Below are 55,193 nucleotides of genomic sequence, written 5' to 3' on the forward strand. Positions count from 1 at the left end.
TCAAGAATGGCGCGTGACGATGTGTGAGAGGCTGACATGAACGGCTCCGTCGATTCGAAGCTCCTCATGAATCACACCCGCACCTCTCTGCGCCACAACGAAATGCAAAGCTGAAGCGATTGCCCTGGTTCCGAAGTCACTTCGATTGCGACTCGCACGGCAAGCCGGTACTAGGACCTTTCCCCGGTCCAATAGAAGCATTCTGCCGGGTATCCATCTTCAGCCGATGTTCCCAACGACAGGTGACGCAATGTTCGCTGCCGAAGTCTTCTCCCCTCATCAAACGCTCGCAGCGGCGCTGGTCCCGCATGCGGCCGAAGGCGACGACGGCTCGCACGACCTCGCCCATATCCTGCGCGTCTTCAAAAACGCCATGCGCATCCATGCAGGAGAAGGCGGCGACGGGCGGATTCTTGCAGCCTCCGTTCTTCTGCACGACTGCGTCGCGGTCGAGAAGAATTCACCGCTGAGGGCAAAGGCGTCTGCGCTGGCAGCGGAGAAGGCATCGGCGATCCTGGCGGAACTCGGCTGGAGCGAGGCGGATATCGAAGCCTCGGCCCATGCCATCACCGCCCACAGCTTCTCGGCCGGAGTGGCGCCCCGGACGCTTGAGGCGAAGATCCTGCAGGATGCCGATCGGCTGGACGCGATCGGCATGGTCGGCGCGGCACGTTGCTTCTATATCGGCGGACGGATGGGATCGGGGCTCTACGATCCGTTCGACCCCGCGGCGGCGAACCGTCCGCTCGACGACAAGCGTTACGCCATTGACCATTTCCAGACGAAACTGTTCAAACTGGCGGAAGGATTCCAGACCGAGACCGGTCGCAGGCTCGCCGCCGCGCGTGACAAGAGCCTGCGCGATTTCCTCTCGGCCTTCATGGACGAAATTTAGGAGAACGGCATGCGCGTCAGCGACCTCTTCATCTATCCGCTCAAGAGCGCCCGCGGCATTGCGCTGCCTGCCGCCGATATCGATGCCTTTGGGCTTCCCGGCGACCGGCGGGCGATGATTACCGATGCACAGGGCCACTTCATCACCCAGCGCGAGCTGCCGGACCTCGCACGGATCGATGTGCGGCCGGAATCGGGCGCCTTCCGGCTGCGGATGCAGGGAAAGACTGATATATCCGTGCCGCCGCCGCAGCCAGAAAGCCGCATGGATGTGACCGTGTGGAAATCCACCGTCAGCGCCGCCGTCGCCGATCCCGAAAGCAACCGGCAACTTTCCGAATGGCTCGGCCGTGAGGTGCAACTGGTGTTCTTCGACGGGCACGCACGGCGGATGGCGAATGCCGAATGGGCCGGCGAAGGCACGCCCGTCAGCTTCACCGATGGCTATCAGATCCTGGTGACGACGACCGGCTCGCTGAAGGCTTTGAACGCCGATCTCGCCGCCCATCGCGAAGGCAGCGTCGGCATGGACAGGTTTCGTCCAAATATCGTCATCGATATCGACGAGGCCTGGCCGGAGGACCGCTGGGCGGCCATCGAGATCGCCGGCATCCGCTTCGATCTCGTCAAACCCTGCTCGCGCTGCATCATGACGACGCAGGACCAGCTGACCGGCTCGCGCGACGTATCCAACCCGATGCCTGCCATGGGCCGCATCCGCATGTCGGCCGATCGGCGTGTCCCCGGCCCGCTCTTCGGCTGGAACACCACGCCGCGCGGCAGCGGCAGAATCTCGATTGGTGACGAAGTGACGATCATCGAGGCACGGCCGGAGGGCTGGGCGATGAAGGTCCGCGCACGGGGGTAGGCCGAATTACGGAAGGGCTGTTTGAACAGCGCCTCATCCTTATACTCGCAACACGCTCCCTCATTCCGGTGCCTGTCACAGGAATGAGGGAGCGTGGGGAGAAGTTCGCCGTCTCTCACGCGCGCGCGAGTGCGGCGTCGATAGCCGCCATGACGTCAGCCGGCAGCGGTCCCTTTTCCAGCGCGCCGGCATTTTCCTCGACCTGGGCGACAGTACGGAAACCGGGAATGGGAAGGGTGCGCGGCGAGCGCGCCCAGAGCCAGGCAAGCGCCCCCTGCGTCAGCGAGCGGCCGCCCGATGTCAGGAGATCGCGCACGGCATCGAGCCGCGCGGCGAATTCCGGGGCCATACGTCCGTCCTTGAAATAGACCATCCAATCGAGGGCGGCGCCGCGTACATCCTTGGCGCCCACAGCCTTGTCGGCGGTGAATTTTCCGGTCAGCAGCCCCATGGCCAGCGGGCCGCGATTGATGGAGATGAGGTTCTCTTTCTCGATCACCCCGATCATTTCCGGCACCGGCTCGAAGACGTTCATCGTATGCTGAACCGAAACATAGCCTTGGCGGCCAACATGGCGGCCGGCGCGATCCGGATAATCGGTGCTCCAGCCGAACGCATCGATCTTGCCCTCGGCGCGCAGCGCTTCTAGCACGTCGAAGACGGCATCCGACTGTTCCAGCGGAAAGTCGTTGAGGTGGAACTGCAGGAGGTCGAGGCGGTCGCGCCTGAGACGGCGCAGCGAGGTCTCGACCGAGCGGCGAATGAAGGCCTCATCGGCAAAGGCGCCCGTTGCCTGCTTCGTTTCGGGGTCGGTGGCGAAACCGAACTTGGTGGCGACGACGATATCCCCGCGATTGCCGATCGCCCGGCCGAGCACCTCTTCCGAATGGCCGGCGCCGTAGTTCGAGGCCGTATCGAAGAAGCGGATGCCGAGTTCGATGGCGCGGCCGATCGCAGCAGCCGATTCATCGTCGTCGACCTCTCCCCAGCCGAGCGGCGTATCGCCGGCGTAGAAGGGGCCGCCGATCGCCCAGCATCCCATGCCGAGGCGCGGAATTTCGCGGCCGTTCCAGAGCGTGATCGTCGTCGATGGTTGGGGCTTGGTCAGCATGAGATCCTCCTTGGCTGGCTGTCCCCAAGACATAGGAAGCGCTTATGAGCCGGTAAACCGCCAATTCCGGAGGATGATTTGCAGCAGTAAAAAACGCCGTCAGGCCGAAATGCCGTTCGGGCCGGACCGTGTTCCCAAGGCCGGATCAAGCGCCTTGAGCGCGGCCTGGACGAAGCCGTCGCGGGCTGCCCCGGCCTCGATGCCGCGCGGCTCGTAGACGTGGCGGTGCAAAAAGAACCCCGTCAGCCGGAATGCAGCGGCAAGACTGTCGAAATCGGCCGCATGGCTGCCTTCGCTTCCGAGGAATGGCGGCAGGAGAAGCATCTTGTCGGCCCACGGCGCTCCGGCGCTGCGGCTGACGGCGCGACCGGACTTCGGCGAGACATAGGCAAGGTCGGAACGGGCGCCGGTTGCGGCGCATTCGGCTAGATCGAGGCCGAAGCCGAGATCGTTCAGCACCGCGAGCTCGAAACGCACGAAGAGTTCGCCGGCATCGGCCGGATTGTGAAGGTGATCGAGGATCACCTCCAGCGCATCGAAGAGATGCGGATGCGGGTCGCGCTCCGGCAGAAGCCGCAGCAATGCGCCCATCGCCTGGACGCCGTAGACGGCAGTCGCCGTTTCCATCAGGCGGGCGGCACGCAACGTCACCGGCTCGACCCGGAATTCACCGAGATGCTCGTCGAGCCTGGCACGCCAGATGACCTCCACCGCATTGCCCGGCTGCAGTACCGGCTGCATGGCGCGCGAGCGGCCGGAACGCACCATGCCGAGATGGCGGCCGCGATCACGCGTCATCACCTCGGCGATGACGCTCGTCTCGCCATGGCGCTTGACGCCGAGAATGATCGCCTGGTCCTGCCATTGCATCGAAAGAAGCCTCTACGGATGACGAATCCATCCTAATGCAAGGGCCGGCTTATGTCATGAAAGGCTTCACGCGGCGGCCGGGCCGCGTCAGGCTGCGGCCGGGAATAGTCTCTGCAGGAATTCCCGCATCGCCTTTTCGTCGAAAGGTTTTACCAGCAGCGGGATATGCTGCAGGTCGGGCGGGAAATCGCGCGGATCGGAATAGCCGCTGACGAAGCCGAAAGCGATGCCGACATCGAGGAGATGACGGGCAAAGCCGAAACTCATGCCCTCGCCGAGATTGACGTCGAGAAGAGCAAAATCATATCTCTGCGCAGCGATCGCGGCCTTCGCCTCTTCCAGACTGCCGACGATATCGATGCTCTGGACACCGGCCAGGCGCAGAATATCTTCGGCCTCCATCGCGATGATCAGACTGTCTTCAAGAACCAGAACACGGATTGCGCTCATGATTCCATGCCCTCTTCGGGCCGCCCCAGCCGTTTCGCCAACATCATTGCCCTCCGGTGCCCCGCATGGCACGCTATCGGTGAATTCCGTCACCATGTCAGAATAAAACATTTTTCCGCCCCGCCGATAAGAATCAATCGGAGGATAAGATGACGACCGACCTTATTTTCCCAACTGCTAATCCGCATTTAAAAAAGACATGACCCAACCAATTGGCTAGATGAAGGGCCGCTTGCCTTCTCCGAGCCCTTCCCAGCCGGAGATCACCTTCAATTCCTCACCGTTCAGCACCTCGCAGCCGCGTTCCTGCCAGCGGATCAAGCCACGTTCATTGAGCTTTTTCAACGTTTTGTTGGTGTGGACGATGGAAAGACCCAGCGTGTCGGCAATGTGCTGCTGGGTGATAGGGATGAATTTGCGGCCATTGAACAGCTCGAGTTGCCTGCCACGCTCGAAGAGAAAAGCGATCAGGTAGGCCGCTCTTTCCAGCGCCGTGCGGCGGCCGATACTCAGGAGATGCTCGTCCAGGATTCGCTCCTCGCGCGCCGCGATCCAGGTGATGTCGAAGGCGAGCGATGGATGTTTATTGTAGAGCGTCATCAGCCTGTCACGCTCGAAAACACACAGCGAAACGGGGGAAAGCGCCTCGACGGAATGCTGCATTTCACCAACGATCGTGCCCTGCAGGCCGATCAGGTCGCCCGGCATGATATAGTTCAGGATCTGCCGCCGCCCGTCCTCGAGCATCTTGTAGCGGAAGCCCCAGCCGGCAAGCACGGTAAAGAGATGAGCGCTGTGTGCGCCTTCAACGAGGATGGTGGAACCGGCATCGACGGCAAGCTCGCCTCTCTTGAACCGTGCGACGAATTCCAACTCCTCGCGGGTGAATTCCCTGAAATGCGGCAGGGGCCGCAAGGGACATAGCTCGCAAGGGGTCTTGAAAGAATGAATGCGTCTCGACGTTGTCATGCCTGCCCTTGCGATCACGCAAACCGGCGGCCCATCATCGGCGCGCCGTCGAGCAAGGAATGCACAAAGGCTGGATTCGTTCCGGAACGAGCCGGATTTTTTCTACGGAAACAAGGGACTGGCGTCCACCCGATGAAATCCTTGCCAGTCTATTTCGGGAAATCGAGACCCATCTCGCGGAACCGCTCGGGGTCATCACCCCAATTTTCGCGAACCTTGACGAACAGGAAGAGATGGACGGTCTGCTCGAGGATCTCAGACAATTCCTTGCGGGAGGCCGTCGAGATCGCCTTGATGGTTTCGCCGCCCTTGCCGAGCGCGATCTTCTTCTGGCTGTCGCGCTCGACATAGATCACCTGCTCGATTCGCACCGAGCCGTCCTTGCGCTCTTCCCACTTCTCCGTTTCGACATGCGAGGAGTAAGGAAGCTCCTGGTGCAGGCGGAGAAACAGCTTTTCGCGGGTAATTTCGGCGGCGAGCTGGCGCATCGGAAGGTCGGAGATCTGGTCTTCCGGATAGTACCAAGGCCCCTCGGGAAGCGTGTTCGCCAGATAATCCATGACGTCGTCGCAGCCGGAGCCGTTTTCGGCTGATATCATGAAGGTGCGTTCGAAGGCGATCTTCTCGTTGGCGGCAGCGGCCAGCGCCAGCAAGTCCTCGCGGTTGACGCGGTCGATCTTGTTGAGCACCAGGATCTTCGGCTGCTGGACTTCCTTGAGACCTTCGAGGATGGCCTCGGCATCGCCGCGCAAACCGCGCTCGCTGTCGATCAGCAGCATGATCAGATCGGCATCCTTGGCCCCGCCCCAGGCAGAAGTCACCATAGCACGATCGAGCCTGCGGCGCGGCTTGAAGATGCCGGGCGTATCCATGAAGACGATCTGGGCATTGTCGTGGATCGCAATGCCGCGGACGATCGCACGCGTCGTCTGAACCTTGTGACTGACGATCGAGACCTTGGCGCCGACGAGGCGATTGACCAGCGTCGACTTGCCGGCATTGGTCGGCCCGATCAACGCGACGAAGCCCGAATGCGTCGGGCCATTGGCTTCTACGGCAGCTTCGGCCGCGATATCTTCTTCTTGTGTCATTGTCCCGTCAGTTTCCGGCAGGCGATTGCTGCCAAATGCCTTCACGCTCGAGCATCTTCGTCGCCGCGACCTGTTCGGCGGCACGCTTCGACCGCTCTACGCCGGTTTCGGGCTTTATGCCAGCCACTTCCACCGTCACCTTGAAGCGTGGATCATGATCCGGCCCGCTGCGTTCATCAACCCGGTAGATGGGCGTGACGCCGAATTTCGCGTGCGACCATTCCTGCAGCTCGGTCTTGGCGTCGCGCTTGGCGCCATCGGCCCTGACCGCCCTGCCCTGCCAGTAGCGCAGGATGAAGCGGCGGGCGACTTCGAGGCCGCCGTCGAGATAGATCGCGGCGATCAGGCTTTCGACGACGTCGGCGCGCACGTTCATCATGCGCTTGCCGGTCAATTTCTTCACGTCGGCGCCGGTGCGGATATAGAGGTGAAGATTGAGCTCGTCGGCGACCGCGGCACAGGTTTCGGCGCTGACGAGCTGGTTGAGGCGAACCGAGAGCTCGCCTTCCCCCGCCGTTCCGAAGGTGCGGAACAAAAGCTCGGCGATGCAGAGCCCGAGCACCCTGTCGCCGAGGAATTCCAGCCGTTCGTAATTGCTGCCCTTTTCCGTGCGGGCGCTGGCATGGGTCAGCGCGCGGTCCAGGCGCTCCTTTTCGGCGAAGTCGTGACCGATCAGGGCTTCGAGCTTAGCGCGGTCGGCAGCAGAAAGCGTCTGCGCCTTACTCATTCAACGACCTTGAAGAGGCGATCCCAGCGCATGTTCGTCGGCCACTTCCAGATTTCGCGGAAGGAGGTGTCGTTGCCGAGCGAGAAGAAGATGACGCTGGCGCGGCCGACGAGGTTTTCCGCAGGAACGAAGCCGACGTCGAAGCGGCTGTCGAGCGAGTTGTCGCGGTTGTCGCCCATCATGAAATAATGGCCTTCCGGCACGATGAATTCGCGGGTGTTATCGCCGCGCGACACCGGGGACTGGTCGAGCGTGTCATAGGTCTTGCCGTTGTCGAGCGTTTCGCGGAAGACCGGCACGTCCTCGCCCGGATCGAGCTTGTAATCGGAGGTGAAGCTGCCGTCCGCCACCTTCGGGACCGGCTTGCCGTTGACGTAGAGAACGCCGTCCGTGACCTGAATATGGTCGCCCGGCAGGCCGATGCAGCGCTTGATGTAGTCGATCTCGGGGTTCGGCGGGAAACGGAAGACGACGATATCGCCGCGCTTCGGATCGGAGCCGAACAGGCGGCCGCTGAAAATGTCGGGCGAGAAGGGCAGCGAATATTTCGAATAGCCGTAAGCGAACTTATTGACGAAGATGTAGTCGCCGACGAGCAGCGTCGGCATCATCGAACCGGACGGGATCGTAAAGGGCTGGAACAGCACAGTTCGGATCACCATCGCCAAAATCAGCGCCTGAATGATGACTTTGATATTTTCCCAGAGGGCGTTCGGCTTGGTATCGACTTTTTCGGACACGCAGTCTTATTCCTTCAAGACGCCGCGGAGGCGCAATTCTTTCTGTCGTTCTCTCTAGCGGCTTCGGCCGGTTGCGGCAATGGCGACAACATCAAAAGCGACGAGACGTCGCGATCAGAGGCTCTCGGGCAATGCCTCGATAATCACGAAGGCCTGCGCCAAGGGATAATCATCCGTTATTGTCAAATGAATGGCGGGTCGGTGGCCCGCCGGCAGCATCGATTCCAGGACGACGGCGGCAGCACCTGACAGCACCATGGTCGGCTTGCCGCTCGGCAGATTGACGACGCCCATATCCTTCCAGAAAATGCCCTGCGCGATCCCGGTGCCGAGCGCCTTTGAGCACGCCTCCTTGGCGGCGAAACGCTTCGCGTAGGATGCGGCACGGTTTGCGCGCCGATCCGAACGGGCGCGCTCGACCTCGGTGAAGCAGCGGTGGGTGAAGCGCTCGCCGAAACGCTCGATGGATTTTTCGACACGACGGATGTCGATGAGATCGCTGCCAATGCCGATGATCATGCGGAGCCTTCCGTGATTTAAGAATTCTGCATCGGCTTCATACGCTCGGCATGTCGCCGGCCGGACCGGCAAAACGCAGGCGCGCCCGCTCCATCAACCGCATGCGGCGGCGCGTCTGAAAACCCTTCACGGTGTAGAATGTCAGCGCATAGAGCGCAACTGCCGTCACCGCCGCCGGCGGGATGGCGCCGATCAGCATCGGCTCCAGCACCGGCTTCCAAAGCTCTGAAAAGTTCAGCTTGTGAAAGAGGGCGGCGAGATCCACCGCCTGGCCGGCCAGATGATCTTCGCGGCTCAACAGCAGATGGCCGATTTCCCAGGTGATACCCCAGATGAAGGGATAGGTCAGCGGATTGCCGAAAGCCGCGCAACCGAGCGCGGCAGCCACCATATTGCCCGAGAGGAAATAGGTGATGACGAAGGCCATGATGAAATGCACGCCGATAAAGGGCGTCCACGAGACGAACACACCCGCAGCGACCCCGGCCGCAACCGCATGCGGCGAAGCGCTCAGACGCAGGATGCGCATTGTCAGATAACGGATCGGGCGAAGGAAACCTTTACGGGGCCACAAAAGCTCCCGCATCTTTTCCTTGAATCCCGCAGGCTTGCGACGGCGAAACAACATGGCCGGTATTTAGTGCAGCGCACGCGGCCATGACAAGAGCGGCAAATGATACCAGCCGAAAAACAGGCCGCCTCTCCTCGCCGTATCGAGAAGGCTCTTCATGCCGAGGGGCGTCCGTTACGCATAACGTCCCTCACTTCAGTTCAAGTATAAAGCTCAGTATCAACGGCTGCGGAACAGACCGCGGTCGACCTGGCGCTGACGAAACTCGAGATCGATACGATCGAACGAGCCGTTGAGGTAAGCCATTTCACGTTCCTGCGTGGTCGGAGCGCGAAGGGCGCGGGCGATTTTCCTGATAGGATCAAACATTATCTTGTCTCATCTTCTGTTTGCGTTTCGATGACCAGAAGATAGGCCCGGCAAAGGTTAATTACCACAGCCGAGACATGGAGACAGCCATGCGCAAATTGCATTGCTTGCCTTTTCGGCGAGCCAGCCCGACCACGAAACGATCATAAAATGTGCAATTTTCCAATCAAACCCGTGATAGACTTAACGGCAGCTTACTCATAGAGCCGCCGGACGGTGGCAATGCAGTCCAGTTCCTTCATCTGGGCGAGCAACTGGTTGAGCTGGCGCAGGTCCCAGACCTCGACTTCGAGCATCATCTCGGTGAAATCGGCCGCTACCCGCACCGTGTTCAGCAAGCGGATATTGACGTCGAGGCCGGCAACGGTCTGAGCGACCTTGGCGAGCGTGCCGGGCTCGTTCAGCCCATTGACCATGATGCGAGCCATGAAACGCGACTTGTTGGCCTCGTCGAGATCCCAGCGGACATCGATCCAGCGATCGGGCTGATCGTCGAAACGCTGCAGGCTCGGCGACTGGATCGGATAGATGGTGATACCGTTGCCCTGATCCATGATGCCGACGATACGGTCGCCGGGCACGGCGCCTGTCGTCGCGAACTTGACGTCGACATTACCGGACAGGCCGCGGATCGGCCCGATCGCGGCATCTGCCTCGATGTCCGCGTGGCCGCTGTCGAGCCCGGCTTTGGTCTTGCCGGGGATCTTGAAGATCATTCCGGCCGCGCTGCGGACATTGAACCAGCCATCGTCACCGGAGGGCTTCACGGTGACGCGCTCATCCTGATGATCGGGATAGACGGCGCGCAGCACATCGAGCGAGGACATCTCGCCGCGGCCGACGGCGGCGATGGCATCCTCGACATCCTTCTGACCGAGACGGTGCAGCGCCGGCTTCATCGCCTCGCGCGAGAAGATTTTGCCGGCCCTGTCGAAGGTACGCTCGAGAATACGGTGGCCGAGGCCGGCATATTGCTTGCGGATCGCCATGCGGGTGGCGCGGCGGATGGCGGCGCGCGCCTTGCCGGTGACGACGATTTCCTCCCAGGCGGCTGGCGGAACCTGGACGCCGGAACGGATGATCTCGACCTCATCGCCATTTGCAAGCCGCGTCACCAGCGGCATGATGCGGCCGTTGATCTTAGCGCCGACCGTGGTGTCGCCGATATTGGTGTGCACCGCATAGGCGAAATCGATCGGCGTGGCGCCACGCGGCAGGGCGATCAGCTTACCCTTCGGCGTGAAGCAGAAGACCTGATCCTGAAAGAGTTCGAGCTTGGTGTGCTCGAGGAATTCTTCCGGGCTGTCGCCTTCGGCGAGCGCCTCGATCGTATGGCGCAGCCAGGAATAGGCATTGGACTCGCGGGACAGGATGTCGCCATCGGTATTGGTGGCGCCGTCCTTGTAAAGCGTGTGCGCGGCGATGCCGAATTCGGCGATTTCATGCATGCGCTTGGTGCGGATCTGCAGCTCGATGCGCTGGCTGGAGGGACCGACGATCGTGGTGTGCAGCGAGCGGTAATCGTTCTGCTTCGGCGTCGAGATATAATCCTTGAAGCGGCCGGGCACGACACGCCAGCGCGTGTGGACGATACCGAGCGCGCGGTAACAGGAAGGAATGTCCTCGACGATCAGGCGGAAGCCATAAACATCGGAAAGCTGCTCGAAGGACAGCGACTTCGACTGCATCTTGCGAAAGACGGAATAGGGCTTCTTCTGCCGGCCTTTGACATAGGCGCTCGTCAGGCCGCTTGCGACCAGGAGATCGCGCAGTTCGGCTTCGATCTTCTTGACGATGCCCTCGTTGCGCTTCGAAAGCTCTTCCAGCCGCTTGGTGACGGTCTCGTAGGCTTCCGGGTTCATATGACGGAAAGAGAGCTCTTCAAGCTCCTCGCGCATGTCCTGCATGCCCATGCGACCGGCAAGCGGCGCATAGATTTCCATCGTCTCCTCAGAAATGCGGGCGCGTTTGTCGGCGGACATGTGATCGAGGGTGCGCATGTTGTGCAGGCGATCGGCAAGCTTGACGAGCAGCACGCGCACGTCGTCTGATATGGCCAGCAGCAGCTTGCGCAGGTTTTCCGCCTGCTTCGCCTTCTTGGTGACGAGATCGAGCTTCTTGATCTTCGTCAGCCCCTCGACCAGGCGGCCGATATCCTCGCCGAACAGTTCGTCGATCTCGGCGCGCGTCGCCGTCGTATCCTCGATCGTGTCGTGCAGCAGCGCAACCGCGATCGTCGATTCATCGAGATGCATATCGGTGAGGATGGCGGCGACCTCGAGCGGATGCGAAATATAGGGATCGCCGCTCGCGCGCTTTTGCTGGCCATGCTTCTGCATGGCATAGACATAGGCTTTGTTCAGCAGTGCTTCATTGGCATCGGGCTTGTATTGCTGAACCCGCTCCACGAGCTCGTACTGCCGCATCATTCCAAAGCCACTCCGATAAAAATAAAAGCGCGCCAATCAACGATTGGCGCACACATGGGCAATAATATGCCTAAGCAATAAAGGCGCAAGATTGACGATTGGTAATCGTCGTTCCTTTTATGCGCTTAGTAGTCGTCGCTCTTTTCCGGCGGCACGAGGCCTTCGATGCCGGCCAGCAGCTCTTCTTCCGACATCTGGTCGAAAGTGATGGTTTCCGGCAGATCGTCCTGCTCCTCGCTGTCGGCTGCGACTGCGCCGCCGGCGGCGATCATGCTTGCCGGATCGGGCTCGGGCTCGTCGACTTCGACGTGCTTCTGGAGCGAATGGATCAGATCTTCCTTGAGGTCGTCGGGCGAAAGCGTCTCGTCGGCAATTTCGCGAAGCGCCACGACAGGGTTTTTATCGTTGTCGCGATCGATGGTGATCGAGGCGCCCTGGGAAATCAGCCGGGCGCGGTGGCTCGCGAGCAGAACCAGCTCGAAGCGGTTCTCTACCTTGTCAATGCAATCTTCAACTGTGACACGGGCCATTGCCTGTCCTTTACGGTCGTCATTTCGGGATTAGCACGCCCGATACAATTAAAACCAGGCAAATACAAGTTTTTCGTTTGGCCTCCCCTCGTCTTTATCCGCGGCTGAGCTAAATTCCATGGAGAATGTCACAATTCCATCTAAGGTTGCTTGGAATATGCCGAATCGTGCCCTAAATCTTTCATATATGAATAATTCATAAAGTAAGGATCAGATCGAAATCACAACACAAACCATTGTTTTCATTGGCTTCTGTGCCTGCGGATTTCGATTGCTCTCATTGGATTGGTAAGCGATGTTTGACCCACGCGAAAAAATTGCACTCTTCATTGACGGCGCCAACCTCTATGCTGCATCCAAGAGCCTCGGTTTCGATATAGATTACCGCAAGCTCTTGAAAGCATTCCAGAAACGCGGCTACCTCCTGCGTGCCTACTATTACACCGCTCTGATCGAGGATCAGGAATATTCCTCGATCCGCCCGCTGATCGACTGGCTCGACTACAACGGCTACAAAGTCGTCACAAAGCCCGCCAAGGAGTTCACGGATTCCATGGGCCGCCGCAAGATCAAGGGCAATATGGACATCGAGCTTGCGATCGATGCCATGGAACAGTCCGAAACGGTCGATCACCTCGTCATCTTCTCCGGCGACGGCGACTTCACGAACCTGGTTGAGGCGCTGCAGCGCAGGGGCCGCAAGGTCTCGGTGATTTCGACCATGTCGACGCAGCCGCCGATGATCGCCGACGACCTGCGCCGGCAGGCCGACCACTTTATCGATCTCTTGTCTCTGAAGGCCGAAATCGGCCGCGATCCTTCGGAGCGGGCGCCACGCCCCGCCGAAGTCGCCCCAGCCAGCGACTTCGAAGACTAAACGGTCTTGCGCTTTAAAGCCGACGTGCTCGTCAAAGCACATCGGCTTTTTTTCATTTTGGCATGGCAGTTACGTATGGCGAGCAGCACAATCGCCAGCCAATATGATCAGCCGTTGTCTTTCAGCAGACGGCTCTTCTGCCTGTTCCAATCGCGCTCCTTCTCGGATTCGCGCTTGTCGTGAAGTTTCTTGCCCTTGGCGAGCGCCAGTTCCATTTTCGCCCGGCCGCGATCGTTGAAATAGATCTTCAGCGGGACCAGCGTCATGCCTTCGCGGTTGACGGCAGAACGGAGCCGATGGATTTCACGGCCCGACAGCAACAGCTTGCGGCGCCGGCGCGGTTCGTGGTTGAAGCGGTTCGCCTGCAGATATTCCGGCAGATAGGAATTGATCAGCCAGATCTCGCCATCTTCATCCGAGGCATAGGATTCGGCGATATTGGCCTTGCCTTCGCGCAACGACTTGACCTCGGTGCCCTTCAGCACGAGGCCTGCTTCATAGGTATCGATGATCTCGTAGTTGAAGCGGGCCTTACGGTTTTCGGCCACGATCTTGTTCACCACGCGCTGGCTGCCTTTGGGGGCCATGACGACATTCCATTGCTTCAGGGCGCGAAAAGCCGCGCCCTCATTTCTTGCCCTTTTATGTAAGGGAACGAACCGACCTTGTGAAGACGGCCGGCTCTCAGTTCAGCAGCCCGGCATGACGCAGGGCGGCATCGATCGCCGCTTCCGTTGCCGGCTCCAGGCTCGAAAGCAGCGGCGAGCGGACATTGCGGCTCATGCGGCCAAGCCTGGAGAGCCCGTATTTGGCGCCGCAGAGACCCGGTTCCATGAAGATCGCCTTGTGCAGCGGCATCAGTCGGTCCTGATATTCCAGCGCCCGGGAATAATCCCCCGCCAGCGTCGCCGCCTGGAAATCGGCGCAGAGGCGCGGAGCGACATTGGCCGTCACCGAAATGCAGCCGACGCCGCCATGGGCGTTGAAACCGAGCGCCGTCGCATCCTCGCCGGACAGTTGCCGGAAATCCTTGCCGCAAGTGATACGCTGCTCGGAGACGCGCTCAATCTTGCCCGTCGCGTCCTTGACACCGACGATATTCTTATACGCCTTGGCGAGCGCACCCATCGTTTCCGGCGTCATGTCGACCACCGACCGGCCGGGGATATTATAGATATAGATCGGAAGATCGACGGCCTCGGCAATCGCCGAAAAATGTGCGATCAGGCCCTTCTGCGTCGGCTTGTTGTAATAGGGCGTGACGACAAGCACGGCGTTCGCGCCGACCTTCTCGGCATGCTGGGCAAGCTCGACCGCTTCGCGCGTATTGTTCGAGCCTGCGCCGGCCATGACGGGAACGCGCTTGGCGGCGACTTCGATGCAGAGTTCCACGACCCGTTTGTGCTCGGCATGCGACAGTGTCGGGGATTCGCCTGTCGTGCCGACCGGAACGAGACCACTGCTGCCTTCCCTGATCTGCCAGTCGACGTGCGCGGCGAAGCTCACTTCGTCGATCAGGCCGGCATCGGTGAAGGGGGTGACGAGGGCGGGGATGGACCCATTGAACATGCAAAGCTCCTCACGACCAAATCCTTGCTTCGGCCGCATTCCATGAATATGAGTTGCGCACCATAGAGCGACGAAATCGTCGCGACAAGCGCGTAGAGTTCGGTTTAGGGCAAATTCCGATAGCAGATGTGATTGAATTTTACCTGATACGGTAAGGTTTCGTTAAGATGCCTCCAGCCAAATGGCAGGGCGTGTTTTCGTTGCGAGATTCCGGATGAAAAAAGCTGTCCTGATCCTCTCCGCCTTCGGCCTTGTTGCCGCTGCGTGGGGCAGCGTTGCGTCGCCGCTTCCCGGCGAGGGCATTCCCATGCCCGCCGTCAAGCCGCTCGGCTTCATTCCCGAAACCTCGGTACCGGAGTCGATCACAACCGGCGCCATTCCGCGCAATCCGGCAATCGCCCCCGTCAACGGCGATCTGAAAGCCGGCCTCGATGCGCTTTCCGACAAGAACCCGCAACAGGCGATTTCGATCCGCGACAGCATGCGCGGCGGCACGCTCGACCGCCATATCCTGACCTGGGCGATCGCCGTCTCCGGGCTGAAGGGCGTTCCCTCCTACGAAATTGCCAGCGCCTCGCAGGAACTCAAGAGCTGGCCGGGGCTTACGCGGCTGCGCGCCTATTCCGAGCGCGCGCTCTATGACGAAAACCCCGCCCCATCAGCCGTGCTTGCAGCCTTCGGCGATACGGCACCCGAGACGGTACAAGGCGCCGTCATCCTCGGCCGGGCGCTGATTGCATCAGGCAAACAGGCGCAGGCTGCCAAATATATCCGCAAGGTGTGGCGCGGAGAGGCTCTCGACAAGGCGACGGAAGACAAGATTCTCGTCGAATTCTCCGCCCTGTTGACGCCTGCCGACCACAAGGCGCGGATGGACTATCTGATGTATCGCGGCCGCGTGGCGCAAGCCAAGCGCTTCGGGGACATGGGCCAGGCGCAATCGCTCTACAAGGCCTGGGCCGCTGTCGACGGCAAGGCCGCCAATGCCGGTGCGCTTCTCAACGCCGTCGATGCGAAATGGCGCGGCGATGCCGGGCTGCTGTTCGCCCGCATCGAATATTTGCGCAAGCAGGACAAATATGCCGAGGCGGCCGCACTTCTGGAGCAGATGCCGCGTGAGCGTGCCGAACTCGTGAACTCCGGCGAATGGTGGAACGAACAACGCATCGTCAGCCGCGGCCTCGTCGACCAAGGACAGTTCAAGCCCGCCTATCGCATCGTCGCAAACTACGCCGCAACGAGCCCGACCGATATCGTCGAGGCGGAGTTTCATGCCGGATGGTATGCGCTTCGCGGGTTGCAGGATCCGGCGACGGCGGAAACACATTTCCGCAAGATCCTTCAGACCTCCAATGGTCCGATTTCGGTTTCACGCGCCTGGTATTGGCTGGGTCGGGCGGCGGAGGCCGGCGGCCCCGGCAAATCCAGTGAATTCTATGCCAAGGCTGCAAACTTTCCCGGCACCTTCTACGGCCAGCTCGCCGCCGAAAGACTGGGGCGAAAGACTTTGAACGTCACCTATCCCGCGCCGAGCACGGACGACCGGCAGCGCTTCCAGGCACGTGAAGCCGTGCAAGCGATCGCCCGGCTGGAAGCCGCAGGCCATGGATGGCGGGCCGACACGCTTTACCTCGCACTCGCCGATCAACTGCAGAGCCCCGGCGAGCTGGCGATCCTTGCGGCGCAGGCGGAACAGTCCGGCGATCATCATCTCTCGCTGCAGATTGGCAAGGTCGCCTATGGGCGCGGCATCGATGTCGCAGCTCTCGCCTTTCCAGTCGGGGTTATTCCGGCGAACGCCAATATATCAGGCTCCGGCAAGGCGCTTGCCTATGCCATCGCCCGGCAGGAAAGCGCCTTCAATCCCTCCGCCGTTTCGGCCGCGAATGCGCGGGGGTTGCTGCAGCTTCTGCCGGGAACGGCCCAGGCGGTGGCCAAACGTCACAACATCGCCTATTCGAAGGACAAGCTGACGGCCGATGCCGGCTACAACGCGACGCTTGGTGCGCATTATCTCGGCGAGCAGATCGACGCATTCGGCGGTTCTTATATCCTCACCTTCATCGCCTACAATGCGGGGCCGAAGCGTGTGCCGGAATGGATCGGCCGTTATGGCGATCCGCGCGGCAGACCGATCGATGAGATCGTCGACTGGATCGAGCGCATCCCCTTCCCCGAAACGCGCAACTACGTGCAGCGGGTGATGGAAAACTACGAGGTCTATAAGGCCCGTCTCGGCCAACCGACCGATATCGAACGCGACCTCATCGGCGGACGAAGCGCCTCCTGAGGCCATTTGCGTGGCTCGAAAAGCAAGCTACATCTTCGGGACCAACAGGTCTCGAGGGATGCGATGCCGAATATGGATGCGAACGATTTCCAGGAACGATTTTACACTTCCTCTGACGGGCTGAAGCTCTATGCCCGCGATTATCGGCCCAACGAGGCTGTAGCCGCCGGACGGCTGCCGGTGATCTGCCTGCCGGGCCTCACTCGCAACAGCCGAGATTTTCATCCGCTCGCACTGCTGCTCTCGCGGGACGCGACGGCACCGCGCAGGGTCATCGCACTCGATTCGCGCGGGCGCGGAAACTCTGCATGGGATGAGAACAAGGCGAACTACAATCTCGCCATAGAGGCCGGCGACGTTCTTGCCGCATGTGCGGAGTTCGGTATCGAGCGAGCGATCTTCATCGGCACATCCCGGGGCGGACTGATCCTGCACCTGATCGCGGCGACGAGGCCAGATCTTCTGGAAGCCGTCATCCTCAACGATATCGGGCCAGTGATAGAGGCCGAAGGACTGGCGCTGATCCGGGATTACCTCAACAGCGGCAGGAGGCCGGCGGACTGGAACGAGGCGGCTGACATCTTGCAGGAGAATCACGGCGCGTCGTTTACCGCACTTGAAGAGCAGGACTGGCGCGAGATGGCACTTGCCCTTTATCGCGATGTCGGCGGAAGGCCGGTTGCCGATTTTGATCCTGCGATCGCGGAGGTGTTGAAATCGATCGATTTCGGCCGGCCGTTGCCTGATCTCTGGGAGCAGTTCGCCAGCCTGAGCCGGTTGCCCCTCATGCTGATCCGCGGCAAAAATTCGCCGCTGCTTTCAGAAGAAACCGCAAACGAAATGGCGCGGCGGCATTCGGCCTTGATTCTTCATGCTGCCGACGGGCAAGGACATGCGCCCCTTCTGCATCTCGGCAATATCCCCGCTGCAATCCGGGCTTTTATCACCGCGTGCTGCTGATCCCATCGAAGCCGATCAGCCGGCAAATTTGCGTTACGTTCAAATACAAAAAGCCCGGCTCGAGAGCCGGGCTTTCCTGATTGACCGAAGTCAGATCAGATTAGAATGCACGCTGCAGGCGGAAGTAGCCCGAGGTGGAGTCGTCAGCATCTTCCGGATCGAGGTACTGAACCGAAACCTTGGCGTAGAAGTTGTCTACGATCTGGTAGTCGAGCGTCAGACCGACCTTCCAGGCATCGCCGAGATCGTCGAAGTCATCCGGAACAACCTTGCCACCGCCGAAGTAGTTGCCGTAGTACTGAACGGCCGGGGTGATCTTCAGCTTGTCGGTTGCCTTGATGGCGTATTCGGCAGCGATAGCCCACTCAGCAGCAGAGTAGTAGGAGTTCGGGCCGGAGGAGTATACGCCAGCGAGGCCGAGCGTGCCGGGGCCGATGTCAACCGTGCCCATTGCGCGGACAGCACCGTCTTCGTTGTCGAAGTCGTAGCCAGCGGTGATCTGGTAGCTGAATGCGCCAGCCTTGCCACCGAGACCGACAGCAACGCCAACGTTGTTGGCTTCTTCGCCGACCTTGTAAACGCCGTCTTCCAGTTCGTCGACGCTGATGCCAGCGTAGAAGTCGCCGGTTTCATACTGATAACGGATGGAGTTGTGCAGCGTTTCGACGGAGCCGATGTCGTCGGTTTCACCCGAGAGGCCATCGTCCCACCAGCTGTAGAAGAGACCGGCGCGGAAGCCCGCGACGTCGAGGTAAGCGGAGTCGAGATGAGCTTCCTGGTCGGAGGAATTGTCAGCATTGAACTGCATGACGATGACGCCGGTCAGCGGACCATACTCGGTGTCGCTCTTGGCCGTGAACTGAACCTGACCGCGGGTGAATGCATCCCAGTCAGAATCGCCGCCGACGTCTTCGCCAACGTTAACCTGGAAACGGATGTAGCCGTTGATCTTGAGGCAGGTTTCGGTGCCAGGGATGTAGAAGTAGCCGGTGCCGTAAGCGTCGCAGACGCGAACATATTCAACCGGTTCCGGCTCAGCAGCGACGATTGCGTCAGCAGCCTGAGCGCCGGATACTACTGCAAGAGCAGCAGCGGAGCCGAGAAGAAGGCTCTTGATGTTCATAAATGACCTCCAATTCAAAGTTTCAATCGGGTTTGGGATCTTTCGCTGAGCAGCGTTCCCTGCCCCATCCCCGTGCTTCAAGAAGTGGACGATCAGCCGCCCTTGCTTCCGAGGGTGAAAATACAAGACGGAAGCCGTCACGCAATCACCAACTTACTCGAATGAGGGGTTTGGGGGAGCCTTCACGAAACCGTGTTGCTGAAAGGACACAAGTCGGGCGACCGGCCCCAATTTCCTTTATACTTTGTTAAGAAAAGCCTGATTTTGCGGCTGGTTAGGCGAAACCAACAAAGAGTTGGACACCGGGTTGGACACACAGTTCCAACACTTTTTTGACAATTTCCGCCCTTCGCGGGGAGCAACACGCTTATCGGAAGCGTAACCAGATACTCACCGGCCCGCTTTTCGCCATTCGGTGCGCATGAGTCGCGGCAGATGAATCCCGCAGGCGATTCTTTCGCCCAGGGCAGGGATATTTTCCCGCCGCGCGACCGTGAGGCATAGCCAACTATGCGACTTCGATTCGCGCTGGGGACTAAAGGCCATTGTGGATTGGGGAAAACAGGGATGGCGGAGAAGATGGGATTCGAACCCACGATACGCTTTTGACGTATACTCCCTTAGCAGGGGAGCGCCTTCGACCACTCGGCCACCTCTCCGGTGGGAGCCTGATAGAGCCATTCGGCAGGTGAAGCAAGCGCTTTTTCTCCCTTATACACGCAGGCAAGGAAGAGATGGCGCGCGCGCCTCAACGATCCTCCCGGGCCTCAGCCCAGGAGGCTCTTCAGATCCGCAGAGGGATCGGCGAGAATCGATTTGTCGGGATTGGCGCCGGATTCCAACAGTTTCTTGCCGGTCACATAGGCTTTCGCGTCGTTGATCGCGTCGACGGCGATCAGCGAGCCTTCCCTGAAATACCAGACCGAATGGGCGCCTTCGCGGGCGCCGGGGCGCAGCAGCGTCTCGTCATAACCGAGATTGAAGCCGGCGATCTGCAGCTTGACGTCATATTGGTCGGACCAGAACCACGGTTTCGGCTCATAAGGCTCGCTGCCGCCGGCGATGACGGCCGCCGCCGCTTCGGCCTGGTCGACGGCGTTCTGCACCGATTCGAGCCTGATGCGGCCGCCCTGCCAGGGAAGTGCGGCGCAATCGCCGGCCGCAAAGATCGACGGGTCGGAGGTGCGGGCGAATTCGTCGACGACGATGCCGTTGGCGACTTCGAGGTCGGCTTCCTTGGCGAGAAGGTCATTCGGCACGACGCCGATGCCGACGACGACGAAATCGACATCGATGACCGATCCGTCGGAAAGCGCCGCACCGGCGACGCGGCCATCCTTGCCGATCAGGTGCTTGAGGCCGGTCTTCTCGCGAATCATCACATCATGGGCTTCGTGGATCGCGCGCATGATGTCGGCGGTCTCCTTCGCCGCGACGCGCTGCAGGATGCGGTCAGCCATCTCGATGACGGTGACCTCAAGGCCGCGATGGCGGGCAACGGCGGCCGCCTCAAGACCGATGTAACCGCCGCCGATGATGAGCACGCGGCGACCGGGGCGCATCTCGTCGGCCAGAAGATCGGCATCACGCTTGTCGCGGGCGACATAGACGCCTTCGAGATCGCCGCCGATCGCGGCTGGCAGCCGGCGCGGCGTCGAGCCTGTTGCGAGCACCAGCGTGCCGTAGTCGAGGACGGAGCCGTCCTGCAGCAGGACCTGCTTGCTGTCCCGCTTGATCTGCTCGGCCCAGGTCGACAGACGGAGATCGACATCATGTTCGGGATACCACTGCTCCGGGCGGAACAGCAGCCGGTCGAAGGCCATTTCACCAAGCAGGTATTTCTTCGAAAGCGGCGGGCGCTGATAGGGAGCGACGTCCTCGGCGCCGATGAGAGTGATCGGGCGCGTATCCTTCAATGCACGCAGCTTGGCTGCCAATGCGAAACCGGCCTGGCCCGCGCCGATGATCACCAGTCTATCCGTCACGATATCACTCCCGAAACTGCGCCCGACACCCATGCCAAGGCCTATCGCCTGCCCTATGCGCCGTCAACGGAAAGCGGCTTCTTACATTCAGCCGATCTCGATCCAGCGACGCTCGTGGAAGGACTGTGCCATGGCATGCACCGACTTCTCTATCCTGAGACCGTCTTCAAATGTCACGATCGACGACGGCTCGCCCGATATTGCCCGGATCAGCTCGCGGCATTCGATGATCTTCAGGTCATTGAAGCCGAGACCGTGGCCGGGCGCCGGGATGAAGCGATCATAAGGCCGATGGGCAGGCGCCGCCAGTATCTTGCGGAAGCCCTGTTCCGAGCCGCGCCCCTCGGCCTGATAGAGCTCGAATTCGTTCATGCGCTCCTGGTCGTAGACGATCGAGCCCTTCGAGCCGAAAATCTGCAAAGCGATGCGGCCCTTGCGACCCCAGGCGGCGCGATTCGCCATCAGGACCGCGGAGATGCCGCCGCCGAGCCGCATCAGCACGCTGGCGCCATCGTGGTTTTCGACCGCGCGGCGACCACCTTCGCTGAGCGGCCGGTCGGCATAGGGCTTCACCATATCCGTTATGACAGCCTCGACATGGCCGAAAAGATACCAGAGCAGCGACAGCGGGTGCACGGCGAAATCGTCGAGCGCGCCGTAGCCGGCGGAAAGCTCGCTCTTCCAATAGAAAAACGCATCGGGATCGGCCATGAAATCCTCGTCCATCTCCACGCGGATATGGGTGACCGTGCCGATGGCGCCCTCGCCAATCAGCGTCTTGATATGCCGCATGACGGGATTCTGGATATAGTTGTAGCCAAGGGCAGCGACCTTGCCGGATCTCTTCGCCGTTTCCAGCATGCGTTCGGCATCGGCATAGGCCGGCGCCATCGGCTTTTCGCACCAGACATGCTTGCCGGCTTCAAGAGCGGCGATGGCCATTTCCGCGTGAAACTGATTGGGCGTGGTGACGGAGACGACGTCGACCTCGGGATCGGCGATCAGCGCCCGCCAGTCGGCCGTCGCCTTCTCGAAGCCGAATTCACCGGCGCGCGCCTCAGCAAGTCCGGCATTGGCTTCCGCCAGATGCACGAGCCGCGGACGTTCGACATCGCCGAACACCGTCTTCACCGCATTCCACGCCAGCGCATGGCACTTGCCCATATAACCGGTGCCGATCAAACCGATGCCGAGTGGCTTCATTTCCGTCTCCTCCAGAGCTGCGCGCGGATTTTTGGAATATTTAGATCATTTTGACAAGCGATGACTCATCACAGATTTTCGCCTCTCCCTCGATTTTCTGTCCAAAAACCTTGAATTACAGGGGATTAAAAACAATTAGGCGTCCACTTTGAAATCGTTTATGCTCGACAATATGGAATATTTGTTTCATCTCGTGAGCCGCCAGCATGGATAATGGTCCCCAGGGTCAAGCGCGTGTACCGCGCGATTTCGAAAGCCTGCGCAGCACGATCATCGAGCGCAAGGCAAGCATGCCGAAGCGGCTGGCGCAGGTCGCCGCCTTCGCCCTCGGCAATCCCGACGAAATCGCCTTCGGCACGACGGCGAGCATCGCCGCCGCCTCCGAGGTCCAGCCCTCGACGCTGGTGCGCCTGGCGCATCATCTCGGCTATGAGGGCTTTTCCGACCTTCAGAGTATCTTCCGCGAAAGGCTGCGCGACCGGACGCTGAGTTATGAAGAACGGCTCGTCACGCTGGAGCAGGCGAGCGGCGACGACGAGGACGCCAATCTGCTCTCCGGCTTCATCGCCGCGGCAAATCAGTCGGTCAACCGGCTGGCGGCAACGGTGCAGACGGACACTTTCACAAAGGCGGTGAACATCCTGGCCGCCGCCGAGACGATCTATCTGATCGCCAAGCGACGCTCCTATCCGCTGACGGCGCATATGACCTACGCTTTTTCCAAGCTCAACATCCGTCACCAGATCGTCGCCTCGCCGAACGGCGTCGATCCCGAGATGGTGCAGTTCGCAACACCAAAGGATGCAGCGATCGCGGCGAGCTTCTCGCCCTATGCGGCCGACAGCCTCACGCAGAGCCAGGAGCTTGCCGACCGCGGCGTCCCCATCATTGCAATCACCGATTCGGCCTTTTCGCCGCTTGCCGCCTGCGCCACACATTGGTTCGAAGTGGCGGAAGCGGACTTCGCAGGCTTCCGTTCCCTTTCGGCCTCGATGGCGCTCACCATGGCGCTGCCGGTTGCGATCGCCGAACGGCGGCGCAAGCGTCAGCATTCAAAAGCTGGAAAAGAGAAAATGGAATAAACATTCCGAATTGACAAAATATCGGAACCAATGTTTCATTATTGGCATTCGCAGGCACTGGAAGCCGCGCAAAAATCTAGCGGGAGGACATCATGGTACAATCGAATCCGGGTTCACAGCCGGAGCCGGCGCTTGATGTAATCACCATCGGCCGCTCCTCGGTCGATCTTTACGGCCAGCAGATCGGTTCGCGGCTGGAGGATATCGCTTCCTTCGCCAAATCCGTCGGCGGCTGCCCGTCCAACATCGCCATCGGCACTGCGCGGCTCGGTCTCAAGTCCGGCCTCATCACCCGCGTCGGCGACGAGCAGATGGGCCGCTTCATCCGCGAGCAGGCGGCGCGCGAAGGCGTGGCGACGGACGGCATCGTCACCGACAAGGAACGACTGACGGCGCTGGTGCTGCTGGCGGTCGAGGCCGAAGGCGTATCGCCGATGATCTTCTACCGCTCCGATTGCGCAGACATGGCGCTCGAGGAAGGCGATATCGACGAAAACTTCATCAAGTCCTCGCGCGCCGTTCTCGTCTCCGGCACGCATTTCTCGCGGCCGAACACCGAAGCCGCGCAGCGCAAGGCGATCCGCATCGCCAAGGAGAACGGCCGCAAGGTGATCTTCGACATCGACTACCGGCCCAACCTCTGGGGGCTTGCCGGCCATGCGGAAGGTTTCGAGCGTTATGTGAAATCCGACCGCGTCTCCTCGAAGATGAAGGAGACGCTGCCGGATTGCGACCTCATCGTCGGCACCGAAGAGGAAATCCTGATCGCATCAGGCGCCGACGACGTACTCGGTGCGCTGAAGGAAATCCGCCGCCTGACGCCGGCGACGATCGTGCTCAAGCGCGGCGCCATGGGCTGCATCGTCTATGATGGGCCGATCGCCGACGATCTCGAAGCCGGTATCGTCGGCGAGGGTTTCCCGATCGAGGTGTTCAATGTGCTCGGCGCCGGCGACGCCTTCATGTCCGGCTTCCTGCGCGGCTTCCTGCGCGACGAGCCGCTGAAGACCTGCGCCACCTGGGCCAATGCCTGCGGCGCCTTCGCCGTCTCCCGCCTGCTCTGCTCGCCGGAATATCCGACCTGGGCGGAACTCGACTTCTTCCTGAAGACCGGCAGCAAACATCGGGCGCTGCGCAAGGACGAGGCGATCAACCATATCCATTGGGCATCGACGCGCCGCGGCGAAATCCCGCTTCTGATGGCGCTGGCGATCGATCACCGCTCGCAGCTCGTCAGCGTCGCCGATGAACTCGGCGTCGGCCATGACAAGATCGTCGCTTTCAAGCGGCTGGCGGTCGAGGCTGCAGCAAGGGTTTCGAACGGCCGCGATGGCTACGGCATGCTGATCGACGAACGCTTCGGGCGCGACGCGTTCTTCGACGCCGCAACGAAGAATTTCTCCTGGATCGGACGGCCGGTGGAACTGCCGGGCTCGAAGCCGCTGCGCTTCGAATTCAGCCAGGATATCGGTTCCCAGCTTGTGGAATGGCCGCTTGGACATTGCATCAAGTGCCTGTGCTTCTACCACCCCGACGATCCGGCTGAACTAAAGACGGAGCAGCAGGAGAAGCTGCGCACGCTTTTCGAAGCCGCGCGCAAAGTCGGCCGCGAACTGCTGGTGGAAATCATCGCCGGCAAGAACGGCCCGCTCACCGACGATACGATCGCGACCGCGCTCGAAGAACTCTATGCGCTCGGCATCAAGCCGGACTGGTGGAAGCTGGAGCCGCAAGCCTCCGGCGAGGCCTGGAAGAAGATCGACGCGGTCATCGCCAAAAATGATCCATGGTGCCGCGGTATCGTGCTGCTCGGCCTCGAAGCGCCCGCCGACGAGCTGATTTCCTGCTTCGAAGCGACGCTGGCTGCCCCCTCGGTCAAGGGCTTTGCCGTCGGCCGGACGATCTTTGCCGATCCGGCGCGGGCATGGCTCTCGGGCAACATGAACGACGAGGAGGCGATCGCCGACATGGCCGGTCGCTTCCGGCAACTGACGGAAGCCTGGCTTAAGACGCGCGGGCTTCAGTAGGATATAAAATTTAGACCTCTTCCCAACCCCTCCCCACAAGGGGGAGGGACTTAACTTGGGGCATCGCTTCACGCCACAAACGAGCTCTCTTGCGGGCGCAAGGTTGCGGTGAAATGCGGTGAGCCCCACGAGTTAGCCCCTCCCCCTTGTGGGGAGGGGTTGGGGAGGGGAAACCAAGAAGAGCGAAGATTGCGGGAGGCCCCGATGGGCAAGACGATACGGTTGACGATGGCGCAGGCCGTCGCGCATTTCCTGAAAGTACAGATGACTGTTGTCGACGGCAAAAAGGTGCCGATCTTCGGTGGCGTCTGGGCGATCTTCGGCCACGGCAACGTCGCCGGCATCGGCGAGGCTCTTTATCAGGTGCGTGGGGAATTGACGACCTACCGCGCCCATAACGAACAGGGCATGGCGCATGCCGCGATCGCCTATGCCAAGGCGAGCTTCCGCCAGCGCTTCATGGCCTGCACGACCTCCATCGGTCCCGGCGCGCTGAACATGGTGACGGCCGCAGGTGTGGCGCATGTCAACCGCATTCCAGTTCTCTTCCTGCCCGGCGACGTCTTCGCCAACCGCGCGCCCGACCCGGTGCTGCAGCAGATCGAGGATTTCGGCGACGGCACGGTGTCCGCCAATGACGCCTTCCGCCCGGTTTCGCGTTACTTCGACCGAATCACCCGGCCCGAGCAGATCATCACGGCGCTGAAGCGCGCCATGCAGGTGCTGACCGATCCGCTCGATTGCGGGCCGGTGACATTGTCGCTCTGCCAGGACGTTCAGGCCGAAGCTTTCGATTATCCGGAAAGCCTGTTCGAAGAAAAAGTCTGGACGACCCGCCGGCCGCAGCCGGATGCCGACGAGCTGGCAAACGCCATCGCGCTGATCAAGGCGTCTCAAAAGCCGGTGGTCGTTGCCGGCGGCGGTGTGCTCTATTCGCAGGCGACCAAGGAGCTTGCCGCCTTCGCCGAAGCCCATGCCATCCCCGTCGTCGTCACCCAGGCCGGCAAATCGTCGATCAACGAGACCCATCCGCTGGCGCTCGGCTCGGTCGGCGTCACCGGCACCTCGGCAGCGAATGCCATTGCCGAAGAGACGGATCTCATCATCGCCGTCGGCACGCGCTGCCAGGATTTCACGACCGGCTCCTGGGCGCTCTTCAAGAACGACGGCCTGAAGATGGTCGGCCTCAATATCGCCGCCTATGACGCGGTGAAGCACGACAGCCATCCTGTGGTGGCCGATGCCCGCGAAGGGCTGAAGGCGCTTTCGGCAGGACTTTCCGGCTGGAAGGCGCCGGCGGCACTTACCGAGAAGGCAACGGCGGAAAAGAAGGTCTGGATGGAGGCTGCCACCAAGGCGATGGCCGCGACCAATACCGCCCTGCCCTCCGATGCACAGGTGATCGGCGCGGTGGCGCGCACGATCGGCGGCGAGAACACGACGGTGCTTTGCGCCGCGGGTGGTCTGCCCGGAGAATTGCACAAGCTCTGGCCGGCGACGTCACCGGGCAGCTATCACATGGAATACGGCTTCTCCTGCATGGGCTACGAGATCGCCGGCGGGCTCGGCGCCAAGATGGCGCGTCCGGAACGCGATGTCGTCGTCATGGTCGGCGACGGTTCCTACATGATGATGAATTCCGAGATCGCGACCTCGGTCATGCTCGGCCTCAAGATCAATATCGTCATGCTCGACAATCGCGGCTATGGCTGCATTAACCGGTTGCAGATGGGAACCGGCGGCGCCAACTTCAACAATCTGCTCAAGGACTCCTATCATGAAGTGATGCCGGAGATCGATTTCCGTGCACACGCCGAAAGCATGGGCGCCATTGCCGTCAAGGTCGGCTCCATCGCCGAACTCGAGCAGGCGATCGCCGATTCGAAGAAGAATGATCGTACGTCCGTCTTCGTCATCGACACCGACCCGCTCATCACCACCGAGGCCGGCGGCCACTGGTGGGATGTCGTGGTGCCGGAAGTCAGCCCGCGCGAAGAGGTCAACAAGGCGCGCAAGGGTTATGTCGAAGCCCGCGCTTCCCAGCGCATCGGCTGAACAGATTACCGCCATTTTTTTCGGAAGAGCGGTCCCGCTCTTCCACGATGTTTTTAAGGAGAATGTTGATGAAGGCCAAACTCGGCATGTCGCCCATCGCATGGTGGAACGACGACCTTCCCGAACTCAGCGACGACGTGTCTCTCGAGGAATGCCTGCGGCAGTCGCGCAGCGCCGGTTTCACCGGCATGGAGCAAGGCCGCCGCTTTCCCAGCAACCCGGAAGAAATGCTGCCGATCCTGCGCGCCGCCGACGTGACGCTGTGCGGCGGCTGGTTCTCCGGAACGCTCGTCAATGAAGAGCTTGCGGCCAACAAGGACCGCATCGCACCGATGATCGAGCTGTTCAAGGCGGTCAACGCGCCCTGCATCGTCTATGGCGAAGTCGGCCGCTCGATCCAGGGCGACCGCTCCAAGCCGCTCGCCACCAAGCCGCGCCTTTCCGACGACGAGATGAAGGCCTATGCACGCCGCGTCACCGAATTCGGCGAATGGTGCGCCGAACAGGGCATGCCGCTCTCCTATCATCACCACATGGCGGCCGTGGTCGAAACCGAACCGGAACTCGACGCCTTCATGCGCAATTCGGGCGCCGGCATTCCGCTGCTGCTCGACGCCGGTCATCTCGCCTTTGCCGGCGGCGATGTGCTGCGCGCCATCGACAACCACCATGCCCGTATTAATCACGTCCACGTCAAGGATATCCGCAAGTCGGTGGTGGATGGGCTCGACCTCAGCCGCCAGTCCTTCCTCGATGCGGTAGCGCTTGGCGCCTTCACAGTGCCCGGCGACGGCTCGCTCGATTTCGGCGCCATCGTCCAGCGCTTTGCCGATCACGGCTATGAAGGCTGGTTCGTCGTCGAGGCCGAACAGGACCCGCGCAAGGCGCCGCCGCAAAAGATGGCGGAGATCGGCCATGCCGAACTGATGCGGGTGATGACGGCGGCTGGTTATACTGTGGAGACCGAAGGCTTTCCCAAGGGATGACAGGACGAAAGACCCCTCTCGCAAGAGGGACGAACTGACCGGACCGCTGGAGCAAGCGGCCCCCTCATCCGCCCTTCGGGCACCGTTGCCGGGGTTGAGCCACAGGTCTCAACCCGTCCTTCGGACCCCCGATGGGTAGAAGGGGAATAGAGATGGCGCGGCATATCCCTTCTCCCCTCGGGGAGAAGGTGGCGGCAGCCGGATGAGGGGCCGCGCCCACCAACTTACGAGGAGAAACACCAATGCCAAACCTCAAGGTGAAACCATCAGGCACGCATGGCCGCGTCACGCATGTCACCCCGCAAAGCGCCGGCTGGACCTATGTCGGCTTCGACCTGCACCGGATCAAACCGGGCGAGACGGTTTCCGGAGAGACCGGCGATCGCGAAGTCTGCCTGGTTTGGGTGAGCGGCAAAGGCAAGGCTTCGGCCGGCACCAAGGATTTCGGCACGCTCGGCGAGCGCATGAACCCCTTCGATGGCGCGCCGCATGCGCTCTATATCCCGATGGAATCGACATGGTCTGTCACGGCAGAGACCGATCTGGAACTCGCCGTCTGCTCGGCGCCCGGCGGCGGCACCTATGAGGCCAAGGCGATTCCGCCCGGCACGCATCCGCAGCTGACGCGCGGCAAGGGCACGAATGTTCGCTATGTGAACAACATCATGCCTGAGGACGACAGCTCGGCGCATTCGCTGCTCGTCGTCGAGGTGATCACGCCCGGCGGCCACACCTCCTCCTATCCGCCGCACAAGCACGACCAGGACGACCTGCCGAACGAGAGCTTCCTGGAGGAGACCTATTACCATCGCCTCAATCCTCCACAGGGTTTCGGTTTCCAGCGCGTCTATACCGACGACCGCTCGCTCGACGAGGCGATGGCGATCGAGGACGGCGACGTGACGCTGGTGCCGAAGGGCTATCACCCTTGCGCTGCGACGCATGGCTACGATCTCTATTATCTCAACGTCATGGCCGGGCCGAAGCGGATCTGGAAATTCCACAATGCTACCGAGCACGAATGGCTGCTGAAGGCATAAAAGCTACTCTCGATCGCTAAATAATCTGACAGCGCGAGATTGCCGCTGATGGTTCACTGCCTCCATCCAAACCAGGATGGAGGATCATCATGCACAGCTCGAATTTCACGATACCGGCCCGCAACATCCGCACTTCGCGCCATATGCGGCCCGGCCTACTTTCCGCAGCGGTGACGGCAGTCCGCTGGCTGGCACGCGAGATCAGCGAACGGCGCAACTACAATGCACTGATGGAACTTTCCGACGATCAGTTGAAGGATATCGGCCTTTCCAGGGGGCAGACGGAAAGCGACGTTCACGTCTACAGCCGGTACTGAAATATCGACATCACTTGTGATAATGTCCTCGCGGGCCGCTTCATCGGCGGCTTGCCTGATCCGGAACATCTGATGTCGCAGTTTTCAACAGCACTGCTCCTGAAAACAAAGACCGTCACCATTCGGGACGTCGTCTGCAGTGGCGAGTGCCGCCACAAGAGCGACGAGGAATGCGCCCACAAGACGAGTCTCGTCTATCCCTATCGCGGCGTCTTCATGCGGCATGTCGGTCGCAACGACACAGTGGCCGAAGCCAACCAGATGCTGTTCTTCAATGCCGGCCAGGGCTACCGGATCAGCCACCCGATCGAGGGCGGCGACGCCTGCATCGATCTGGCGATCGACGAATCCATGCTCGAAGAGCTGGCGCCGAAGGAGCAGACGCAGCCCGGCCCGTCCTTTTCGTTCCGTCGCCAGCGCCGGCGGATCGATCCGCGCGCGCAGGCGCTGGTCGCGCTCCTGCGCCACGGCCTCCACCGCAAGGTCGCGGAAACGCTGGAGGCGGAAACACTGGCGCTGACGCTGGTGCGCCGCTCGCTCGGCGAACGCACGTCGCATACGGCGGGCGCCAGCGCCGGCCGGCAGAAGCTCGTCGACCGGGCAAAGCTGGTACTTTCCTCCGATCTCGCACGACGCTGGACGCTCGGAGAAATCGCCTCCGAAGTCGGCGTCTCTCCCGTTTATCTCACCCAGGTCTTTCAGCAGGTCGAGGCGACCCCGCTCTATCGCTACCAGCTGAGGCTGCGGCTTGCCCGCGCGCTCGATCTGCTCGGCCGGTATGACGATCTGACCGCGCTCGGCCTCGATCTCGGCTTTTCCAGCCACAGCCATTTCAGCGCGTCCTTCAAGCAGGCCTTCGGGCAGAGCCCGGCAGAATTCCAGCGCTCGGCGCACTTGCGGCGCAGCTAAGAACCCCAGATATCGCTAAAGATTTCGACAGCGGCGATGCAGTCTTCGGTGATCTGATGAGCCTGTCTCGATACCGGGGGCGATCAACCGGAGGATCACCAGATGAAGAAGACGACATGTGCTGCCTGCGACTGCGAACTCGGCGCAGAGACCATAACCGTCAAGCTCGGCGGCAAGGCCGTGGAGGTGTGCTGCGAGGAATGCGCCAGAGCGCTGAACGAGGCGGAAGCCGCGACATCGAGTGCATCGAACGGCAAGGAATAGACGACACCGGGCGAAAGCCGCCGCCGAACTGACCCTCGAAGGTTGATGTCCAACTTTCGAGGGCGGCACACCGGGGGCGGCTTTGCTCTCTCAAGCGGGCAGAAGCCCGTAGCGCCAGCCGCGGCGTTTGGCATTCCGCGACAGCACCAGGAAAGCAAGAATGAACATGCCTGCCTCGGCAAAGACCGGCACCATCCAGATCCCCTGCTCACCGAAGACGAAAGGCAGCAGGAAGGTGAGCGGCAGGGCAAACAGATAGGGCCGTGACAAACCGAAGATCGCCGCACGCGGCGCATCGCCGATCGATTGGAAATAGGACGAGAGAATCAGCATCTGTCCGAAGAGGAAATAGGCGCCGATCGTCCACGGTAATATTCGTCTGACCTCGGCGATGATGACGGGATCGGCGACAAAGACTGCGCCGAGGCGACCGGCCAGCAGCTCGACGGCGATCTCCACCAGGGTGCAATAGACGAGTGCAGCGCCCATGGCGATCTGCAGGCTGCGGCCGACGCGCAGCCCGAGACCGGCACCGTGATTGTTGCCGGCGATCGTCTGCAGCGCGATGCTGAGACCGAGCAGCGGCAGATAGGTGAAGGTCATGATTCGGGTGATGATGCCGTAGGCGGCAACCGATGCGACATAATCATGCTCACTCCAGAGCGAGACGTTGACGAGGACGGCGGTCGAAGCCAGCGATATGCCGATGAAACCAAGGCTCATGGGCGCGCCGAAGGCGATGATGCCGCGCCATTCGGCAAGAGCAAGCCCCCCGAAAGGCCTCAGCGCCGCCGGCCGGCGCCAGCGATAGGCGAGCACGGCGGCAAGGCAGACGAATTGCGATGCGATAGAACCGGCCGCCGAACCGAGCACACCCCAATGCATCTCGGCCATGAACAGCCAGTTGGCGAGAATGTTGAGCAGCGAGGCCGACAGCGTCACCAGCGTCATGAAACCGATCTTGCCTTCGCAGCGCAGCCCGTCGAGATGCAGCGACAGGAAGAAGCTGACCGGTGCAAAGGCGACCATCGCTCCCATGAACTGCGTGGCGCCATCGGCGACGGCGGCATTGCCGGCAGCCCCGGCATCGATGACCTGCCGGCCCAGGGTCCAATAGACCATGTTGAGAATCAGGGTCACGGCGAGCGCCAGCGTATGGGCGTCGGCGAATACGCGGCGCGCTTCTTCACGTTTGCCGGCGCCGAGCCGGCGGGCGAGAATGCTCGCCATGCCGTTCGAGACCAGCGATTGCAGGGAAATCATCAGCATCAGACCGGGGAAAATCAGGCTGACGGCGGAGAGCGCATCCGGGCCAACGTAGGCACCGAGGAAATAAGCATCGACCACAGCGAAGAGGCCGTTAACGGTGGTGATAGCGACGATCGGCGCCGCCGTCCTGATGAAAACGCCCGGCAGCCAGCCGGTGAGAAAGGCATTGCCTCTGGAAAGATCAGTCATGGAGAATCCGTGCGATAAGGGCAAAGCCAGACCGGGCTGAAGTCATCAGGGGCCGGGTCGCCTCAAAAGAATAGGAGAACAATCTAGAGATCGAGTACCAGGTGCGGCAGGCCGTTCGAGGTCTTCCTCGGCGAGACGCCGTCGGCATCGACCTGCGCGGTCACGCGCCGGCGAAAGGCTGAGAAGCTCTCGAAGGTGACGACGTCCACCGGCTCGTCGAAGTGGATGGTGATCCTGTGGAGATCGCCGCCCGGCAAGGCCGAAAGGGCCAGGATTTCACCGGTGAAGGGCTGGTTGAGGTAGCGGCCGCGAATATGCGCGCCGACGAAGAGAGGCGTCTTCGGGCTGGCATTGGGCTTTGCCGCAAGGGCGGCGAGCGTATTCCAGTCACGCGCGCCGTATTGGCGGGCGATCAGTTCCAGGGCGGCGCTATGGGTCAAAGCGGTGCCGCGATCGTTCATCGCGTGGCGCAGGCGCTTGGCCTGGGCCTTCAATTCTTCAATGCCGGGATAGGTTGTGGTCGTCATGGAGTGAGCCTTCGAAAGGCATGCTCTTCGACTGTGGATGGGTGCTCGCATTGCCGCCAGTCAGCATGCACAAGGGCCGTGACCATGATCGCGAGGGCTTCACCATGGATTTTCATCCGCGAGCGGCCGGTGCCTCGAACCGAACCTGTGTATGCGCGAAGGCCGCCGGCATGTCAAGAATGGCTGATGATCGCTCGGAATGAACGAATTTGGGGCAAAACTGCACGAAATCGGTGCGATTTCCCCGCAATTTCCGGGAATACCTACAATCTGAATGATGTTCTTCAGCGTTCATCAGCATTCCTCTGCTAATCTTTGCCTATGATAAGCGGAGGCTAAAAGGGCCTTTCAGATGCACCTCGACACGGAACACCCCAAGCCGGAACGTGCTTACCGGGAATTCAATCTCGACAGACCCGGCAATATCATTTTCGTCGGCCATCACTTGAGCACCGGAACGCAGGTACGCTGCCTGATCCGCACGATCACGCTTGCCGGCGCATTGCTGGAAGTCAGCCCGAACCTCGAAATGCCGAGCCATTTCTTCCTCGAAATCCTCGGCATCCATGACGAGATCGGCTCGACCGTGGTCAAGCGCGAAGCCGAATTCGTGACGATCAGCTTCAACATGCTGCTCAATCCGGAATTTCTGCACCACGTATTGCGGCTGAGCTTCGAAACCTGAGGCTCTTTTCGATCCGCGGTTCATCGCAGCGCGAGGCCTCTGTGTCTACGTACGGTCTTGCAGTCAGACGTGCGAGAACAGGAACGAGCCAGAGAAATCCTCGCCATTCCGGCCCATCGAGCGGATCGGCGAAAGGATCGTGCCGCACCGGGCGATTATGTTTCTGCAGCTCATTGAAAAGAACAACCCAGTTGAGAAGCATTGCTTCGTCCTCCATCTATTTGCTGGAGCACTTGAGCTAAGGCTTCGCACCCTTGCGATGTAGAGGCGCTGGGGAAAGGGGGTTTTCATCCATGAAAGACGCAAGCTGGGACGACCTTCAACTCTTCTTCCATGTCGCGACGGGCGGCGGGCTTTCGGCGGCTGCTGCGCGCACCGGGCTCAGCGCGCCAACGATCGGCCGGCGCATGCTGGCGCTCGAACGGGTTACAGGCCGCTCGCTGTTCACCCGCGGCCCGACCGGCTACTTGCTAGCGAAGGACGGACAGGCGCTGCTCGATCGCGTCCGGCTGATGCAGGATGCGGCGCGTGCGATCTCCGACTGGCGCGGCGAGGTGCTCACGCTGCCGATCGTGTCGACAGTCGTCGACAGCTGGACCTCGCGCTTCATCGCCGATCATCTCGCCAGCGTCTGGACGCCAAAAGACAGCTTTCGCATGTGCTACAAGACCTGCGACGCGAGCGTCGATTTCACCTATCGCGAGGCGCATATTGCCATTCGCCACGGACGGCCGGACAGCGGCAACGTCGCGATCCGCCGTTCGGTCAAGGTGGCGCATGCGGTTTATCAGGCAGCCGGTTATGACGAGGCCAATTGCAATTGGATCTCACTTGGCACTGACATAGCCATTACGCCGGCGGACAAGTGGACTTTCGAACAGCCGGATTATTGGATCACCAGTTGGACGAACACGCCGCATATGCTCTTTTACCTCATCCGCGGGGGCGCCGGCCGCGGCGTCCTTCCCTGCTTCATCGGCGATCAGGAGCGCAACCTGGTGCGCGCCGGACCTGTCATCGACGAACTGACGTACGACATGTGGATCGTGGCGCATGACGACGAACGGCAGCGGCCGGAGATCAGGACCGTCATCGACCGCCTCGCGGCCCTGTTTGCCGAGCACGAAGACCTGTTTGCCGGGCAGCGACCGGCGGCGTGACAGGAAGACATGAAAACGCGGGCCGGCTCAGGCCGCCAGATGCCGCTCTATCTCATCGACCGGCATGTTGGTATAGTCCTTCGCCAGTTCGGCAGAGATCACCGCCTGCGTATCGGCCCTGAGTGCGGGCCGCAGCACGCCGAGCGCCTTCGGCGGCGCAATGAGGATGATGCGTTGGGCGTCCTTTTCATGCACCAGTTCGTCCAGCCTCTCCGCCACATGCTTCAGAAATTGCGCCTCAGCCTGTTCCTGCCAATGGGTTTCCTCGACGGCGCTGCCGCCGAAACCGTGGGCGGCGTGGCTGCGGCCGGGCTTGTCGGTGCCGATCTCACGATCCGGTTCGCTCGGCTGCTTCAGGGTTTCCAGCACCTTCAGCTTCATCAGCTGAATATCGCCGGCGTTCTGCATGATCAGAGCCTTGGCTCCGTTGCAGACCACGACCCATGATTCCCGAGGGACTTTGACGTCGGTCATTTTCAATTCCTCACTGTCGTCGTTCGAAGCGCGCGCCCCGCATCATCGATCAAGGCAGAACGCCCGGCCGTTGAAAGGGTTCGAAAAATTGCGCCGAAATCGGCAGTGCCGTTCTGGGACTGGCAGTCTATGGCGCGGTATCACCAACCTTGCCACGCTTCGCAACCGGCCGCCCGCCATACGCCTGGCTGATATGGCCCGGGGGCACGCTAGTGACGGCGCTGGCCGCGGCTCGGGGATATTTCACCGTCAGGTCCGCGTCCCGATAATGCACATAAGGCGTCCCGCTTAAGCACAAAGTTTGAACTCGTTAAAATTGTAATTTTATCCTTGACGAATGTGCAAAACATTCATGTGACCTTGACCGAGATCAAGATGAAGCTTGATCGGATCAAGACCCGCTTGCTTGAAATCAAGGCCCTGCTTGAGATCAAGAACCCCCATGCGTCCTGACTGACGGAGAATGTGAAATGACTATGCTCCGCGCCACTCACCTTGCCACGGTCAAATCCGCCATCTACGACCTGCGCTGGGAAGAGTTCAACGTCAAGCGGCCAGCCCGCATCGTCGCCGTCCGCCCGTGCCTGACCGGCGTCTCCATGCGAAGCGCCGAGATCATCGACATCTCCCAAGGCGGGGCCACGCTGATCGTGTCGACCACCGCCGGCCTGCCGAAGCATTATTACCTCAACATTCTCGGCCTCGCCTATCGCATCGGATGCGCCGAGGTCTATCGGCACAAGGAACGCATCGGCGTCAGGTTCATCAACATCATGGACCCCGAGGTTCTGCGCCGCGTCGTCCGCGCCGATTTCATGATCGGCAACATGGAAGCCATAGACGCCCGGCGTGCGCCGATATTCCGTGCGGCGGACCGGCCGGCCGCCGCTCAGTTGCTGAAATAATCTTGCTTGCCTTGGCCGTACCCGGGCCTATTGTTGCGGCGACCGTCAATCTGCCCGGGAAACCGTCTCCGCATGTCCGCCTTTTCGCGCTTCACCCCACTTGTCAGCGCCCTGCCCTCCACAGTTCCCTTCGTCGGTCCCGAGGCCATCGAACGCCAGCGCGGGCTTGCCGTTCTCGCGCGCATCGGCGCCAATGAGAACGGCTTCGGCCCGGCCCCTTCCGTGTTTGCAGCGATGCGTGAAGAGGCCGGCAATATCTGGAAATACAATGATCCGGAGAATTTCGCGCTGAGAGAAGCGCTTGGCGCCCATCTCGGTGTCGCGGCCGCCAATATCGCCATCGGCGGCGGCATCGACGAATTGCTCGGCCAGATCGTCCGGCTGGTGATCGAGCCGGGCGCGCCCGTCGTCACCTCGCTCGGCGCCTATCCGACCTTCAATTTCCACGTCGCCGGTTTCGGCGGCCGGCTGGTCACCGTGCCTTACGCAAACGACCGCGAAGATCTCGACGGGCTGCTCAATGCCGTCAAGCGCGAAAACGCGCCGCTCGTCTATTTCGCCAATCCCGACAATCCCATGGGAAGCTGGTGGGAGGCCGATAGGATCGTCGCTTTCGCCCGGGCACTGCCCGAAACGACGCTGATGGTGCTCGACGAAGCCTATAGCGAAACCGGGCCGGCAAGTTCGCTGCCGTCGATCGCCTCGCTCATCGAGCTGCCGAACGTCGTTCGCACTCGCACTTTCTCCAAGGCCTACGGACTTGCCGGCTCCCGCACCGGCTACGTGATCTCGACGCCGGGGACGGCGCAGGCCTTCGACAAGATCCGCAATCATTTCGGCATGAACCGGCTGGCGACGGCGGCAGCGCTCGCCGCGCTGAAAGATCAGGAGTATCTCGTCGAGGTGGTCGGGAGAATCCATGCTGCGTGGGAGCGGATCGGCGGCATCGCCCGGGCGAACGGCCTAGAGCCGCTGCCATCGGCGACGAATTTCGTCGCGATCGACACCGGCCGCGACGGCGCTTACGCCAGGGCGATCGTCGACGGCCTGATGGAGCACGGCGTCTTCATCCGCATGCCGGGCGTTGCGCCGCTCAATCGCTGCATCCGCGTCAGCGTCGGGCCCGAGGCTGACATGGCGCTGTTCGAGCAAGCGCTGCCGCAGGTGCTGAAGAAGATCGGCTGACAAACGGAAGAACCGCAGCCGATGGAGGATTCGGCCGCGGCTCTCTTCTCCCGGCGTCGGCCCCGTCCAAAGCGCCTCGCCAGCTCCCCTCTTTCGAGGTTGTTATTCCTGTCGAATGTCAGCAGGAGACGGTCTCAGTGAACCGTCATCCATTCGCGGGCGGCGCGCAGCGCTGCTGCGAGCTGCATCTTGTTCATGGCGGCGGCCACGTCGGCGCGAAGCTCGGCGGCGCGGTCGTTGCCCTTGATCGCGGCGATGTTCAGCCATTTGTGGGCGGCAACGAGATCGATGTCGCAGCCGCGGCCGGTCGCATACATCAGACCCATTTCGCAGAAGACATCGGCGCTGTTGTTGTCGCCACCCATGGTGGCCGTTTCAGCATTGTGCATTTCAAAGCGTGCCATCGGTTTTATCCCTGTTAGCCTGTTTACGACTTGCCCTGTTTTACCTTCGGGCCTTGCCGTCTATCGCGGCTTTCCGCCCTTCCGGTCCGGCGGGTTTGCCCCGCTCGTTTGATGGGTTCACTATGCCAAACGGCTTTCAAAAAACGCCTAAAATGCATGATTAATTTGAGACAAACAAAGTGCAAACGCTTGGTAAAATTGGATTTTTGTTAAACATCGGATTCCCTGGAGCTTAAGGATTTTCGCTCGAATTTTACGAAAGATTCAGATTTGAAAATAAAGGGATCGTTCATCATGAAATCAGCCGGCAAACCCTCTAGAACGCGTCGGGCGCTTCTCCGGCCTGCCTTTGCTCGCCTGCACGGATAATGATCGCGCATATTTACCTTTACGTTCGCGTCAGTTATTTTCGCCGGCGATTGGGGATATCAGGGAGGAAAAGATGATCCGCAGTTTCGTTCTCGCCGCCGCCGTCGCAATGATCGCCGGCACGGCTCATGCCGATGAACCGATCGTCGGCAACTGGAAGACTGCCTCCGGCGAAACCGCCGTGATCGCGTCCTGCGGCAGCAGTTACTGCGTGACGCTGAAGACCGGCAAATATAGCGGCCGCAAGATCGGCACGCTTGCCGGAACCGGCGGCAGCTACGCCGGCGAGATCACCGATCCGGCGGCGGACAAGACTTATAGCGGCTCAGGCAAGGTTTCCGGCAACTCGCTGAAGATGCAGGGCTGCGTCATGAAGATCCTCTGCAAAACACAGACCTGGACGCGGCTCTAAGAAAATGCGGGGCGGATAGCCGGCAAGACCCTATATGTGTTAGAATGTACACAGTTCAGCACAGGAGTCTTCGAAATGGCCGGCAGCACGACCATGACAATTCGAGTCCGCCCCGACGTAAAGGAAAAGCTCGACAGGATTGCTGCCGACACGCAACGCAGCAAATCATTCCTCGCCGGCGAGGCCGTAGCCGCCTATGTGGAGCGCGAGCTCGAAATCATCGAGGGCATCAAGCGCGGTATGGCCGATGCGCAAGCCGAGCGCGTAATATCCCACGAGCAGGCTGTTGCCGAAATGCGGCAGGTTATCGAGGATGCCAAGCGTGCGAAGACCCAGCGCGGATGAGGCCGGTCCTTTGGTCTAAGGAAGCACATCGGGATAATCTGGAAATTCTACGTTACATCGCAAAGGACAATCCCGATGCAGCCGAAAGGGTTGTGGGCGCCATCGAGGATGCAGGCAACAAACTTGGCGAATTTGCAACCGGTCGACCAGGGCGAGTAACCGGTACTTATGAAAAATCCCTCACCCGGCTCCCCTACATCATTTCCTATGAGCTGCGGCCGATCGCGGGGCGTGAAAGCGTCGTGATCTTGCGTGTGATCCATACTGCACGGGATTGGCCGGACGAGGAATAGCCGCCCTTGGCGGCGGCCAAAACCTGCCTCGCAAGCTGAACGGCGGATGAACCGGTATCTCAGCACTCATTCAGCCGCCGCATGGCAAAACTCTTGTCACGATCAAGTTGCGTATCGGGGGCAAGGCAATGAACCTCTATATTCTGGCAAGGCGCCTCAGCATCATCACACTGTTTGCAGCGATCTTCGCGATCACCTTTTCGGCAGCCGTCGTGCACAATGGCGGCGGCGGCGCCCAGTCGCATTTCGGGGCGAGCTATACCTGCCTGGAGACGAAAGGCAGCTTCTGCGCGCCATCGGTGCAGTGACCGGCATCGGACACGGTAGCCGATAAAAATCCGGATTCCGCCGGCGCGCGTCGTTTGCTTGTCAAAAACAACTCTCTATAATGCGTCATGAGCAAACGAATCTCCCCTTTATCGCCACTCGACATATCCTCTCCACCTCCTTTTCAGCCGCAGAGCTTCGATGATCCCGCCAAGGCGGTGGAGACGCTGACGGCGCTTTACGAGCGCAATACGGCGTTCCTGATCCAGAGTTTCACCGAACTTGCGCAGGGTGCCGACATCACGTCGCGCTACCGGGCTTTCTATCCGCAGGTCAGCATCGAGACGACGAGCTTCGGCCACATCGATTCGCGCCTTTCCTACGGCCATGTCACGGCGCCCGGCATCTATACGACGACGGTCACCCGGCCGAAGCTCTTCAAGCATTACCTGAAGGAGCAGCTGGCGCTTTTGATGAAGAGCCACAATGTTCCGGTCGTGGTCTCGGAATCGACGACGCCGATCCCGCTGCACTTCGCCTTCGGCGAGGGCGCGCATGTGGAAGCATCGGCCTCCGCCTTCGTCGACGTTCCGATGCGCGACATCTTCGACACGCCCGACCTCAACACGACAGACGACGAGATCGCCAACGGCGAATATATCCCGCCGCCGGGCGAGCCTTCGCCGCTGGCGCCGTTCACCGCGCAGCGCATCGACTATTCGCTCGCCCGCCTGTCGCATTATACGGCGACGCATGCCGAGCATTTCCAGAACTTCGTGCTGTTCACGAACTACCAGTTCTACATCGACGAATTCTGCAGCTGGGCCCGCAAGCTGATGGCGGAGGGCGGCGATGGCTACACCGCCTTCGTCGAGCCGGGCAACATCGTCACCCTGCCCGGATCGAGCGTACCGGAAACCGATGCCACGCTCGCTCGCCTGCCGCAGATGCCGGCCTACCATCTGAAGAAGAAGGGCCATGCCGGGATCACCATGATCAACATCGGCGTCGGCCCCTCCAACGCCAAGACGATCACCGACCACGTCGCCGTGCTGCGCCCGCATGCCTGGCTGATGCTCGGCCATTGTGCCGGCCTTCGCAACAGCCAGCGGCTCGGCGATTATGTTCTCGCCCACGCCTATATGCGCGAGGATCACGTTCTCGACGACGACCTTCCTGTCTGGGTGCCGATCCCGGCGCTCGCCGAAGTGCAGGTGGCGCTGGAAGCGGCCGTCGCCGAAATTACCGGCTACGAAGGTTTCGAGCTGAAACGCATCATGCGCACCGGCACCGTCGGCACGATCGATAACCGCAACTGGGAACTGCGCGACCAGCGCGGGCCGGTGAAGCGGCTCTCCCAGGCGCGCGCCATCGCGCTCGACATGGAATCGGCAACGATCGCCGCCAACGGCTTCCGCTTCCGCGTGCCTTACGGCACGCTGCTTTGCGTCTCCGACAAGCCGCTGCACGGCGAATTGAAGCTGCCGGGCATGGCGACCGCCTTCTACCGCACGCAGGTCAACCAGCATCTGCAGATCGGCATCCGCGCCGTTCAGAAGCTGGCGGCCATGCCGCCGGAAGCGCTGCATTCACGCAAGCTGCGCAGCTTCTTCGAAACGGCCTTCCAATAGGCCGTTTCCTCACCGGCCGGCCGCGACGGGCGCGGAACTCTGCGCGAGCATCTGCGGCCTGCCGGCGGCAACGTTAAGCCCTGCGATCAACAGAGTGAAGGCCACGAAGCTGAAAGCGACGCGCAGGAAAATCTTCCATCCGTCGCTTTCGGTGAACTCCGGCTGACGCTTCTCATGACGGCGGGCCCAGATCTGGCTTGCCAGCGCAATTTCAAGAATACTCATTGCCATTCTCCTCGATAGGTTTTGACGATGCCTTGTCGAGTGCTGCCTTGCGATTTCGACACCGGACCGGCACGAAAGATTTTTTTCCACCGCTGTCGAAATGCGTGCGGCTCGGTCGTCCAGGGTTATTGAACACGCACAAGGAGGCTGTCCGCGATGAAATATCTCTGTCAGGTCTGGTTCGATGGCGCAGTGCTCAGCGCCAGGACGAAAGAGGAAAAGGCCGAACTCGGCACGAACTCACTCAACTATGACAAGGCGCTTGCCGAAAGCGGGCATCTGATCGTCGCCCATGCGCTGCAGCCGCCGACATCGGCGGTGACCGTCCGGGTGCGAAGCGGTGAGACGTCGGTGACGGACGGTCCTTTCGCCGAGACGAAAGAGGCCCTCGGCGGCTTCATCCTGATCGAGGCCAAGGATCTCAATGAAGCAATCCGCGTTGCGGCCGGCATCCCGCTCGCTAAGCTCGGCGCGATCGAAGTGCGGCCAATCCACGAATTCGGAGCTAAATAATTCGGAACTGAATGAGGAGAGACCGATGAAATTTCTATGCCAGATCTGGTTCGACACGGAAAAAAGCAAGCTGGTCCCTCAGAGCGAATGGGATGCGCTCACTGAGGAGTGCATCATCAGCGACAATCGCTGGCGCGAGAGCGGTCACCTGCTGGTGGCGCTCGCTCTGCATGATCCGTCGACAGCGATCACCGTCCGCCTGCGCAACGGCGAAACCTCTGCGACCGATGGGCCATTTGCCGAAATCAAAGAGCATCTCGGCGGCTTTCTGCTGATCGAAGCCGAGACTATCGAGGAAGCGAAGACGATCGTGTCGAGTTTTCCGATCCTCAGATATTCCTCGATCGAAGTGCGCCCGACTTACGCCATCCAGGATGGGAAATAGCCATGCGCTACCTCTGCCTGATTTATAACAGCGCCGACACGGACGGGACGCTGGCGCCCGATGAAACCGATGAACTCATCAGAGCGCATTTCGCCTTCGACGAGGAATTGTGCCGCGAAGGCATCATGATCCACTCCGATGCCTTGGAGATGCCTGACAAGGCGACGGTGCTGCGCGTTCGAAACAACACGCTCTCCGCGACCGACGGCCCCTATGTCGAGACGAAGGAGCATCTGGCCGGCTTCTACGTCATCAAGGCGCCCGACATGGTGAAGGCGAAAGAGATTGCCGGGCGGATACCATCGGCGCGTTTCGGCGCGGTCGAGCTCAGGCCCGTACGGATGCTGACCTTGCCGGATTGAGGTGTGCCCTTGGAAAGCGTGATCGAGGAGATTTATCGAACGCAGTCGCGCCGGGTGCTGGCGACGCTGATCCGTCTGCTCGGCGATTTCGACCGCGCCGAGGAAGCGCTTCAGGATGCCTTTGCCGCAGCCGCCAGGACATGGCCGGCGGACGGCATTCCCGTCAATCCTTTCGCCTGGCTGGTTTCGACGGGACGCTTCAAGGCGATCGATACGATCCGGCGCCGGGCGCGCTTCGATGCCTCTCAGCAGCACATCGAGGACAGCCTCTACAGCGTCGACGAAATGGAGGTCGGCGATATGGAAGCAATCGAAGACGACATGCTGCGGCTGATCTTCACCTGCTGCCATCCCGCCATTCCCGCTCACGCACAGACGGCGATGGCGCTGCGGGAAATCTGTGGATTGACCACTGAAGAGATCGCTCATGCCTTCCTCATTCCCGCGCCAACGGTCGCCCAGCGGATCGTGCGCGCCAAAGGCAGGATTCGCACGGCGAAGATCCCCTATGAAGTGCCGGGCCGCGAGGCGCTGCCCGAGCGGCTCGACCGGGTGCTGCACGTCATCTACCTCGTCTTCAATGAAGGCTATTCGGCTTCTTCGGGAGAAGAGATCGTTCGCGCCGACCTGACTGCGGAGGCCATACGGCTGGCGCGGCTCGTTCTGACGCTACTGCCGCATCCCGACGTTTCCGGACTTCTGGCTCTGATGCTGCTGCAGGATTCGCGCCGTAACGCCCGCCGCGGCGAAGAGGGATCACTGGTGCTGCTTGTGGATCAGGATCGCTCGCTCTGGGATCGCGCGAAAATCACGGAAGGCCTGGAGCTGCTGACCCAAGCGATGCGGACGGGAGAGATCGGCACCTATACGGTGCAGGCGGCAATCGCCGCCGAGCATGCGAAAGTATCGTCGGCCGAAGAGACGGACTGGCGGCGGATCGCCTTCTATTACGATCTGCTTCTGGCAGGGCAGCCCTCCCCGATCGTCGAGCTCAACCGCGCCGTGGCGATCGCGATGGCGGACGGGCCGGCGAAGGGACTGGATCTGATCGATGCCATTCTGGGCCGCCGCGAGCTGCAGGCCTATCACCTCGCCCATTCGGCGCGCGCCGATTTCCTGCGCCGTCTCGGCCGGAGAGAGGAAGCGATATCAGCCTATGAAACGGCGCTGTCGCTCTGCCGGCAGGAGCCGGAGCAGGCCTTTCTCAGAAAACGGATTTCAGACCTTGCCGCGGCGCCCGAGCGGCAGTGAGATTGCCGTGCCTGTCAGCGCCGAGACGATGATCAGCAGATGCGCGTTGACGCTCGCCTGCGCCAGCGCGGCAAGCGCCACCCGCTCGCTCGAGGCTCCGAGCGCAATGGCGCCGGCGGTGATGCCGGCCGGATAGGTGCCGACACCGCCCGGCGCATGCATCGGCAGAACGGAGGAGAGTTCACCGCCGAGCGCGCCGCCGAAGCTTGCCGCCATCGGCAGCACCCCCATCAGGCCGAGCGCCCATGCGAGCACGATCACCTTCACCAGCCAGTTGACGATGGTCATCGCCCAGGCGCGCGCAAAGGCAACGGCATTGAGCGGCAGGCCGTTTTCGATCTCGACGACGAATTTCTGTACCTTATCAGGCAACAGCCTGGCGGCGATGCGCAGCAGCGGCTTGCGCGCAGCGAAAGCCGCGACCGGCAGCAGCAGGAAGACCGCCCAAAGCGTCCAAGCGACGAGCGCATCGGTCGCGGCGAGCGCAAAGCCGATGCCGGCGGCCGCCAGCAAGGCGTGCAGATCGAGCAGCCGCATGACGAAAAGCGCCGAGGTTCCGCGCGTCAGCGGAATGCCGAATTCGGTGCGCATCAACAATGGAAAGCTGGTCTCGCCGGTACGGAAAGGCAGCATGATATTCAGCAGATTGTGGATCTGCGTGACGCGGAAGAGGGTCGCGAACCGGCCCGCCGTTTCCTTCGGAAAATAGTCGTAGATGCGCCAGGTGCGCAGGAAATAGGTGCTCGTCAGGGCCACGAGCGCGCCGATCACCGGGCCTGCCCCGACATCGGCCCATTGGCTGATGATGACGGGCCAACCCCAGAACCATTGCACGAAGAGCGCATAGGCTGCGACAATTACGACCGTCAGCGCCGTCATGCGGTTGCGCATAAACCAGGACTGCTGGCTTTCAACGATCGAACTCTTCATGTAGTAGGCATTCCTCACTTGGCGTCGGCACAGGCCTCGGTTACGTCGCCAGGCGTTTTAGGAGAAATGAAGGTTGCGCACAACGGCGGAGTTGACGGCGGTGGCGACGAGATCGCTTTAAGACCGACGATCCCGCGGCGGACCAATGGATGACGGCGCCTCGCCGGCTTGACTTGGAGATCGATGTTGGAGCGCATTACCAGAAGCCTTACGAGCGCGAGCCTTTTTCTGGCAGTCTATTTCCTGCTGAACATCGCGCTCCGCATCGCCTTGCCTCATACGCTCGATCTCGACGAGGCGGAACAATCGTTCTACTCGCAATATCTTCTGGCTGGCTACGGCCCGCAGCCGCCCTTTTACAATTGGATTCAATACGCCATCGTCTCTGTCACCGGGATCAAGATGTGGGCGCTCTCGGTTCCGAAAAACATCATTCTCTTCGGCTGCTATCTTTTCTATGGGCTGGCGGCCCGCGAGGTGGTGAAGAACCGCCTGCTCGCACCCATCGCCATGCTGAGCCTGATTACCCTGCCGCAAGTCGGCCTGATGGCGCAGCGCGAACTGACCCATACCGTTGCCCTGCTGTTTGCGACCTCGCTCTTCCTCTTCGGCTTTTTCCGCACGCTTCGGCAGCCGACGGTCGGGAGCTATCTCATCATCGGCATCGCCACCGGCATCGGCCTGATCTCCAAATATAATTTCGCCATCCTGCCGTTTGCCGCCTTAATCGCCGTCCTGCCGGACAGGAAGTGGCGCAGCCGCCTGTTCGACTGGCGTCTGCTGCCGGCAATCGCGATCGCCATTCTGATCGTTCTGCCGCATGCGCTCTGGCTGCCCGACAATCTCGCCAGCGCGTCGGGCCCGACACTGGAGCGGATGACCGCCGAGCATGAGGCGGCCGCCGGCCTTCCCCGCATCGGACAAGGGCTGCTGTCCCTCGTCATCGCCGTGCTCGGCTTCGTCGCATTGCCGATCGTTCTCATCGCGGCCGCCTTCCGGCGGGATTTCTTCCGTGCGCTCTCCTCGACCAGTCCGATGATCCGGGTGATCGAGCGGATGATGATCGTCAGCCTGATCGCCTTCGCCGGCGTCATTGTCTTCGCCGGCGCGAGCGATATCCACGAACGCTGGCTCGACCCCTGCCTGCTCGTGCTGCTGATCTATCTGTTCCTGAAACTGGAAGCCGCAGGCTTCGATCTTTCCGCCGGCCTTGCCCGCTTCCGGCCTGTGGTGCCGGTCTTCATGGTCGTCATCCTGGCGATCCTTCTGCTGCGGATCGTCGCCATTCAATATATCGGCACTTATACGAGAACGAACGTGCCCTTCTCCGGCTACGCGGCCGAACTGACCGCGACCCGCAAGCCGGTTCTCATCGTGGCGGGAACCAAGTTCGTGGCCGGCAACATGAAGCTGGAATTCCCCGACGTTCCCGTCGTGATCCCGTTCTTTCCAGGCCCCGGGGTTCCCGAATATGCGACTGCGAAAGGTCCGGTGCTCGTCGTCTGGCGCGGCGAGACCGCGAATGATCCGACCATTTCTCCCGGTTTTGCCGACAATCTCGTGAAATCGGGTATTCATCTGCAAGAGGTGAACACGCTGACGCTGCCCTATCTTTTCGGTGACGGCAAACATACCTTCTCCATTGGCTATTCCTGGGTCGAAGGCGGCGCCAAATAGCGTTCCGGCACGTCGGCGGATTGCGGGGAAACCGGCATTGCCCGCTGGCAACGGGCAGACACTTCATGTAGTAGGCTTCCGCAAGCGCGGTGGCGGCGGTAAGAATTGTCAGGCCGCCCGGCCTTTTGGAGATGAAAGTTGCAGACAACGGTAGAGCCCACTCGCGGCACGAATGATCCGGTACAATCGCTCGAGCTGTCGCTGGTCGTGCCCGTTTTCAACGAAGAGGAAAGCGTCGGCCCGCTGGTCGAGCGCATCGTTGCGGCAATGACCGAGTATCCTCATCGCTGGGAACTGATCCTCGTCGACGACGGCAGCACGGATGCGACGCTGGTCAACGCCCGCAAGTTCGTCAGCCGCGAGGGTCTGGCGCTCAGGATCGTCGAGCTGCAGCGCAACTTCGGCCAGACCGCCGCCATGCAGGCCGGCATCGACACCGCCCGCGGCCGCCTGATCGCGACGATGGACGGCGATCTGCAGAACGACCCGAAGGATATCCCTTCGATGGTCTCCGAGCTGGAGCGGCGCCAACTCGACCTCCTGGTCGGCTGGCGCAAGAACCGCAAGGACGGCCTGTTCCTGCGCAAGATCCCTTCCTGGTGCGCCAACTACCTGATCGGCCGCATCACCGGCGTCAAGCTGCATGATTACGGCTGCAGCCTGAAGATCTACCGCGCCTCGATCATCAAGCAGGTGAAGCTGATGGGCGAGATGCACCGCTTCATCCCGGCCTGGGTCGCCGGTGTCGTCCCGAGCTCGCGCATCGGCGAGATGGCCGTCACCCACCATGCCCGCGAGCACGGCGTTTCGAAATACGGCATTTCGCGCACCTTCCGCGTCATCCTCGATCTGCTGTCTGTCATGTTCTTCATGCGTTACAAGGCGCGGCCCGGCCATTTCTTCGGCTCGCTCGGTCTCGGTCTCGGCGCGGTCGCAATGCTGATCCTGCTCTATCTCGGCTTCGACAAGTTCATCCTGGGCAACGACATCGGCACACGCCCGATGCTGATGGTCGGCGTCGTGCTGCTGCTTTCGTCGGTACAGATGATCACTACCGGCATCCTGGCGGAAATGATCGCGCGCACCTACTATCGCGACGACGCTTCCCCGAACTATATCGTGCGGCAGATCTTCGACGATCAAAGCCAAGCGTAAGCCGGCAGCACGATGCTGGAACGCGCGACGAGGACGATCAGAACCGCGGCGCTGCTGCTTGCAGCCTATTTCGTGCTGAACATCGCGCTCAGGCTCGTGCTTCCGCATTCGCTGGAGCTCGACGAGGCCGAGCAGTCCTTCTTTTCGCAATATCTGCTGGCGGGCTACGGCCCGCAGCCGCCCTTCTATAACTGGTTGCAGTATGCCGTCGTTTCGGTGACAGGCATGTCGATCGGCGCGCTCGTCATCCCGAAGAATATCCTGCTCTTCCTGTGTTACCTCTTTTACGGCCTTGCCGGACGCGAGGCGCTGAAGGACCAGAAGCTTGCCGCCGTCGGCATGCTGGCACTGATCACCCTGCCCCAGGTCTCCTACATGGCGCAGCAGGACCTGACCCATACGACGGCGCTGCTTTTTGCGAGCTCGCTCTTCCTCTACGGCTTCTTCCGCACGCTGGAGCGGCCGGATATCGGCAGCTACCTCCTGCTCGGGCTTTCCACAGGCATCGGGCTGATCTCGAAATATAATTTCGCGCTGATGCCCGCCGCCGCGCTGATCGCCATCCTGCCCGATGCCGAATGGCGGCGCAGGATATTGGATTGGCGCATCCTGGCGGCGATCATCGTTGCGCTCGTCATCGTGCTGCCGCACGCGATCTGGCTGCGAGGCAATCTCGAATTTGCCTCTTCAGACACTCTGGTCAAGATGGCGGCCGGCAACGAACCGGCCGGCGCCTTGCGGATCGGCAAAGGCATGCTCGCCTTTCTCGTCGCCATCATCGCCTTTGCAGCGCTGCCCGTCGCCATTTTCGCCGCCGCCTTCCGCCGGGATTTTATCCGGGCGCTCTCATCGGGCAACCGTTGGACTGCGATGATGGAGCGGATGATGCTCGCGAGCCTTGCCGGCATCGCTCTCATCGTCCTCTTCACCGGCTCCACTACCGTGCGGGAACGCTGGCTCGATCCATTCCTGCTGGTGCTGCCGATCTACTTCCTGGCAAAGATGCAGGCGGCCGGGCTCGATCTTTCCGCCGGACTGCGCCGCTTCCGACCCGTCGTGCCGGTGCTGATGGCCTGCGTGCTCGTCGCGCTCGGTTTCCGCGTCGTCGGCGCCGGGCTGATCGAAACCTACAGCAGGCCGAATGTGCCGATGGCCGATCTCGCGCGTGACATGACGCGACAATCCAAACCTGCGCTCGTGATCGCCTCGGATACCTATGTCGGCGGGAACATGCGGCTGCAATTTCCCGGCGTGCCCGTGGTGATCCCGGATTTTCCGGCACCCGGCATTCCGGCCTATGCGACAGCGGACGGGCCGGTGCTCATCGTCTGGCGCGGCAAGAAGACGGCAACGGCCGCCGATGCGGTCATGCCGGAGCGGTTTTCGTCGGCGCTGGCGGCGGCTGATATCGCGCCGCAGGAGATCGGCGCCTTGTCGCTTCCCTATCATTTCGGCCGCCAGGGCGATAATTTCGCCCTCGGCTATGCCTGGGTTCAGCCGGGGGCGAGACAATGACCGAGATCAGGCTTCGTGACATCAGGTGGATTTTCCTCCTGCTGGCCGCCTATTTCGTGCTTCAGGTCGGCGTGCGGCTTGCAACCTCGCATTCGCTCGATCTCGACGAGGCCGAACAGGCCTTCCGTTCGCAATGGCTCGCCGCCGGTTACGGCCCGCAGCCGCCCTTCTACAACTGGCTGCAATATACCGTCTTCCAATTTACCGGCGTTTCGCTTGCCGCCCTGTCTGTCGTCAAGAACCTTCTGCTGTTCAGCTCCTATCTGCTGTACGGTCTGACGGCGCGGCTCGTCCTGCGCGACAAGGCGCTCGTGGCGATCGCAACACTCGGGCTGCTGACGATCCCGCAGATGGTTTTCGAGATGCAGCGGGACCTGACGCACACGGTCGCGGTGTTCTTTTCAGCCAGCATCTTCCTCTACGGCTTCATCCGCAGCCTGAAGCAGCCGAGCGTTGCCTCCTACCTGATCGCGGGCATCGGCATCGGTTTCGGCCTGCTTGCCAAATATAATTTCGCCATCCTGCCGGCCGCAGCCCTGATTGCCGCGCTGGCGGATGCACGCCTGCGGCCGCGGATCTTCGACCTGCGGCTGACGCTGACAGTCGTCGTGGCGCTCGTCATCACCCTGCCGCATCTCTTCTGGCTGAAAGACAATCTCGATTTCGCAACCGCGCGCACGCTGGAGAAGATGACCGCGAGCGGCGATGCGAGCTATCCCATGCAAGTCGCCATGGGCATCGGCTCGCTCGCTCTCGCCGTCATCAGCTTCGCCGGATTGACGGTGGCGGTGTTCGCAATCGTCTTCGCCAAGTCGCTTCGCCCGGCGCTCACCGCCCGATCAAAATGGACCGGGCTTCTCGAGCGGATGATGCTCGTCTTCGCCATCGGTATTCTGCTGTTGATCGTCTTCGGAGGTGCTGCCGGCATCAAGGATCGCTGGCTGGTGCCGATGCTCTTCATCATGCCGCTTTATCTCTGCCTGAAGATCGAGGCGGCCGGCACGGAAACCGACAAGGCTTTCAGGCGTTTCATGCCGATCATTGCCATCATCATGATCGGCGTGCCGGCAGCCCTTTACGGCAGCGTGGCGAGCGCGCGCTTCTCGGGCCACTACGAGCGGCTGAACAGGCCCTATGCCGGGATGCTCGAAATCTTGCGCAAACAGGCCGAACCGGCGGCGATCCTGGCCGGCGACAGCCTGCTCGCCGGCAATCTCAGACAGGACATTCCCGGCATCCCCGTCCTTTCCACGGACTATCCCGGTTTCAAGCCGGATATCTCAGGCCGCCGGCCGCTTCTCCTCGTATGGCTCCTACCGCGCAAGGGAGAAACCGAAGCGCTTCCGCCTGATATGGCGCAATGGCTCCAGGCCAATCTCGGCCTATCCGCGCCCGAGGCCGCATTGATCGACGTGCCCTATGTCTACGGGCGCGGCGACGACAGCTATCGCTTCGGCTATGCCTGGGTTCATCAGTGAGCCCGGCTCAATTTGCCATCGGCCTGCTGCACCGCATATTGTAAAAGTATTGCATTTTACAATATAGTGAGAGCAAGGAGTCAATTGACATGGCACGGGCAAAGACCTTTTCGCTTGGCGATACCTATGACGGGATCCTGTCGGACCTTGTCCGCAATGGCCGGTTCGGCACTGAAACCGAGGCCGTGCGGGCAGGTATCCGCATGCTTGCCGACCACGAGCTCAAAATGCAGGCGCTGCGCAAGGACATTCAGGCGGCGGAGTCCGAGATCGAAGCCGGACTCGGCAAGGAATACGCCACCGGCGCGGATCTCCTCCAAGACGTCATGAATGAAAGCTAGCGCCATCAAACCGAAACGCCTGATTATCGCTCCATCCGCCGTCGAGGATCTGCGGAATATTCGACGCTATATCGCCGAGAGCAATCCCCACTACCGGATCACCCCGCGACTACATTTCGGAAGGCCTGCGCGGTTTGGCCTACCGGAATCGCTGCATTTATTACCGTTCCTATCACGACCGCATCGCAATTCTGCGCGTGAAACACGGCGCCGAAGATATCAAGCCGCAGGATTTCGAGCTTTAGGTTCAGAATTTCGTTCGCCGAGCCGGGCCGAACGAAATCAGGATTTCAGCTCTTTCCAGGCCGCATCCAACGCCAGCTTGGTAATCCTGGCCATCTCGTCCACCTCCGCATGGCTGATGACAAGCGGCGGTGAGGCGAGCATTCGGTCGCCGGTGGCGCGCAGCACGAGACCGTTCGCCAGTGCGTGGTTGCGTACCAGCGCGCCGATCTGGTCGGGCTTTTCATAGCGAGTGCGCGTGCGCTTGTCGGCGGCAAGCTGCAGGCCGCCCATCAGGCCGATACTGTCAGCCTCGCCGACCAGATCATGGTCTGCAAGTGCCGCCCAGGCCTTGCCGAAATAGGGACCGATATCGTCGCGCACGCGCTCGACCAGGCCTTCCTCCTCGATGATGCGCAGGTTTTCGAGCGCTGCTGCCGCACAGACCGGATGGCCTGAATAGGTGAAGCCGTGATTGAAATCGCCGGCCTCGTTGATCAGCACATCGGCGATACGGTCGCTGACGAGCACGCCGCCGATCGGCAGATAGCCGGAGGAAAGCCCCTTGGCGATCGGCGCGAGATCGGGCTCGACGCCGAAATGCTGGTGGCCGAACCATGCGCCCAGACGGCCGAAACCGCAGATCACCTCGTCGGTCACCAGCAGGATATTGCGCGCCTTGCAGATGCGGTCGATCTCCGGCCAATAGGTCTCCGGCGGGATGATGACCCCGGCAGCGCCCTGCACCGGCTCAGCGACGAAAGCGGCGATATTCTCTTCGCCCAATTCGTCGATCTCAGCTTCCAGCTCGCGAGCAACCTTGAGACCGAATTCGGCGGGCGAGAGATCGCCGCCTTCGCCATACCAATAGGGTTGGCTGATATGGACGATGCCCGGGATCGGCAGATCGCCCTGCTCGTGCATGTATTTCATGCCGCCGAGGCTGGCGCCGGCGACGGTCGAGCCGTGATACCCGTTCTTCCGCGCAATCACGATCTTCTTCGACGATTTGCCGACCGCGCTCCAATAGACGCGGGCCATGCGGAACCAGGTGTCGTTGGCCTCCGAACCGGAGCCGGTGAAGAAGATATGATTGAAGGGCGGTCCGGCATGGCAGGTGACCTTCTGGGCCAGCAGCGTCGCCGGCGCCGAGGTCGTGCCGAAGAAGGTGTTGTAGTAAGGCAGCTCATTCATCTGCCTTGCGACGGCCTCAGCGATTTCCCGGCGGCCATAACCGATATTGACGCACCAGAGGCCGGCGAAGCCATCGAGATATTTCCTGCCGTGATTGTCGAAAATGTAGACGCCCTCGCCGCGCTGGATGATGCGCGTGCCTTCCGCATTCAGCTTCTTCATGTCGGAGAAGGGGTGCAGGTGATGCGCGGCGTCGATCGCGACAAGATTCGAGGGCGGGTAAGTATCGGGCATGATTGGTAAAAGATCCTCGCGGATTGAAAGGCTGCTGTCGATGGGATAGGAGCTTGGCCTTGTCCCGGAGGATTTTCAAGGCCATGGCGAGCGACAGGATGGACGGCAAGATCGAAGGTGGCGATCCGCGTTTCGAGATTCTGATCGTCGGCATGAACGGGGATCTGCGGGGCAAACAGCTGCCATCGGGCGCCGAAGACAAGGTCTGGGCCGGAGACATCCGCCTGCCGACCTCGACGCAATCGCTTGATATCTGGGGCGACGACAATGACGACATCACCGGCCTGTCGCTGACGATCGGCGATCCCGACGGCAAGGTCATCCCCGACCGGCGCAGCCTCGCGCCGATGCCCTGGGCGCCTGAGGGATCGATGCAGGTGCTCGCCACCATGCACGAATTCGACGGCAGCCCGAGCTTCATGGACCCGCGCGCCATCCTCGCTTCGGTGCTGGAGCGCTATGCCACACGCGGACTGACGCCTGTGGTGGCGACCGAGCTGGAATTCTACGTCATGTCGGGCGACTGGCGCGAAACCGGACGCCCCTCCCCGCCTGAAAGCCTCACCTATCGCGGCGAACCGAACGGTTTCCAGCTCTATGACATGAGCGCCGTCGACGCGCTCGACAGCTACCTCGCGACGCTGAGGGCCTATGCCAGGGCGCAGGGACTGCCAGCAGAGGCGACGACGGCGGAATTCGGCCCGGGTCAGTTCGAAGTCAACCTCATGCACCGCCCCGATGCGCTGGCGGCCGCCGACGACTGCCTCTATTTGAAGCGCATCGCCGAGCAGGCGGCGCGCCGCCATGGGCTGAAATCGACCTGCATGGCCAAGCCCTATTCCGAGCATGCCGGCTCCGGACTGCACGTCCATGCGAGCATCATCGACAGCGAGGGCCGGAACATTCTCGATGCCAGGGGCGGCGAGCCGAAACTGCTCAAATCGGTCACGGCAGGCCTGCTCAACACCATGCGCGAAGCGCAGTTGATCTTCGCTCCCTTCGCCAATTCCTATCGGCGCTTCCAGCCTGGCTCCTTCGCACCCGTCGATCTCACCTGGGGCACCGGCCATCGCGGCACGGCGATCCGCATACCCGATCAGGACGGACCGGGAGCGCGTGTGGAACATCGCGTCGCCGGCGCCGACGCCAATCCCTATCTGCTGCTGGCCGCGATCCTTGGGGGCATGCTCATCGGTCTCGATGGCGAGCTCGATCCCGGCGAGGAGACGACGCCGTCGCATATGCCTGCGAATACCACGCGGCTGACGCATGATTTCCTGAGTGCCGTCGAAACCTTCCGCGCCTCGCCCTTCATCGCCGATATCTTCGGCGCACGCTACCAGGCGCTTTACGGCGACACCAAGCGCAAGGAAGCGCTCGCGCATCTGCGTACGGTTTCGGATTTCGACTATCGCACCTATCTGCCGCGGCTTTGACGCCTTACGCAGCAGGCTCGCTTACGCGGCAGGCTCGCGGCGTTCGTCGGCATTCACCTGGGCTGCGAGCCCCTGCTTGACGAGAACCTTCAACTCGCCCGGATGCAGCCGGATCGAGACGTCTCGTGCGAGCGGCAGCAACTCGCCGTCCATGACGCAATTGGCCTTGGAGCGCAGTTTCGGGAAATGCAGGTGGACTTCCGCCGGGTGCATGACCATGACGTCGGCATTCTCGCGAACCTTGCCGCGCAGCATGTCGATGGCGAGACGGGCGACGCCGAGGGGCTTCAGCGGATTTGCGGTGTAGAAGCCGAGTTCGCCGCTTCTCAGATTGTCGGCGTAGAGCAGCGCATTCTCGCCGAAGGGATTGTTGGAGACCGAGATCGCCGAGACTCTGCGGCGCTCCCGCATGCCGACCGCCTCGAACTCCACCTCGAACTCGGGCGGGTTGAAGATCACGCCGAGGGCCGCCTTCGTGCTCGCCCGAATTTTGCCGAGCCGCGAGCGATAGCTGTAGGAATTGCGGTAGCGCACCATGCGGGCATGCAGGCCAGCCGAAAACTGATGGATGAAGGGCCGGCCGTTGGCGCTGGCGATATCGACATTGTCGATCTCGCCTGATGCCAGCACATCGAGCGCCTGCCAGATATCGAGCGGCACGCGCAGCGAACGGGCAAAGAGGTTCATGGTGCCGGCCGGCACGACACCGAGCGCAATGCCGTTTTTCCAGGCGATCGACGCCGCCGCCGAAATCGTCCCGTCGCCGCCGCCGGCGACGATGCCGTCGATATCGTCTCGTTTGGCCGCCCGTTCCATGGCGGGAATGATTTCCTTGCCAGCGAAAACGATGGCATCGAAATCATGTCCCGCATCCCGAAAGGCCGCCTCCGCCCTCTTCTCATAAGCCAGCATATCGGTGGTCCGGAAGGTGCCGCCGTCGCGATTGAAAAAGCCTACAAGCTTCATGAGGGTTCCTGTCTCTGGCGCGGAAACAATCCTGCCTTTGCCCTGAGATGGTTGCGGTATCAGCGATTTCAAGCGCCGCAGCTTCCCTGCAGAGATGACAGAAATGCAAATATTGCAACTGATATATGCACATAGCAGGACGCTGCACTGCGAAAATTGCACTCGACGCCTGCCGGTACATTACGGATAGATCAGATATCGGAGAGATCGTCTCCACGTCCCGCCATTTGTCCCGATCGCCTCGCCGCAGCGCCTACGCCAGGGGCTGATGCCAAGCAGAAAAGCCTCCCGAGGAACTCTCATGAGTGAGATCGCCATCAACGATTCCATCCGAACCCAGCCGGATGACGAGCTGCCGTCGGCGACGAC

Annotated in this window: 59 protein-coding genes and 1 tRNA gene (1 of these 60 running past the window's edge); 33 read left to right on the forward strand and 27 right to left on the reverse strand. The window is 61.3% G+C overall.

The window, feature by feature from the left end; all coding sequences use genetic code 11:
* The first annotated feature begins 250 nt into the window (after positions 1–250).
* A complete protein-coding gene (locus ATY78_RS16460; RefSeq protein ID WP_088683387.1) occupies positions 251–895 on the forward strand; it encodes an HD domain-containing protein in 645 nt (214 codons plus the stop codon).
* Between the two features lie 9 nt (positions 896–904).
* Positions 905–1,762, forward strand: a complete 858-nt coding sequence (locus tag ATY78_RS16465; RefSeq protein ID WP_088683388.1) for an MOSC domain-containing protein — start codon at positions 905–907, stop codon at positions 1,760–1,762.
* A 115-nt stretch (positions 1,763–1,877) separates the two neighbouring features.
* On the opposite strand, the gene ATY78_RS16470 is transcribed toward ATY78_RS16465, so the two are convergent.
* From ATY78_RS16470 to rpoZ, 12 genes are all read right to left on the reverse strand, one after another.
* A complete protein-coding gene (locus ATY78_RS16470; RefSeq protein ID WP_088683389.1) occupies positions 1,878–2,873 on the reverse strand; it encodes an aldo/keto reductase in 996 nt (331 codons plus the stop codon).
* 99 nt (positions 2,874–2,972) lie between these two features.
* A complete protein-coding gene (gene recO, locus ATY78_RS16475) occupies positions 2,973–3,743 on the reverse strand; it encodes a DNA repair protein RecO (protein ID WP_088683390.1) in 771 nt (256 codons plus the stop codon).
* 87 nt (positions 3,744–3,830) lie between these two features.
* Positions 3,831–4,304: a response regulator gene (locus ATY78_RS16480; protein ID WP_088683391.1), complete on the reverse strand. Its 474-nt coding sequence runs from the start codon at positions 4,302–4,304 to the stop codon at positions 3,831–3,833.
* Between the two features lie 105 nt (positions 4,305–4,409).
* Positions 4,410–5,162, reverse strand: coding sequence for a Crp/Fnr family transcriptional regulator (locus ATY78_RS16485; RefSeq protein WP_088683392.1), 753 nt, complete (start codon positions 5,160–5,162; stop codon positions 4,410–4,412).
* 149 nt (positions 5,163–5,311) lie between these two features.
* Positions 5,312–6,253 carry a GTPase Era gene (gene era / locus ATY78_RS16490; protein WP_088683393.1) on the reverse strand — a complete coding sequence of 314 codons (942 nt, stop codon included), beginning with the start codon at positions 6,251–6,253 and terminating at the stop codon, positions 5,312–5,314.
* A 7-nt stretch (positions 6,254–6,260) separates the two neighbouring features.
* Positions 6,261–6,980: a ribonuclease III gene (rnc, locus tag ATY78_RS16495; RefSeq protein ID WP_088683394.1), complete on the reverse strand. Its 720-nt coding sequence runs from the start codon at positions 6,978–6,980 to the stop codon at positions 6,261–6,263.
* Positions 6,977–7,720, reverse strand: coding sequence for a signal peptidase I (gene lepB / locus ATY78_RS16500; RefSeq protein WP_088683395.1), 744 nt, complete (start codon positions 7,718–7,720; stop codon positions 6,977–6,979). The genes rnc and lepB overlap by 4 nt, the downstream gene beginning before the upstream one ends.
* Before the next feature lie 114 nt (positions 7,721–7,834).
* Positions 7,835–8,239, reverse strand: a complete 405-nt coding sequence (gene acpS / locus ATY78_RS16505; RefSeq protein ID WP_088683396.1) for a holo-ACP synthase — start codon at positions 8,237–8,239, stop codon at positions 7,835–7,837.
* A 37-nt stretch (positions 8,240–8,276) separates the two neighbouring features.
* Entirely contained in the window at positions 8,277–8,867 is a 591-nt protein-coding gene (locus ATY78_RS16510; RefSeq protein ID WP_088683397.1) for a DUF2062 domain-containing protein, read from the reverse strand.
* Positions 8,868–9,029: 162 nt separating this feature from the next.
* Positions 9,030–9,179, reverse strand: a complete 150-nt coding sequence (locus ATY78_RS16515; protein WP_004675049.1) for a DUF3563 family protein — start codon at positions 9,177–9,179, stop codon at positions 9,030–9,032.
* A gap of 194 nt (positions 9,180–9,373) precedes the next feature.
* Positions 9,374–11,608: a bifunctional (p)ppGpp synthetase/guanosine-3',5'-bis(diphosphate) 3'-pyrophosphohydrolase gene (locus tag ATY78_RS16520; RefSeq protein ID WP_088683398.1), complete on the reverse strand. Its 2,235-nt coding sequence runs from the start codon at positions 11,606–11,608 to the stop codon at positions 9,374–9,376.
* 125 nt (positions 11,609–11,733) lie between these two features.
* Positions 11,734–12,138, reverse strand: coding sequence for a DNA-directed RNA polymerase subunit omega (rpoZ, locus tag ATY78_RS16525; RefSeq protein WP_088683399.1), 405 nt, complete (start codon positions 12,136–12,138; stop codon positions 11,734–11,736).
* 295 nt (positions 12,139–12,433) lie between these two features.
* Here rpoZ and ATY78_RS16530 point away from each other — a divergent pair, with 295 nt between their 5' ends.
* Positions 12,434–13,015, forward strand: a complete 582-nt coding sequence (locus ATY78_RS16530) for an NYN domain-containing protein (protein WP_088683400.1) — start codon at positions 12,434–12,436, stop codon at positions 13,013–13,015.
* Positions 13,016–13,122: 107 nt separating this feature from the next.
* Here ATY78_RS16530 and smpB read toward each other — a convergent pair whose 3' ends face one another.
* Together smpB and dapA are read right to left on the reverse strand one after the other, a co-directional pair.
* Positions 13,123–13,602: an SsrA-binding protein SmpB gene (smpB, locus tag ATY78_RS16535; protein ID WP_008522540.1), complete on the reverse strand. Its 480-nt coding sequence runs from the start codon at positions 13,600–13,602 to the stop codon at positions 13,123–13,125.
* 97 nt (positions 13,603–13,699) lie between these two features.
* Positions 13,700–14,584, reverse strand: coding sequence for a 4-hydroxy-tetrahydrodipicolinate synthase (gene dapA / locus ATY78_RS16540; RefSeq protein ID WP_088683401.1), 885 nt, complete (start codon positions 14,582–14,584; stop codon positions 13,700–13,702).
* Positions 14,585–14,798: 214 nt separating this feature from the next.
* Between dapA and ATY78_RS16545 the strand changes: the two genes are divergently transcribed.
* Both ATY78_RS16545 and ATY78_RS16550 read left to right on the forward strand, forming a co-directional pair.
* The gene (locus ATY78_RS16545; protein ID WP_088683402.1) at positions 14,799–16,874 is read left to right on the forward strand and encodes a lytic transglycosylase domain-containing protein; all 2,076 of its coding nucleotides are present in this window, start codon (positions 14,799–14,801) and stop codon (positions 16,872–16,874) included.
* Between the two features lie 63 nt (positions 16,875–16,937).
* Positions 16,938–17,834, forward strand: a complete 897-nt coding sequence (locus tag ATY78_RS16550; protein ID WP_088683403.1) for an alpha/beta hydrolase — start codon at positions 16,938–16,940, stop codon at positions 17,832–17,834.
* Positions 17,835–17,934: 100 nt separating this feature from the next.
* Here ATY78_RS16550 and ATY78_RS16555 read toward each other — a convergent pair whose 3' ends face one another.
* The 4 genes from ATY78_RS16555 to ATY78_RS16570 form a co-directional block, all read right to left on the reverse strand.
* On the reverse strand, positions 17,935–18,957 hold the full coding sequence (locus tag ATY78_RS16555; protein ID WP_088683404.1) for a porin: 1,023 nt from the start codon (positions 18,955–18,957) through the stop codon (positions 17,935–17,937).
* A gap of 568 nt (positions 18,958–19,525) precedes the next feature.
* A tRNA-Ser gene (locus ATY78_RS16560) sits at positions 19,526–19,616 on the reverse strand.
* A 108-nt stretch (positions 19,617–19,724) separates the two neighbouring features.
* Complete coding sequence (locus ATY78_RS16565; protein ID WP_088683445.1) at positions 19,725–20,942, reverse strand: FAD-dependent oxidoreductase; 1,218 nt, start codon at positions 20,940–20,942, stop codon at positions 19,725–19,727.
* 87 nt (positions 20,943–21,029) lie between these two features.
* Positions 21,030–22,145 (reverse strand): Gfo/Idh/MocA family oxidoreductase, encoded by a 1,116-nt coding sequence (locus ATY78_RS16570; protein ID WP_088683405.1) that lies wholly within the window; start codon positions 22,143–22,145, stop codon positions 21,030–21,032.
* A 206-nt stretch (positions 22,146–22,351) separates the two neighbouring features.
* On the opposite strand from ATY78_RS16570, the gene ATY78_RS16575 reads away from it, so the two are divergent.
* From ATY78_RS16575 to ATY78_RS28575, 8 genes are all read left to right on the forward strand, one after another.
* Positions 22,352–23,227, forward strand: coding sequence for a MurR/RpiR family transcriptional regulator (locus tag ATY78_RS16575; protein ID WP_088683406.1), 876 nt, complete (start codon positions 22,352–22,354; stop codon positions 23,225–23,227).
* 92 nt (positions 23,228–23,319) lie between these two features.
* Positions 23,320–25,254 (forward strand): 5-dehydro-2-deoxygluconokinase, encoded by a 1,935-nt coding sequence (gene iolC, locus ATY78_RS16580; protein ID WP_088683407.1) that lies wholly within the window; start codon positions 23,320–23,322, stop codon positions 25,252–25,254.
* Between the two features lie 204 nt (positions 25,255–25,458).
* Positions 25,459–27,309 carry a 3D-(3,5/4)-trihydroxycyclohexane-1,2-dione acylhydrolase (decyclizing) gene (iolD, locus tag ATY78_RS16585; protein WP_088683408.1) on the forward strand — a complete coding sequence of 617 codons (1,851 nt, stop codon included), beginning with the start codon at positions 25,459–25,461 and terminating at the stop codon, positions 27,307–27,309.
* Positions 27,310–27,377: 68 nt separating this feature from the next.
* Positions 27,378–28,295 (forward strand): myo-inosose-2 dehydratase, encoded by a 918-nt coding sequence (gene iolE, locus ATY78_RS16590; RefSeq protein ID WP_088683409.1) that lies wholly within the window; start codon positions 27,378–27,380, stop codon positions 28,293–28,295.
* A 242-nt stretch (positions 28,296–28,537) separates the two neighbouring features.
* Entirely contained in the window at positions 28,538–29,335 is a 798-nt protein-coding gene (gene iolB / locus ATY78_RS16595) for a 5-deoxy-glucuronate isomerase (protein ID WP_088683410.1), read from the forward strand.
* Positions 29,336–29,424: 89 nt separating this feature from the next.
* Positions 29,425–29,652 carry a DUF1127 domain-containing protein gene (locus tag ATY78_RS16600; protein ID WP_088683411.1) on the forward strand — a complete coding sequence of 76 codons (228 nt, stop codon included), beginning with the start codon at positions 29,425–29,427 and terminating at the stop codon, positions 29,650–29,652.
* Between the two features lie 72 nt (positions 29,653–29,724).
* Positions 29,725–30,561: a helix-turn-helix domain-containing protein gene (locus ATY78_RS16605; RefSeq protein WP_088683412.1), complete on the forward strand. Its 837-nt coding sequence runs from the start codon at positions 29,725–29,727 to the stop codon at positions 30,559–30,561.
* A gap of 102 nt (positions 30,562–30,663) precedes the next feature.
* Entirely contained in the window at positions 30,664–30,825 is a 162-nt protein-coding gene (locus tag ATY78_RS28575) for a hypothetical protein (protein ID WP_190237475.1), read from the forward strand.
* Positions 30,826–30,915: 90 nt separating this feature from the next.
* Here the strand turns inward: ATY78_RS28575 and ATY78_RS16610 are convergent, their stop codons facing one another.
* Positions 30,916–32,283 (reverse strand): MATE family efflux transporter, encoded by a 1,368-nt coding sequence (locus tag ATY78_RS16610; RefSeq protein WP_088683413.1) that lies wholly within the window; start codon positions 32,281–32,283, stop codon positions 30,916–30,918.
* 83 nt (positions 32,284–32,366) lie between these two features.
* Positions 32,367–32,810 carry a glyoxalase superfamily protein gene (locus ATY78_RS16615; protein ID WP_190237476.1) on the reverse strand — a complete coding sequence of 148 codons (444 nt, stop codon included), beginning with the start codon at positions 32,808–32,810 and terminating at the stop codon, positions 32,367–32,369.
* A 352-nt stretch (positions 32,811–33,162) separates the two neighbouring features.
* Between ATY78_RS16615 and ATY78_RS16620 the strand changes: the two genes are divergently transcribed.
* The gene (locus ATY78_RS16620; RefSeq protein WP_088683415.1) at positions 33,163–33,495 is read left to right on the forward strand and encodes a hypothetical protein; all 333 of its coding nucleotides are present in this window, start codon (positions 33,163–33,165) and stop codon (positions 33,493–33,495) included.
* On the opposite strand, the gene ATY78_RS28880 is transcribed toward ATY78_RS16620, so the two are convergent.
* Positions 33,446–33,697: a hypothetical protein gene (locus ATY78_RS28880; protein ID WP_088683446.1), complete on the reverse strand. Its 252-nt coding sequence runs from the start codon at positions 33,695–33,697 to the stop codon at positions 33,446–33,448. The genes ATY78_RS16620 and ATY78_RS28880 overlap by 50 nt on opposite strands.
* Before the next feature lie 91 nt (positions 33,698–33,788).
* On the opposite strand from ATY78_RS28880, the gene ATY78_RS16630 reads away from it, so the two are divergent.
* A complete protein-coding gene (locus ATY78_RS16630) occupies positions 33,789–34,655 on the forward strand; it encodes a LysR family transcriptional regulator (protein WP_088683416.1) in 867 nt (288 codons plus the stop codon).
* 27 nt (positions 34,656–34,682) lie between these two features.
* Here the strand turns inward: ATY78_RS16630 and ATY78_RS16635 are convergent, their stop codons facing one another.
* Positions 34,683–35,129 (reverse strand): host attachment family protein, encoded by a 447-nt coding sequence (locus tag ATY78_RS16635; RefSeq protein WP_088683417.1) that lies wholly within the window; start codon positions 35,127–35,129, stop codon positions 34,683–34,685.
* Positions 35,130–35,599: 470 nt separating this feature from the next.
* Between ATY78_RS16635 and ATY78_RS16640 the strand changes: the two genes are divergently transcribed.
* Both ATY78_RS16640 and ATY78_RS16645 read left to right on the forward strand, forming a co-directional pair.
* A complete protein-coding gene (locus tag ATY78_RS16640; protein ID WP_088683418.1) occupies positions 35,600–36,034 on the forward strand; it encodes a pilus assembly protein PilZ in 435 nt (144 codons plus the stop codon).
* 72 nt (positions 36,035–36,106) lie between these two features.
* Positions 36,107–37,219, forward strand: coding sequence for a pyridoxal phosphate-dependent aminotransferase (locus ATY78_RS16645; RefSeq protein ID WP_088683419.1), 1,113 nt, complete (start codon positions 36,107–36,109; stop codon positions 37,217–37,219).
* 134 nt (positions 37,220–37,353) lie between these two features.
* Here ATY78_RS16645 and ATY78_RS16650 read toward each other — a convergent pair whose 3' ends face one another.
* A complete protein-coding gene (locus ATY78_RS16650) occupies positions 37,354–37,623 on the reverse strand; it encodes a sel1 repeat family protein (protein WP_088683420.1) in 270 nt (89 codons plus the stop codon).
* A 442-nt stretch (positions 37,624–38,065) separates the two neighbouring features.
* On the opposite strand from ATY78_RS16650, the gene ATY78_RS16655 reads away from it, so the two are divergent.
* The 5 genes from ATY78_RS16655 to ATY78_RS16675 all read left to right on the forward strand — a co-directional run bounded on the left by ATY78_RS16655 (position 38,066) and on the right by ATY78_RS16675 (position 40,940).
* Positions 38,066–38,404, forward strand: coding sequence for a DUF2147 domain-containing protein (locus tag ATY78_RS16655; protein ID WP_088683421.1), 339 nt, complete (start codon positions 38,066–38,068; stop codon positions 38,402–38,404).
* Between the two features lie 75 nt (positions 38,405–38,479).
* A complete protein-coding gene (locus tag ATY78_RS16660) occupies positions 38,480–38,749 on the forward strand; it encodes a ribbon-helix-helix protein, CopG family (protein WP_088683422.1) in 270 nt (89 codons plus the stop codon).
* On the forward strand, positions 38,746–39,042 hold the full coding sequence (locus tag ATY78_RS16665; RefSeq protein ID WP_088683423.1) for a type II toxin-antitoxin system RelE/ParE family toxin: 297 nt from the start codon (positions 38,746–38,748) through the stop codon (positions 39,040–39,042). Before ATY78_RS16660 ends, ATY78_RS16665 begins: the two co-directional genes overlap by 4 nt.
* Positions 39,043–39,170: 128 nt before the next feature.
* The gene (locus ATY78_RS16670; RefSeq protein WP_088683424.1) at positions 39,171–39,350 is read left to right on the forward strand and encodes a hypothetical protein; all 180 of its coding nucleotides are present in this window, start codon (positions 39,171–39,173) and stop codon (positions 39,348–39,350) included.
* A gap of 87 nt (positions 39,351–39,437) precedes the next feature.
* Positions 39,438–40,940, forward strand: a complete 1,503-nt coding sequence (locus tag ATY78_RS16675; RefSeq protein ID WP_088683425.1) for an AMP nucleosidase — start codon at positions 39,438–39,440, stop codon at positions 40,938–40,940.
* A gap of 9 nt (positions 40,941–40,949) precedes the next feature.
* Here the strand turns inward: ATY78_RS16675 and ATY78_RS16680 are convergent, their stop codons facing one another.
* Positions 40,950–41,165, reverse strand: a complete 216-nt coding sequence (locus ATY78_RS16680) for a hypothetical protein (protein ID WP_190237477.1) — start codon at positions 41,163–41,165, stop codon at positions 40,950–40,952.
* Positions 41,166–41,321: 156 nt separating this feature from the next.
* Here ATY78_RS16680 and ATY78_RS16685 point away from each other — a divergent pair, with 156 nt between their 5' ends.
* Genes ATY78_RS16685 through ATY78_RS16700 form a run of 4 tightly spaced genes read left to right on the forward strand, consistent with a single transcriptional unit; the run spans position 41,322 to position 43,676 of the window.
* On the forward strand, positions 41,322–41,678 hold the full coding sequence (locus ATY78_RS16685) for a YciI family protein (protein WP_088683427.1): 357 nt from the start codon (positions 41,322–41,324) through the stop codon (positions 41,676–41,678).
* Between the two features lie 25 nt (positions 41,679–41,703).
* A complete protein-coding gene (locus tag ATY78_RS16690) occupies positions 41,704–42,063 on the forward strand; it encodes a YciI family protein (protein ID WP_088683428.1) in 360 nt (119 codons plus the stop codon).
* A 2-nt stretch (positions 42,064–42,065) separates the two neighbouring features.
* The gene (locus ATY78_RS16695) at positions 42,066–42,425 is read left to right on the forward strand and encodes a YciI family protein (RefSeq protein ID WP_088683429.1); all 360 of its coding nucleotides are present in this window, start codon (positions 42,066–42,068) and stop codon (positions 42,423–42,425) included.
* A gap of 9 nt (positions 42,426–42,434) precedes the next feature.
* Entirely contained in the window at positions 42,435–43,676 is a 1,242-nt protein-coding gene (locus ATY78_RS16700) for an RNA polymerase sigma factor (RefSeq protein WP_088683430.1), read from the forward strand.
* On the opposite strand, the gene ATY78_RS16705 is transcribed toward ATY78_RS16700, so the two are convergent.
* Positions 43,644–44,606 (reverse strand): lysylphosphatidylglycerol synthase domain-containing protein, encoded by a 963-nt coding sequence (locus tag ATY78_RS16705; RefSeq protein ID WP_088683431.1) that lies wholly within the window; start codon positions 44,604–44,606, stop codon positions 43,644–43,646. The two genes, ATY78_RS16700 and ATY78_RS16705, sit on opposite strands and share 33 nt — an antisense overlap.
* 183 nt (positions 44,607–44,789) lie before the next feature.
* Between ATY78_RS16705 and ATY78_RS16710 the strand changes: the two genes are divergently transcribed.
* The 5 genes from ATY78_RS16710 to ATY78_RS16730 all read left to right on the forward strand — a co-directional run bounded on the left by ATY78_RS16710 (position 44,790) and on the right by ATY78_RS16730 (position 50,772).
* Positions 44,790–46,283, forward strand: a complete 1,494-nt coding sequence (locus tag ATY78_RS16710; RefSeq protein WP_088683432.1) for a glycosyltransferase family 39 protein — start codon at positions 44,790–44,792, stop codon at positions 46,281–46,283.
* Positions 46,284–46,421: 138 nt separating this feature from the next.
* Positions 46,422–47,438 (forward strand): glycosyltransferase family 2 protein, encoded by a 1,017-nt coding sequence (locus ATY78_RS16715; protein WP_088683433.1) that lies wholly within the window; start codon positions 46,422–46,424, stop codon positions 47,436–47,438.
* A gap of 12 nt (positions 47,439–47,450) precedes the next feature.
* Complete coding sequence (locus ATY78_RS16720; protein ID WP_088683434.1) at positions 47,451–48,953, forward strand: glycosyltransferase family 39 protein; 1,503 nt, start codon at positions 47,451–47,453, stop codon at positions 48,951–48,953.
* Positions 48,950–50,431, forward strand: coding sequence for a glycosyltransferase family 39 protein (locus tag ATY78_RS16725; RefSeq protein WP_088683435.1), 1,482 nt, complete (start codon positions 48,950–48,952; stop codon positions 50,429–50,431). The genes ATY78_RS16720 and ATY78_RS16725 overlap by 4 nt, the downstream gene beginning before the upstream one ends.
* A gap of 89 nt (positions 50,432–50,520) precedes the next feature.
* Positions 50,521–50,772: a type II toxin-antitoxin system ParD family antitoxin gene (locus ATY78_RS16730; RefSeq protein WP_088683436.1), complete on the forward strand. Its 252-nt coding sequence runs from the start codon at positions 50,521–50,523 to the stop codon at positions 50,770–50,772.
* Between the two features lie 282 nt (positions 50,773–51,054).
* Here ATY78_RS16730 and ATY78_RS16735 read toward each other — a convergent pair whose 3' ends face one another.
* Complete coding sequence (locus ATY78_RS16735) at positions 51,055–52,422, reverse strand: aspartate aminotransferase family protein (RefSeq protein ID WP_088683437.1); 1,368 nt, start codon at positions 52,420–52,422, stop codon at positions 51,055–51,057.
* A gap of 83 nt (positions 52,423–52,505) precedes the next feature.
* Between ATY78_RS16735 and ATY78_RS16740 the strand changes: the two genes are divergently transcribed.
* Positions 52,506–53,858: a glutamine synthetase family protein gene (locus ATY78_RS16740; protein ID WP_088683438.1), complete on the forward strand. Its 1,353-nt coding sequence runs from the start codon at positions 52,506–52,508 to the stop codon at positions 53,856–53,858.
* A 21-nt stretch (positions 53,859–53,879) separates the two neighbouring features.
* Here the strand turns inward: ATY78_RS16740 and ATY78_RS16745 are convergent, their stop codons facing one another.
* Entirely contained in the window at positions 53,880–54,824 is a 945-nt protein-coding gene (locus ATY78_RS16745) for a diacylglycerol kinase family protein (protein ID WP_088683439.1), read from the reverse strand.
* A gap of 301 nt (positions 54,825–55,125) precedes the next feature.
* Between ATY78_RS16745 and ATY78_RS16750 the strand changes: the two genes are divergently transcribed.
* Positions 55,126–55,193: the 5' end (the start) of an MFS transporter gene (locus ATY78_RS16750; protein ID WP_088683440.1), read on the forward strand. Its footprint extends 1,162 nt past the window's final position; 68 of the gene's 1,230 nt are visible here — the first part of the coding sequence; it begins with the start codon at positions 55,126–55,128; its stop codon lies beyond the right edge, outside the window.

The organism is Rhizobium sp. R635, assembly GCF_002211285.1.
Lineage (GTDB): Bacteria > Pseudomonadota > Alphaproteobacteria > Rhizobiales > Rhizobiaceae > Rhizobium.

Coding starts and splice junctions, on each gene's coding strand:
- ATY78_RS16460 (WP_088683387.1), top strand. CDS start 251: ATGTTCGCTGCCGAAGTCTTCTCCCCTCATCAAACGCTCGCAGCGGCG.
- ATY78_RS16465 (WP_088683388.1), top strand. CDS start 905: ATGCGCGTCAGCGACCTCTTCATCTATCCGCTCAAGAGCGCCCGCGGC.
- ATY78_RS16470 (WP_088683389.1), bottom strand. CDS start 2,873: ATGCTGACCAAGCCCCAACCATCGACGACGATCACGCTCTGGAACGGC.
- recO (WP_088683390.1), bottom strand. CDS start 3,743: ATGCAATGGCAGGACCAGGCGATCATTCTCGGCGTCAAGCGCCATGGC.
- ATY78_RS16480 (WP_088683391.1), bottom strand. CDS start 4,304: ATGTTTTATTCTGACATGGTGACGGAATTCACCGATAGCGTGCCATGC.
- ATY78_RS16485 (WP_088683392.1), bottom strand. CDS start 5,162: ATGACAACGTCGAGACGCATTCATTCTTTCAAGACCCCTTGCGAGCTA.
- era (WP_088683393.1), bottom strand. CDS start 6,253: ATGACACAAGAAGAAGATATCGCGGCCGAAGCTGCCGTAGAAGCCAAT.
- rnc (WP_088683394.1), bottom strand. CDS start 6,980: ATGAGTAAGGCGCAGACGCTTTCTGCTGCCGACCGCGCTAAGCTCGAA.
- acpS (WP_088683396.1), bottom strand. CDS start 8,239: ATGATCATCGGCATTGGCAGCGATCTCATCGACATCCGTCGTGTCGAA.
- ATY78_RS16510 (WP_088683397.1), bottom strand. CDS start 8,867: ATGTTGTTTCGCCGTCGCAAGCCTGCGGGATTCAAGGAAAAGATGCGG.
- ATY78_RS16515 (WP_004675049.1), bottom strand. CDS start 9,179: ATGTTTGATCCTATCAGGAAAATCGCCCGCGCCCTTCGCGCTCCGACC.
- ATY78_RS16520 (WP_088683398.1), bottom strand. CDS start 11,608: ATGATGCGGCAGTACGAGCTCGTGGAGCGGGTTCAGCAATACAAGCCC.
- rpoZ (WP_088683399.1), bottom strand. CDS start 12,138: ATGGCCCGTGTCACAGTTGAAGATTGCATTGACAAGGTAGAGAACCGC.
- ATY78_RS16530 (WP_088683400.1), top strand. CDS start 12,434: ATGTTTGACCCACGCGAAAAAATTGCACTCTTCATTGACGGCGCCAAC.
- smpB (WP_008522540.1), bottom strand. CDS start 13,602: ATGGCCCCCAAAGGCAGCCAGCGCGTGGTGAACAAGATCGTGGCCGAA.
- dapA (WP_088683401.1), bottom strand. CDS start 14,584: ATGTTCAATGGGTCCATCCCCGCCCTCGTCACCCCCTTCACCGATGCC.
- ATY78_RS16545 (WP_088683402.1), top strand. CDS start 14,799: ATGAAAAAAGCTGTCCTGATCCTCTCCGCCTTCGGCCTTGTTGCCGCT.
- ATY78_RS16550 (WP_088683403.1), top strand. CDS start 16,938: ATGCCGAATATGGATGCGAACGATTTCCAGGAACGATTTTACACTTCC.
- ATY78_RS16555 (WP_088683404.1), bottom strand. CDS start 18,957: ATGAACATCAAGAGCCTTCTTCTCGGCTCCGCTGCTGCTCTTGCAGTA.
- ATY78_RS16570 (WP_088683405.1), bottom strand. CDS start 22,145: ATGAAGCCACTCGGCATCGGTTTGATCGGCACCGGTTATATGGGCAAG.
- ATY78_RS16575 (WP_088683406.1), top strand. CDS start 22,352: ATGGATAATGGTCCCCAGGGTCAAGCGCGTGTACCGCGCGATTTCGAA.
- iolC (WP_088683407.1), top strand. CDS start 23,320: ATGGTACAATCGAATCCGGGTTCACAGCCGGAGCCGGCGCTTGATGTA.
- iolD (WP_088683408.1), top strand. CDS start 25,459: ATGGGCAAGACGATACGGTTGACGATGGCGCAGGCCGTCGCGCATTTC.
- iolE (WP_088683409.1), top strand. CDS start 27,378: ATGAAGGCCAAACTCGGCATGTCGCCCATCGCATGGTGGAACGACGAC.
- iolB (WP_088683410.1), top strand. CDS start 28,538: ATGCCAAACCTCAAGGTGAAACCATCAGGCACGCATGGCCGCGTCACG.
- ATY78_RS16600 (WP_088683411.1), top strand. CDS start 29,425: ATGCACAGCTCGAATTTCACGATACCGGCCCGCAACATCCGCACTTCG.
- ATY78_RS16605 (WP_088683412.1), top strand. CDS start 29,725: ATGTCGCAGTTTTCAACAGCACTGCTCCTGAAAACAAAGACCGTCACC.
- ATY78_RS28575 (WP_190237475.1), top strand. CDS start 30,664: ATGAAGAAGACGACATGTGCTGCCTGCGACTGCGAACTCGGCGCAGAG.
- ATY78_RS16610 (WP_088683413.1), bottom strand. CDS start 32,283: ATGACTGATCTTTCCAGAGGCAATGCCTTTCTCACCGGCTGGCTGCCG.
- ATY78_RS16615 (WP_190237476.1), bottom strand. CDS start 32,810: ATGACGACCACAACCTATCCCGGCATTGAAGAATTGAAGGCCCAGGCC.
- ATY78_RS16620 (WP_088683415.1), top strand. CDS start 33,163: ATGCACCTCGACACGGAACACCCCAAGCCGGAACGTGCTTACCGGGAA.
- ATY78_RS28880 (WP_088683446.1), bottom strand. CDS start 33,697: ATGCTTCTCAACTGGGTTGTTCTTTTCAATGAGCTGCAGAAACATAAT.
- ATY78_RS16630 (WP_088683416.1), top strand. CDS start 33,789: ATGAAAGACGCAAGCTGGGACGACCTTCAACTCTTCTTCCATGTCGCG.
- ATY78_RS16635 (WP_088683417.1), bottom strand. CDS start 35,129: ATGACCGACGTCAAAGTCCCTCGGGAATCATGGGTCGTGGTCTGCAAC.
- ATY78_RS16640 (WP_088683418.1), top strand. CDS start 35,600: ATGACTATGCTCCGCGCCACTCACCTTGCCACGGTCAAATCCGCCATC.
- ATY78_RS16645 (WP_088683419.1), top strand. CDS start 36,107: ATGTCCGCCTTTTCGCGCTTCACCCCACTTGTCAGCGCCCTGCCCTCC.
- ATY78_RS16650 (WP_088683420.1), bottom strand. CDS start 37,623: ATGGCACGCTTTGAAATGCACAATGCTGAAACGGCCACCATGGGTGGC.
- ATY78_RS16655 (WP_088683421.1), top strand. CDS start 38,066: ATGATCCGCAGTTTCGTTCTCGCCGCCGCCGTCGCAATGATCGCCGGC.
- ATY78_RS16660 (WP_088683422.1), top strand. CDS start 38,480: ATGGCCGGCAGCACGACCATGACAATTCGAGTCCGCCCCGACGTAAAG.
- ATY78_RS16665 (WP_088683423.1), top strand. CDS start 38,746: ATGAGGCCGGTCCTTTGGTCTAAGGAAGCACATCGGGATAATCTGGAA.
- ATY78_RS16670 (WP_088683424.1), top strand. CDS start 39,171: ATGAACCTCTATATTCTGGCAAGGCGCCTCAGCATCATCACACTGTTT.
- ATY78_RS16675 (WP_088683425.1), top strand. CDS start 39,438: ATGAGCAAACGAATCTCCCCTTTATCGCCACTCGACATATCCTCTCCA.
- ATY78_RS16680 (WP_190237477.1), bottom strand. CDS start 41,165: ATGAGTATTCTTGAAATTGCGCTGGCAAGCCAGATCTGGGCCCGCCGT.
- ATY78_RS16685 (WP_088683427.1), top strand. CDS start 41,322: ATGAAATATCTCTGTCAGGTCTGGTTCGATGGCGCAGTGCTCAGCGCC.
- ATY78_RS16690 (WP_088683428.1), top strand. CDS start 41,704: ATGAAATTTCTATGCCAGATCTGGTTCGACACGGAAAAAAGCAAGCTG.
- ATY78_RS16695 (WP_088683429.1), top strand. CDS start 42,066: ATGCGCTACCTCTGCCTGATTTATAACAGCGCCGACACGGACGGGACG.
- ATY78_RS16705 (WP_088683431.1), bottom strand. CDS start 44,606: ATGAAGAGTTCGATCGTTGAAAGCCAGCAGTCCTGGTTTATGCGCAAC.
- ATY78_RS16710 (WP_088683432.1), top strand. CDS start 44,790: ATGTTGGAGCGCATTACCAGAAGCCTTACGAGCGCGAGCCTTTTTCTG.
- ATY78_RS16720 (WP_088683434.1), top strand. CDS start 47,451: ATGCTGGAACGCGCGACGAGGACGATCAGAACCGCGGCGCTGCTGCTT.
- ATY78_RS16725 (WP_088683435.1), top strand. CDS start 48,950: ATGACCGAGATCAGGCTTCGTGACATCAGGTGGATTTTCCTCCTGCTG.
- ATY78_RS16730 (WP_088683436.1), top strand. CDS start 50,521: ATGGCACGGGCAAAGACCTTTTCGCTTGGCGATACCTATGACGGGATC.
- ATY78_RS16735 (WP_088683437.1), bottom strand. CDS start 52,422: ATGCCCGATACTTACCCGCCCTCGAATCTTGTCGCGATCGACGCCGCG.
- ATY78_RS16740 (WP_088683438.1), top strand. CDS start 52,506: ATGGCGAGCGACAGGATGGACGGCAAGATCGAAGGTGGCGATCCGCGT.
- ATY78_RS16745 (WP_088683439.1), bottom strand. CDS start 54,824: ATGAAGCTTGTAGGCTTTTTCAATCGCGACGGCGGCACCTTCCGGACC.